Origin of the sequence: Xanthobacter sp. NM-25 (assembly GCF_022138605.1) — a bacterium.
Taxonomy (GTDB): domain Bacteria; phylum Pseudomonadota; class Alphaproteobacteria; order Rhizobiales; family Xanthobacteraceae; genus Xanthobacter.
The window spans coordinates 397161-452256 of sequence record NZ_JACBFS010000005.1; the positions used below are offsets into that span (position 1 = coordinate 397161).

General features: G+C 68.0%; 55 protein-coding genes (2 of these 55 only partly in view). 25 read left to right on the forward strand and 30 right to left on the reverse strand.

What is annotated here, in order from left to right; translation table 11 throughout:
- The 3 genes from MEU52_RS16170 to MEU52_RS16180 all read left to right on the forward strand — a co-directional run.
- Positions 1–163 carry the 3' end of a nickel/cobalt transporter gene (locus tag MEU52_RS16170; protein WP_443267306.1) on the forward strand. 866 nt of this gene lie to the left of the window's left edge, so the window shows 163 of its 1029 coding nt (coding positions 867–1029); its start codon lies beyond the left edge, outside the window; it ends in the stop codon at positions 161–163.
- A gap of 258 nt (positions 164–421) precedes the next feature.
- Positions 422–3901, forward strand: coding sequence for an indolepyruvate ferredoxin oxidoreductase family protein (locus MEU52_RS16175; RefSeq protein WP_238122120.1), 3480 nt, complete (start codon positions 422–424; stop codon positions 3899–3901).
- A 42-nt stretch (positions 3902–3943) separates the two neighbouring features.
- Positions 3944–4888, forward strand: coding sequence for a helix-turn-helix domain-containing GNAT family N-acetyltransferase (locus tag MEU52_RS16180; RefSeq protein ID WP_238122119.1), 945 nt, complete (start codon positions 3944–3946; stop codon positions 4886–4888).
- A 32-nt stretch (positions 4889–4920) separates the two neighbouring features.
- Here the strand turns inward: MEU52_RS16180 and MEU52_RS16185 are convergent, their stop codons facing one another.
- From MEU52_RS16185 to MEU52_RS16215, 7 genes are all read right to left on the reverse strand, one after another.
- A complete protein-coding gene (locus MEU52_RS16185) occupies positions 4921–5862 on the reverse strand; it encodes a prephenate/arogenate dehydrogenase family protein (protein WP_238122118.1) in 942 nt (313 codons plus the stop codon).
- Complete coding sequence (hisC, locus tag MEU52_RS16190) at positions 5859–6989, reverse strand: histidinol-phosphate transaminase (RefSeq protein WP_238122117.1); 1131 nt, start codon at positions 6987–6989, stop codon at positions 5859–5861. Before hisC ends, MEU52_RS16185 begins: the two co-directional genes overlap by 4 nt.
- Positions 6990–7053: 64 nt before the next feature.
- On the reverse strand, positions 7054–7905 hold the full coding sequence (locus tag MEU52_RS16195; protein WP_238122116.1) for a chorismate mutase: 852 nt from the start codon (positions 7903–7905) through the stop codon (positions 7054–7056).
- Positions 7906–7979: 74 nt separating this feature from the next.
- Complete coding sequence (locus MEU52_RS16200; RefSeq protein ID WP_238122115.1) at positions 7980–8501, reverse strand: hypothetical protein; 522 nt, start codon at positions 8499–8501, stop codon at positions 7980–7982.
- A gap of 18 nt (positions 8502–8519) precedes the next feature.
- Complete coding sequence (locus MEU52_RS16205; protein WP_238122114.1) at positions 8520–8903, reverse strand: VOC family protein; 384 nt, start codon at positions 8901–8903, stop codon at positions 8520–8522.
- Between the two features lie 17 nt (positions 8904–8920).
- Entirely contained in the window at positions 8921–10162 is a 1242-nt protein-coding gene (rlmN, locus tag MEU52_RS16210) for a 23S rRNA (adenine(2503)-C(2))-methyltransferase RlmN (protein ID WP_238122447.1), read from the reverse strand.
- Positions 10163–10351: 189 nt separating this feature from the next.
- On the reverse strand, positions 10352–10867 hold the full coding sequence (locus tag MEU52_RS16215) for an invasion associated locus B family protein (RefSeq protein WP_238122113.1): 516 nt from the start codon (positions 10865–10867) through the stop codon (positions 10352–10354).
- Positions 10868–11232: 365 nt separating this feature from the next.
- On the opposite strand from MEU52_RS16215, the gene MEU52_RS16220 reads away from it, so the two are divergent.
- Complete coding sequence (locus MEU52_RS16220; protein ID WP_238122112.1) at positions 11233–12210, forward strand: NADPH:quinone oxidoreductase family protein; 978 nt, start codon at positions 11233–11235, stop codon at positions 12208–12210.
- A 58-nt stretch (positions 12211–12268) separates the two neighbouring features.
- Here MEU52_RS16220 and MEU52_RS16225 read toward each other — a convergent pair whose 3' ends face one another.
- From MEU52_RS16225 to MEU52_RS16235, 3 genes are all read right to left on the reverse strand, one after another.
- Positions 12269–12679: a YkvA family protein gene (locus tag MEU52_RS16225; protein ID WP_238122111.1), complete on the reverse strand. Its 411-nt coding sequence runs from the start codon at positions 12677–12679 to the stop codon at positions 12269–12271.
- A gap of 193 nt (positions 12680–12872) precedes the next feature.
- Positions 12873–13406, reverse strand: a complete 534-nt coding sequence (gene thpR, locus MEU52_RS16230) for an RNA 2',3'-cyclic phosphodiesterase (protein ID WP_238122110.1) — start codon at positions 13404–13406, stop codon at positions 12873–12875.
- 110 nt (positions 13407–13516) lie between these two features.
- A complete protein-coding gene (locus MEU52_RS16235) occupies positions 13517–14245 on the reverse strand; it encodes a GyrI-like domain-containing protein (protein ID WP_238122109.1) in 729 nt (242 codons plus the stop codon).
- A gap of 187 nt (positions 14246–14432) precedes the next feature.
- On the opposite strand from MEU52_RS16235, the gene dapF reads away from it, so the two are divergent.
- From dapF to ftsY, 3 genes are read left to right on the forward strand one after another with little or no spacing between them, the layout of a single operon-like run.
- Positions 14433–15290, forward strand: a complete 858-nt coding sequence (gene dapF, locus MEU52_RS16240; RefSeq protein WP_238122108.1) for a diaminopimelate epimerase — start codon at positions 14433–14435, stop codon at positions 15288–15290.
- Positions 15290–16561, forward strand: coding sequence for a tRNA (N(6)-L-threonylcarbamoyladenosine(37)-C(2))-methylthiotransferase MtaB (gene mtaB, locus MEU52_RS16245; RefSeq protein ID WP_238122107.1), 1272 nt, complete (start codon positions 15290–15292; stop codon positions 16559–16561). Before dapF ends, mtaB begins: the two co-directional genes overlap by 1 nt.
- A gap of 16 nt (positions 16562–16577) precedes the next feature.
- Complete coding sequence (gene ftsY / locus MEU52_RS16250) at positions 16578–18266, forward strand: signal recognition particle-docking protein FtsY (RefSeq protein ID WP_238122106.1); 1689 nt, start codon at positions 16578–16580, stop codon at positions 18264–18266.
- Positions 18267–18284: 18 nt separating this feature from the next.
- On the opposite strand, the gene MEU52_RS16255 is transcribed toward ftsY, so the two are convergent.
- Positions 18285–18851, reverse strand: coding sequence for a DinB family protein (locus tag MEU52_RS16255; RefSeq protein WP_238122105.1), 567 nt, complete (start codon positions 18849–18851; stop codon positions 18285–18287).
- Between the two features lie 159 nt (positions 18852–19010).
- A complete protein-coding gene (locus MEU52_RS16260; RefSeq protein ID WP_238122104.1) occupies positions 19011–21518 on the reverse strand; it encodes a carbohydrate-binding family V/XII in 2508 nt (835 codons plus the stop codon).
- Between the two features lie 321 nt (positions 21519–21839).
- Here MEU52_RS16260 and aqpZ point away from each other — a divergent pair, with 321 nt between their 5' ends.
- A complete protein-coding gene (gene aqpZ, locus MEU52_RS16265; protein ID WP_238122103.1) occupies positions 21840–22529 on the forward strand; it encodes an aquaporin Z in 690 nt (229 codons plus the stop codon).
- A 65-nt stretch (positions 22530–22594) separates the two neighbouring features.
- Here aqpZ and MEU52_RS16270 read toward each other — a convergent pair whose 3' ends face one another.
- Positions 22595–24058: a catalase gene (locus MEU52_RS16270; RefSeq protein WP_238122102.1), complete on the reverse strand. Its 1464-nt coding sequence runs from the start codon at positions 24056–24058 to the stop codon at positions 22595–22597.
- Between the two features lie 121 nt (positions 24059–24179).
- On the opposite strand from MEU52_RS16270, the gene MEU52_RS16275 reads away from it, so the two are divergent.
- The 3 genes from MEU52_RS16275 (at position 24180) to purN (ending at position 26999) form a co-directional block, all read left to right on the forward strand.
- On the forward strand, positions 24180–25070 hold the full coding sequence (locus MEU52_RS16275; RefSeq protein WP_238122101.1) for a hydrogen peroxide-inducible genes activator: 891 nt from the start codon (positions 24180–24182) through the stop codon (positions 25068–25070).
- Positions 25071–25257: 187 nt separating this feature from the next.
- Complete coding sequence (gene purM / locus MEU52_RS16280) at positions 25258–26331, forward strand: phosphoribosylformylglycinamidine cyclo-ligase (protein WP_238122100.1); 1074 nt, start codon at positions 25258–25260, stop codon at positions 26329–26331.
- Positions 26328–26999 (forward strand): phosphoribosylglycinamide formyltransferase, encoded by a 672-nt coding sequence (gene purN, locus MEU52_RS16285; RefSeq protein WP_238122099.1) that lies wholly within the window; start codon positions 26328–26330, stop codon positions 26997–26999. Before purM ends, purN begins: the two co-directional genes overlap by 4 nt.
- 18 nt (positions 27000–27017) lie before the next feature.
- Here the strand turns inward: purN and MEU52_RS16290 are convergent, their stop codons facing one another.
- The 5 genes from MEU52_RS16290 to MEU52_RS16310 form a co-directional block, all read right to left on the reverse strand.
- Positions 27018–29240: a QueT transporter family protein gene (locus tag MEU52_RS16290; protein WP_238122098.1), complete on the reverse strand. Its 2223-nt coding sequence runs from the start codon at positions 29238–29240 to the stop codon at positions 27018–27020.
- A 243-nt stretch (positions 29241–29483) separates the two neighbouring features.
- Positions 29484–31619 (reverse strand): molybdopterin-containing oxidoreductase family protein, encoded by a 2136-nt coding sequence (locus MEU52_RS16295; RefSeq protein WP_238122097.1) that lies wholly within the window; start codon positions 31617–31619, stop codon positions 29484–29486.
- Between the two features lie 70 nt (positions 31620–31689).
- The gene (locus MEU52_RS16300; RefSeq protein ID WP_238122096.1) at positions 31690–32421 is read right to left on the reverse strand and encodes a TerC family protein; all 732 of its coding nucleotides are present in this window, start codon (positions 32419–32421) and stop codon (positions 31690–31692) included.
- Between the two features lie 267 nt (positions 32422–32688).
- Positions 32689–33111 carry a nucleoside-diphosphate kinase gene (gene ndk, locus MEU52_RS16305; protein ID WP_238122095.1) on the reverse strand — a complete coding sequence of 141 codons (423 nt, stop codon included), beginning with the start codon at positions 33109–33111 and terminating at the stop codon, positions 32689–32691.
- Between the two features lie 133 nt (positions 33112–33244).
- The gene (locus tag MEU52_RS16310) at positions 33245–33934 is read right to left on the reverse strand and encodes a TetR/AcrR family transcriptional regulator (protein ID WP_238122094.1); all 690 of its coding nucleotides are present in this window, start codon (positions 33932–33934) and stop codon (positions 33245–33247) included.
- Between the two features lie 92 nt (positions 33935–34026).
- On the opposite strand from MEU52_RS16310, the gene MEU52_RS16315 reads away from it, so the two are divergent.
- Positions 34027–35028, forward strand: coding sequence for an aldo/keto reductase (locus MEU52_RS16315; RefSeq protein WP_238122093.1), 1002 nt, complete (start codon positions 34027–34029; stop codon positions 35026–35028).
- A gap of 22 nt (positions 35029–35050) precedes the next feature.
- Here MEU52_RS16315 and MEU52_RS16320 read toward each other — a convergent pair whose 3' ends face one another.
- Complete coding sequence (locus MEU52_RS16320; protein ID WP_238122092.1) at positions 35051–35446, reverse strand: acyl-CoA thioesterase; 396 nt, start codon at positions 35444–35446, stop codon at positions 35051–35053.
- 306 nt (positions 35447–35752) lie between these two features.
- Here MEU52_RS16320 and MEU52_RS16325 point away from each other — a divergent pair, with 306 nt between their 5' ends.
- The 5 genes from MEU52_RS16325 (at position 35753) to MEU52_RS16345 (ending at position 39205) form a co-directional block, all read left to right on the forward strand.
- Positions 35753–36847: a linear amide C-N hydrolase gene (locus MEU52_RS16325; RefSeq protein ID WP_238122091.1), complete on the forward strand. Its 1095-nt coding sequence runs from the start codon at positions 35753–35755 to the stop codon at positions 36845–36847.
- Positions 36848–37074: 227 nt separating this feature from the next.
- On the forward strand, positions 37075–37449 hold the full coding sequence (rplU, locus tag MEU52_RS16330; protein WP_238122090.1) for a 50S ribosomal protein L21: 375 nt from the start codon (positions 37075–37077) through the stop codon (positions 37447–37449).
- Positions 37450–37469: 20 nt separating this feature from the next.
- On the forward strand, positions 37470–37742 hold the full coding sequence (gene rpmA, locus MEU52_RS16335; RefSeq protein ID WP_238122089.1) for a 50S ribosomal protein L27: 273 nt from the start codon (positions 37470–37472) through the stop codon (positions 37740–37742).
- A 182-nt stretch (positions 37743–37924) separates the two neighbouring features.
- Positions 37925–38560: a GNAT family N-acetyltransferase gene (locus tag MEU52_RS16340; protein ID WP_238122088.1), complete on the forward strand. Its 636-nt coding sequence runs from the start codon at positions 37925–37927 to the stop codon at positions 38558–38560.
- Between the two features lie 135 nt (positions 38561–38695).
- Positions 38696–39205 (forward strand): RNA pyrophosphohydrolase, encoded by a 510-nt coding sequence (locus MEU52_RS16345; protein WP_238122087.1) that lies wholly within the window; start codon positions 38696–38698, stop codon positions 39203–39205.
- 45 nt (positions 39206–39250) lie between these two features.
- Here the strand turns inward: MEU52_RS16345 and cynS are convergent, their stop codons facing one another.
- The 9 genes from cynS to MEU52_RS16390 form a co-directional block, all read right to left on the reverse strand.
- Entirely contained in the window at positions 39251–39733 is a 483-nt protein-coding gene (cynS, locus tag MEU52_RS16350) for a cyanase (RefSeq protein ID WP_238122086.1), read from the reverse strand.
- Positions 39734–39808: 75 nt separating this feature from the next.
- On the reverse strand, positions 39809–40720 hold the full coding sequence (locus MEU52_RS16355; RefSeq protein ID WP_238122085.1) for an ABC transporter ATP-binding protein: 912 nt from the start codon (positions 40718–40720) through the stop codon (positions 39809–39811).
- Positions 40721–40725: 5 nt separating this feature from the next.
- Entirely contained in the window at positions 40726–41565 is an 840-nt protein-coding gene (ntrB, locus tag MEU52_RS16360) for a nitrate ABC transporter permease (protein WP_238122084.1), read from the reverse strand.
- A 3-nt stretch (positions 41566–41568) separates the two neighbouring features.
- On the reverse strand, positions 41569–42936 hold the full coding sequence (locus MEU52_RS16365; protein WP_238122083.1) for a CmpA/NrtA family ABC transporter substrate-binding protein: 1368 nt from the start codon (positions 42934–42936) through the stop codon (positions 41569–41571).
- A 91-nt stretch (positions 42937–43027) separates the two neighbouring features.
- The gene (locus MEU52_RS16370) at positions 43028–44224 is read right to left on the reverse strand and encodes an NAD(P)/FAD-dependent oxidoreductase (RefSeq protein ID WP_238122082.1); all 1197 of its coding nucleotides are present in this window, start codon (positions 44222–44224) and stop codon (positions 43028–43030) included.
- A complete protein-coding gene (locus tag MEU52_RS16375; RefSeq protein ID WP_238122081.1) occupies positions 44221–44835 on the reverse strand; it encodes a 2-hydroxychromene-2-carboxylate isomerase in 615 nt (204 codons plus the stop codon). Before MEU52_RS16375 ends, MEU52_RS16370 begins: the two co-directional genes overlap by 4 nt.
- Before the next feature lie 14 nt (positions 44836–44849).
- Entirely contained in the window at positions 44850–45713 is an 864-nt protein-coding gene (locus MEU52_RS16380) for a sulfurtransferase (RefSeq protein ID WP_238122080.1), read from the reverse strand.
- 96 nt (positions 45714–45809) lie between these two features.
- Positions 45810–46931: an acyl-CoA dehydrogenase family protein gene (locus MEU52_RS16385; RefSeq protein ID WP_238122079.1), complete on the reverse strand. Its 1122-nt coding sequence runs from the start codon at positions 46929–46931 to the stop codon at positions 45810–45812.
- Positions 46932–47005: 74 nt separating this feature from the next.
- The gene (locus tag MEU52_RS16390) at positions 47006–47578 is read right to left on the reverse strand and encodes an OsmC family protein (protein ID WP_238122078.1); all 573 of its coding nucleotides are present in this window, start codon (positions 47576–47578) and stop codon (positions 47006–47008) included.
- Positions 47579–47838: 260 nt separating this feature from the next.
- On the opposite strand from MEU52_RS16390, the gene MEU52_RS16395 reads away from it, so the two are divergent.
- Positions 47839–48528, forward strand: coding sequence for a TetR/AcrR family transcriptional regulator (locus tag MEU52_RS16395; protein ID WP_238122077.1), 690 nt, complete (start codon positions 47839–47841; stop codon positions 48526–48528).
- Positions 48529–48579: 51 nt separating this feature from the next.
- Here MEU52_RS16395 and MEU52_RS16400 read toward each other — a convergent pair whose 3' ends face one another.
- Positions 48580–49413, reverse strand: a complete 834-nt coding sequence (locus tag MEU52_RS16400) for a universal stress protein (protein WP_238122076.1) — start codon at positions 49411–49413, stop codon at positions 48580–48582.
- Positions 49414–49687: 274 nt separating this feature from the next.
- Between MEU52_RS16400 and MEU52_RS21845 the strand changes: the two genes are divergently transcribed.
- From MEU52_RS21845 to MEU52_RS16430, 7 genes are all read left to right on the forward strand, one after another.
- Complete coding sequence (locus tag MEU52_RS21845) at positions 49688–49813, forward strand: hypothetical protein (protein ID WP_273546258.1); 126 nt, start codon at positions 49688–49690, stop codon at positions 49811–49813.
- A gap of 204 nt (positions 49814–50017) precedes the next feature.
- Positions 50018–50635: a 50S ribosomal protein L25/general stress protein Ctc gene (locus MEU52_RS16405; RefSeq protein WP_238122075.1), complete on the forward strand. Its 618-nt coding sequence runs from the start codon at positions 50018–50020 to the stop codon at positions 50633–50635.
- A 137-nt stretch (positions 50636–50772) separates the two neighbouring features.
- Positions 50773–51381: an aminoacyl-tRNA hydrolase gene (gene pth / locus MEU52_RS16410; RefSeq protein WP_238122074.1), complete on the forward strand. Its 609-nt coding sequence runs from the start codon at positions 50773–50775 to the stop codon at positions 51379–51381.
- Positions 51382–51569: 188 nt separating this feature from the next.
- Positions 51570–52667 (forward strand): redox-regulated ATPase YchF, encoded by a 1098-nt coding sequence (ychF, locus tag MEU52_RS16415; RefSeq protein ID WP_238122073.1) that lies wholly within the window; start codon positions 51570–51572, stop codon positions 52665–52667.
- Complete coding sequence (locus MEU52_RS16420) at positions 52667–53155, forward strand: dehydratase (RefSeq protein ID WP_238122072.1); 489 nt, start codon at positions 52667–52669, stop codon at positions 53153–53155. Before ychF ends, MEU52_RS16420 begins: the two co-directional genes overlap by 1 nt.
- A gap of 64 nt (positions 53156–53219) precedes the next feature.
- On the forward strand, positions 53220–53684 hold the full coding sequence (locus MEU52_RS16425) for a MaoC family dehydratase (RefSeq protein ID WP_238122071.1): 465 nt from the start codon (positions 53220–53222) through the stop codon (positions 53682–53684).
- Complete coding sequence (locus MEU52_RS16430) at positions 53681–54142, forward strand: MaoC family dehydratase (protein WP_238122070.1); 462 nt, start codon at positions 53681–53683, stop codon at positions 54140–54142. Before MEU52_RS16425 ends, MEU52_RS16430 begins: the two co-directional genes overlap by 4 nt.
- Positions 54143–54146: 4 nt before the next feature.
- On the opposite strand, the gene hrpB is transcribed toward MEU52_RS16430, so the two are convergent.
- Positions 54147–55096, reverse strand: partial view of an ATP-dependent helicase HrpB gene (hrpB, locus tag MEU52_RS16435; RefSeq protein WP_238122069.1) — the end only. 1525 nt of this gene lie beyond the right edge of the window; only the last 950 of its 2475 coding nucleotides appear in the window; the start codon falls outside the window, past its right edge; its stop codon occupies positions 54147–54149.

The following is a 55096-nucleotide window of genomic DNA, read 5'->3' on the forward strand; positions in this document are numbered from 1 at the left end:
GGTCTATGGCAAGCGCCTGGCGGTGCGGCTCGCCGGTGTGGATGGGCGCTGGCCGGAGCTGGTGCGCGGCACGGTGGAGCTTGGCGCGGCGGTGCTGGTGATGCTGTTCGGGCTGGCGCTGCTGACCGGCTATCTGGAAAGCGAACGGCTGCTGCCCGGCTGATCCGTACCTGTTGCGATGCGGGAGTCATCCCCGCATCCACGCTGCATTGCCGCCCAAAACCATCCTGCATTGCACCAAAATGCGTCATGCCGCGCTTTGAGGCAATTTCGTTGCGTTTGGAGTTGGAACAACGAAATTGCCGGGTGCGACACTCCGTGTCAGCCTAAGGTTGAACGGCTCAGGGCCGCCCCTTTCGGCAGACCCGTACCTTCCGGCGCTGCCAAGCGGCCTCAAGAATGAGTCGGCCGGAGGCGCCCCATGGCTTTGAACGCGGTCCGTCTGGACGACAAATACGACCTCTCGCAGGAGCGCGTGTTCGTCTCCGGCACCCAGGCGCTGGTGCGCCTCGCCCTCATGCAGAAGGCGCGCGACCGCCGCGCCGGCCTCAACACCGCAGGCTATGTCACCGGCTATCGCGGCTCGCCCTTGGGCGGGCTCGATCAGCAGTTCCTGCGCGCCGAGAAGGTGCTCACGGCCAACGACATCAAGTTCCAGTCCGGCCTCAACGAGGACCTCGCCGCCACCGCTCTGTGGGGCTCCCAGCAGGCCGAGCTCCGCGGCGAGGGCCGGTTCGATGGGGTGTTCGGCCTGTGGTACGGCAAGGGGCCGGGGGTGGACCGCTCCGGCGACGTGTTCCGCCACGCCAACAATGCAGGCACCTCCCGGCATGGCGGCGTGCTGGCGCTGATGGGCGACGACCACACCTGCGAGAGCTCCACCACCGCCCACCAGAGCGAGTTTCATTTCGTCGATGTGATGATCCCGGTGCTCAACCCCGCCGGGGTGCAGGAGATCATCGATTACGGCCTTTACGGCTGGGCCCTCTCGCGATTCTCCGGCGCCTGGGTGGGGCTCAAGGCGGTGAAGGACACCATTGAATCCACCGCCATCGTCGATGGCCGGCTCGATCGGGTGAATATCCTCACCCCTGCGGATGTCGTGATGCCGCCGGGTGGCCTCAACATCCGCCTGGGCGATACCCCCATCGCCCAGGAAGAGCGGCTGCAGGAGTTCAAGCGCGACGCGGTGGTGGCCTTCCTGCGGGCCAACAGCCTCAATCGCATGATCACCTCCGGCGGCCCCCAGGCCCGCATCGGTATCGCCACCGTCGGCAAGAGCTATCTGGACGTGCGCCTGGCGCTGGATGAGCTGGGCATCGACGAGGTGCGGGCCAATGCGCTCGGCATCCGCATCTGGAAGGTGGGCTGCCCCTGGCCGCTGGATACCGAGGGGCTGATGCAGTTTGCCCGGGGCCTCGACCTCATCATGGTGGTGGAGGAGAAGCGCTCGCTCATCGAAGTGCAGGTGCGCGAGGAGCTGTACGGCACCGCCAACCAGCCCAGATGCATCGGCAAGAAGGATGAAGAGGGCCGCTGGCTGTTCCCGGTAAAGGGGGCGCTCGATCCCAACGACATCGCCATCGCTCTGGGCAAGCGGCTGCTCGCCTATGGCGACCTGCCGGACATCGCGGCGCGGGTGGCGCAGCTGGAAGAGGCGCAGAAGGCGCTGGCGGCGACCGCGGATGTGGCCACCCGCATTCCCTATTTCTGCTCCGGCTGCCCGCACAACACCTCCACCAGGGTGCCCGAGGGCATGCGCGCTTATGCCGGCATCGGCTGCCACTACATGGTGCAGTGGATGGACCGGGAGACCACCGGCTTCACCCAGATGGGCGGCGAGGGCGCCAACTGGATCGGCGAGGCGCCGTTCTCCCGGCGGCCCCATGTGTTCCAGAACCTGGGAGACGGCACCTATAACCATTCCGGCTACCTGGCGTTGCGCGCCGCCATCGCCGCCAAGGTGAACGTCACCTACAAGATCCTTTACAACGACGCGGTGGCCATGACCGGCGGCCAGCGCCACGACGGTGATCTCACCGTGCCCGTTATCGCCCGCCAGGTGGCGGCGGAAGGCGCCGAGCGGGTGGTGGTGGTGACCGACGAGCCGGGCAAATACCCGCCCAACACGGTCTGGCCGGGCGGGCTCACCATTCATCATCGCGATGAATTGGATGCGGTGCAGAAGGAATTGGCCGCCATCCCCGGCGTCACCGTGCTGATTTATGACCAGACCTGCGCCTCGGAAAAGCGGCGGCGCCGCAAGCGGGGCACCTTCCCCGATCCGGATATGCGCGTGCTCATCAACGAGCGGGTGTGCGAGGGCTGCGGCGATTGCGGCGTGAAATCCAATTGCGTCTCGGTGCAGCCGCTGGAGACCGAGTGGGGCCGCAAAAGGGAGATCGACCAGTCCTCCTGCAACAAGGATTTCTCCTGCGTGAACGGCTTCTGCCCCTCGTTCGTCACCGTGCACGGGGCGAAGCCGAAGAAGGTGGCCGGCGCGTCGGCGGATCGCAGCGCCGAGGCGGCGGATCTGCCGGAGCCGGTGTTGCCGCAGATCCACGGCACCTATTCCATCATCGCCACCGGTGTGGGCGGCACCGGCGTCGTCACCATCGGCGCCATTCTGGGGATGGCGGCGCATCTGGAAGGCAAGGCCTGCGGCATGATCGACATGGCCGGCCTCGCCCAGAAGGGCGGCGCGGTCTACAGCCACATCCGCCTCGCCCATGACCCCGCCGACATCACAGCCATCCGCGTGCCGGCGCGCGGCGCCGACGTGGTGCTGGGGGGCGATCTGGTGGTGGCGGGCACCAAGAAGGTGCTGGCGGCGGTGAAGCCCGGCGAGACCCTGGTGGTGGTGAACACCCACGAGGTGCTGCCCGGCGACTTCACCCGCAACGCCGATTTTTCTCTGCCCACGGCGCGCATCAAGCGCACCATCACCGAGGCGGCGGGGGCGGCCAATACCCACTTCATCGAGGCGAGCCGGCTCGCCACCGCCCTGTTCGGCAATGCGCTGGCCCAGAACATCTTCATGGTGGGCTATGCCTATCAGTTCGGTGCGCTGCCGGTGTCCGCCGCGGCGCTGGAGAAGGCCATCGAGCTGAATGGCGAGGCGGTGGCCATGAACACCGCCGCCTTCCGCTGGGGCCGGCGCGCCGCCGCCGATCCCGCCGCCGTGGAGGCTCTGGCCCAGCCCAAGGGGGCGGTGAGCGATGCGCGCCGCCTGTCGGAGAGCCTCGATGAGGTGATCGCCCGCCGGGTGGCGGAGCTGACCGCCTATCAGAGCGCGGCCTATGCCCGCCGCTATGCCGCCGCCGTGGAGACGGTCCGCGCCGCCGAGACGGCCAAGCTGCCGGGCCACACGGAGCTGACCGAGGCGGTGGCGCGCAACCTGTTCAAGCTGATGGCTTATAAAGATGAGTATGAGGTGGCCCGGCTCTATGTGGATGGCGCCTTCGCGGCGCAGCTCGATGCCGCCTTCGATGGCGCCCGCAAGCTGGAATTCCACCTGGCTCCGCCGCTGCTGGCGCGCTTCGACCCCGCCACCGGCGTCCCGAAGAAAATCACCTTCGGCCCCTGGATGATGCGCGTGCTGGGGGTGCTGGCGCGGTTCAAGGGCCTGCGCGGCACCGCTTTCGACCCGTTCGGCCACACCGAGGAGCGGCGCACCGAGCGGGGGCTGATCGCCCAATACGAGACGCTGCTGGCGGAGATCGCCCGGCGCCTGGAGGCTGACAGCCATGGGCTGGCGGTGGCGCTGGCCTCGGTGCCGGAGAAGATCCGCGGCTTCGGCCCGGTGAAGGCGAAGAGCCTTGCCGCCGCCAAAGCCGAGGAAGCCGCCCTGCTCGCCCGCTTCCGCGAGCCCCCGGCGCTGCGCGCGGAGGCGGCGGAATAGGCCGCCTTGCGTGAGGTGAAGTTATCTGACTAAAGTCAGAAAATGCAGGCAGGCCACATCAATCAGGTGCGCCGCTTCAACCGGCTGGTGACGCAGCGGGTGGGGGCGCTGGAGAACAGCTATTTGCAGCGCGGCCGCCCGCTGGGCGAGGCGCGGCTGCTGTTCGAGATCGGGCGACCGGATGCGCCGGATGGCGTTGACGTGCGGGAGCTGCGCGCGCGTCTTCAACTCGATTCCGCGTATGTGAGCCGTCTGCTCCGTGCCCTGGAAGGGCAGGGGCTGGTGGCGGTGCGGCGCCGGGCGGATGACGCGCGGGTCCGTTGTGTCGCCCTGACCTCCGCCGGCCGGGCGGAGCGCGACACTTATGATCGCCTCTCCGACACCTTGGCCCGTGACCTGCTCGCGCCTCTGGCGCCACCCCAGCGGGCGAGGCTGGTGGCGGCCATGGCCGAGGTGGAGCACTTGCTGGCCCAGTCCGGCCGGCTAGCGGGTCTTCATGGCAACCTGAGGATCGTGGTGGAGGATCCAGCAGGGGCCGATGCCCGCTGGTGTCTGGAGGCCTATGTACGGGACCTTGCCGAACGCTTCGAGGGCGGGTTCGATCCCGCGCGCAGCAATCCCATCGCTTTGGAAGACATGCGTCCGCCCCACGGCGCCCTGGTGCTGGCCCGCATGGCGGCGCGGCCGGTGGGCTGCGGCGCGATCAGGTTCCACGATGCTGGAGTTGGAGAGATCAAGCGCATGTGGGTCGCGCCCACGGCCCGCGGCCTCGGCGTGGCCCGCCGCATCCTCGCGCGATTGGAAGAGGCGGCGCGCGGGGCCGGCGTCTCCCTTCTGCGCCTTGAGACCAACCGCACGCTGACGGAAGCGCAGGCGCTGTACCGGGCGAGCGGCTTCGTGGAGGTGGCGCCCTTCAATCGCGAGCCCTACGCTCACCATTGGTTCGAGAAGCCCCTGGCGCCTCCACCCGGCGTGGAACCCGCCTGAGTTGCTCGCGCGCGGGTGCTGGCGCGGGCGGTTCAGCTCTGCTCGTGCCGGGGCTTGCCGGCGGCGCGGCGGCCGAAGTCGGGGGCGGCGGTTTCCTGGCCCAGCTCGATGATGGAGCGGCGGATGGCGCGGGTGCGAGTGAAATGGTCGAACAGCGCGTCGCCGTCCCCATAGCGGATGGCCCGCTGCAGGGCGGTCAGGTCCTCGGTGAAGCGGCCCAGCATCTCCAGCACCGCATCGCGGTTATAGAGGAACACGTCGCGCCACATGGTGGGGTCGGAGGAGGCGATGCGGGTGAAGTCGCGGAAGCCGCCGGCGGAGAATTTGATGACCTCGGAGGCCAGGGTCTCTTCCAGCTCCGCCGCCGTGCCGACGATGTTGTAGGCGATGAGGTGGGGCACGTGGGAGGTGATGGCCAGCACCAGATCATGGTGGTGGGCGCTCATCAGCTCCACATTGGCGCCCATGGCGCGCCACAGGCCGCTCAGGCGGTCCACCGCCTGTTCGTCGGCCCCTTCCGGCGGGGTGACGATGCACCAGCGGTTCTCGAACAGGCTGGCGAAGCCCGCATCCGGGCCGGAAAACTCCGTGCCCGCCACCGGATGGGCCGGCACCAGATGGGCGTGGGCCGGCACGAACGGCGCCATGGCCTCCACCACCGCCCCCTTCACCGAGCCCACGTCGGACAGGATGGCGCCGGGCTTGAGGCACGGCCCCACCTGTTCCGCCACCGCCCGCGAGGCGCCCACGGGCACGCAGGCGATGACGAGATCGGCGCCGGTGGCGGCAGCCGCGAGATCCTCGGTCACCTCATGGGCGAAGCCGAGCTCGCGCACCCGGGCGCACACGGCGGCGTCACGGTCGGCCACCACCACGGTGGTGGCGAGCTCCTTCTCACGCACGGCGCGGGCGATGGACGAGCCGATGAGGCCCGCGCCGATGACCACCAGCCGATCGAACAGGACGGCGCTCACGCCGGCTTCCCCGCAAGGAAGTCCCTGAGGGCGTCCACCACCAGGCGGTTGGCCTCCTCCGTGCCCACCGTCATGCGCAGGGCCTGGGGCAGGCCGTAGGACGCCACCGAGCGCAGGATCAGCCCGCGTTTGGTGAGGAAGGCGTCGGCCTCCTTGGCGGTGCGGCCGGGGGTGTCCGGGAAGTGGATCAGCAGGAAGTTGGCCACCGAGGGGGTCACCTTCAGGCCGAGGGCCTCGATCTCGCGGGTGAGCCAGGGCAGCCACGCGGCATTGTGCGCCACCGACTTCTCCACATGCTCCGCATCCAGAATGGCGGCGGCGCCGGCGAGCAGCGCCGGGGTGTTCATGTTGAACGGCCCGCGCACCCGGTTCATGGCGTCGATGACATGGGCCGAGCCCACCGCCCAGCCGATGCGCAGGGCGGCGAGGCCGTGGATCTTGGAGAAGGTGCGGGTCATCAGCACGTTCTCGCTGGTGAGCGCCAGCTCCAGCCCGGTCTCGTAATCGTCCTTGCGGACATATTCCGCATAGGCGGCGTCCAGCACCAGCAGCACGTGGGGCGGCAAAGCCGCGTGTAGCCGCTTCACCTCGGAGAAGGGAATGTAGGTGCCGGTCGGGTTGTTGGGATTGGCGAGGAACATCACCCGGGTGCGCTCGGTCACCGCCGCCAGCAGGGCGTCCACATCGGTGGTGAGGTTCCGCTCGGGGGCCACCACCGGCACGCCGCCGGCCGCCAGGGTGGCGATGCGGTACACCAGGAAGCCGTGCTGGGAATACACCACCTCGTCGCCGGGACCGACGAAGGTGTGGGTCACCAGATTGAGCAGCTCGTCGGAGCCGGCGCCGCAGATGACGCGATCGGCATCAAGCCCATAGGCGCGGGCGATGGCCTCGCGCAGCACCTGGGAGGCGCCGTCGGGATAGTCCTGCAGGTTGAGGCCGGCCTCGGCGAATGCCGCCACCGCCTTGGCGCTGGGGCCGAGGGGGGTCTCGTTGGAGGAGAGCTTGAAGACCTTGTCCACCCCCGGCGCGTGGCTCTTGCCCGGCACGTAGGCGTCGATGGCGAGAACGCCGGGACGCGGCTGCGGGCGCGAGGGGGAGACAACGTCTTTCGGCACGGCGGACATGGAAGGTCACTCCACAAACACAGGTCCCCGCGGCCACGCGATGGCCGCCGGGGGCAGAGGCATATCACACATTCACTTTATGGATGGCGGCGTGGCTGCCCACCTCGCACACCGCGCGGATGCCGGCGCCGGCGCCCTTCAGGGCCTCCAGCACCTCGTCCACCTGGTGGCCGGAGGGGAGCGAGACCAGCAAAGCGGCGCCGTCCAGGGCTTCGTCGGGCGCCAGCAGCGTCTCGGCGAAGGCCGGCAGGGCATGGCCGGCACGGGCGCTCCAGCCGGAGACGCGCAGGGAATAGACCCGCACCTCGCGCACCGCCGCATCGGCGATGGGGTGGGAGACCACGAACACCGGCAGGCCGGCAGGGTGGTCGGCCCGCTCCACGAACGGCAGGCGGGCGATGATCTTGGGCGCGCCGTCCCCTTCCAGCTGGGTCCACCAGGGCAGGGTGCCGATGGCGGCGGGCAGCAGGCCGAGATCGCCCTTGGAGGCGGCCACCGCCTCGATCACGCCCGCCGCGCCCATGTGCGGCACGAATGGCACGGTGAAGCCGAAGTGGAAGCGGGCGCTGTCGCGCATGGCCGGCTCACCCACGGCGAGATCGGCATGCACCGCATAAGGCGCCTGGACATAGGTGAAGGTGGCGATGATGACGCGCCAGATGCTCTCCACCGTATCGAGGGGGAGCAGGCCATGGTGGCGTTCCACCAGCCGGCGCATCATCTCGGCCTCGCGCGCCGGGCGAAAGGCCGAGCCGCCCTCGGCGCCCTGGGTGCGTTTCACCTGCACCAGGCGATCGATGATCTCACTGCGCTCCATCAGGAGGCGGTGCATGGCTTCGTCGATGCGATCGATCTCGGATCGCAGATCGGCGAGGGAGGGGGATGCGGAAGCAGGGGATGAGGAAGAGTGTGTCATGGTCAGCCGGCTCGCCGCGAGGCTTAGCGGGAACGCGGCTGAGAATCAAAGGAATGTTGGGCGGCGCGGCCCCTTCAGGCGGCGGGCGGCAGTCCGGCGGGTGGCTCGGGTGGGGGCAGCCGGCGGGCGGCGCGTTCGGCGGCGGAGCGCAGCACCGGCTTGAAGAAGCCGGCGGAGGAGCCCGCCACCAGCCAATAGACGAGGCCCCCCGCGAGGCCGGCGGCGATCACATAGAAGGGGTCGTGGGCGGCGGCGTTCACTTCCGCGTCGGAGGCGAACAACTGGGTGCCGATCCAGGCGGAGACCACGCCATTGGCGGCATGGAACATCCAGGAGCGCACCGCGAACAGCTCGGAGAACAGGATGCCCACCGCCGCCACCAGCCACATCATGGACACCAGCAGCACCAGCACGAAGCCGGCCACCACGATGGCCACGAAGGCGCCCAGCGCCGCCTCATCGGGCGTGCCGGCCTGGAACAGGGTGCCGATGCGCCACTCGCCCACCAGGATCACCGCCGAACCCGCCACCACCGCGGCCAGATAGCCGAGGGGCACCAGGATCAGGCGCAGCAGCAGGCGGAAGAGATTGTCCATGGCCGGCGGTCGATACCCTCAGGCCGGCTGGTGGCAGACGGCTTCCACATTGGTGCCGTCGGCATCCAGCACGAAGGCTGCGTAATAATTGGGATGGTAATGGGGCCGCAGGCCCGGCGCGCCATTGTCGCGCCCGCCGGCGGCCAGGGCGGCGGCGTAGAAGGCATCCACCGCCGCCCGGTCCGGGGCGGTGAAGGCCACATGGACGGGGCCACTGGGCGTGGGCCCGCTGCCGAGCCAGAATTCCGGCTTGCCGGCGCCGAAGCCCACATGGGCGGCGCCTCCGGTTTCCGCCGCGCTCACCTCCATGACGACGCCGTAGCCGAGCGGCGCGAGGGCCGCCGCATAGAAGGCGCGGGCGCGCGCGAAATCGCTGACGTGAAGGCCCATATGGTCGAGCATGGGGATGCTCCCTGCGGTTACTCCGCCGCTTCCGCCGCGGCGGCCATGGCGCGATAGGCGAGGCGCTCGCGGGCGGAGAGCTTCTCGCTCTCACTCTTCAATTGCCCGCAGGCCGCCAGGATGTCGCGCCCGCGCGGGGTGCGCACCGGGCTCGCATAGCCGGCCTTGAACACGATGTCCGAGAAGCGCTCGATGGTCTCCCAGTCGGAGCACTCATATTGGGTGCCCGGCCAGGGGTTGAACGGGATCAGATTGATCTTGGCCGGCACCCCTTCTAAGAGCTTCACCAGCGCCCGGGCATCGGCGGGGCTGTCGTTGACCCCCTTCAGCATCACATATTCAAAGGTGATGCGCTTGGCGTTGGAAGCGGCCGGATAGGTGCGGCAGGCCTCCATCAGCTCCTTAATGGGGTACTTCTTGTTGATGGGCACCAGCACGTCACGCAGGTCGTCTTTGACCGCGTGCAGGGAGATGGCCAGCATCGGCCCCACCTCGGCGCCCAGGCGCTCGATCTCCGGCACCACGCCGGAGGTGGAGACGGTGATGCGGCGCTTGCCAAGGCCGAGGCCATCGCCATCAGACAGGATCTCGATGGCTTCCTTGACGCTGTCATAGGCATAGAGCGGCTCGCCCATGCCCATGAAGACGATGTTGGTGACCAGCCGGTCGCCCTCGGTGGGCAGGCCCGGACCCACCGCCCGCTCGCGGCCGGGATAGTCCCCCAGGCGGTCGCGGGCCACCATCACCTGGCCGACGATCTCGGCGGCGGTGAGGTTGCGCACCAGGCGCTGGGTGCCGGTGTGGCAGAAGGCGCAATTGAGGGTGCAGCCCACCTGGCTGGACACGCACAGGGTGCCGCGGTCGCTCTCGGGGATGTAGACGGTTTCGATATCGTGGGGCTTTTCGCCGGGATTGTCGGCGGGAAAGCGCAGCAGCCACTTGCGGGTGCCGTCCTGCGACACCTGCTCCATCACGATCTCCGGACGCGCCAGCGTGAAATGGTCCGCGAGCTTCGCGCGCAGGTGCTTGGAGACGTTGGTCATCTCCGCAAAATCGGTGGCGCCGCGCAGATAGATCCAGTGCCAGAGCTGGTTCACGCGCATGCGCTGCTCGCGCCCCTCCACGCCGATGGTGGCTAGGGCGGCACCGAGCCGGGCCCGGTCGAGCCCCACCAGAGACGGCAGGGTGTGCGCCGGCGCATCGGCGGGTCGGCCGGCGGCGAGGTCGGAAACGGGGGCGGGGTCGAGGGCGCTGGTCATGGCGTCACACATAAGCCTTCCCGCGCCGGCTTTCCACAGGCGTTCGGCGCGGTGATGGGGATGCGGGGCCTTGAAGCAGCGGATTGGGGCGCCGGCAGGGCGGGCGCCTGAACATCATCGCGGGCGGCACCCCGCCGCTGGCGGTCATCCAGCGGCGGGGGCGCGGTGTTCCGCGGCAGTCCTCGTCCGTCAGCGGCATTCCTGGGCGACCCGGTCGAGGGCCTGGGAGATGCCGGAGAGGGAATATTTGTCGGTGGTGAGGTTGCCGCGGCCGGAGGTGAGGGCCACCGACAGGTCTCGACCTTTGCGCATGGCGTCCACCAGCTTGGCCTCGTCCGCCACATTGCGGACCCAGGCCCCTTCGCCCTTGGTGTAGAGCTGCAGGCTGAGGCTGCCCACGGTGAGCGTGGCATCCTTGCCGTCCTGCAGGGGGAAGCCGGCGGTGATGGACACCTCGTTCTTCACATTCTCACCGGGGCGGGTGGAAATGAAGAAATAGGCAGGGTCGCGGTTGAGGCCCGCGGGCAGGCGGCTCTTGGGCTGGGAGATGGCGTAGCACACCTTCGGGTTGCCGGTGGAGGCATAGACGCTCCAGTCCCCGAACTGGGCAACCGGCTTGGATTGACCCTGAGCCAGCGCGGGCGCGGCGGCCAGGGTGGCGAGGAAAACGCCCAGGAGCGTCGGACGGACACGACGAGGTGCCATGGCTTCTCCTTTTCGTTGCGGATCTCCAGTCATAGACCTTCGAGCCGCGAAACTGAGGGGTTGAGCCTATGTGCCGCAGGGTGCGATCGAGGCAGTCGAAAAAAGATGGCGGGCGCGCCTTGCGTTTTCTTAAACCAACGGCTCCGCTCACCTCAATGCGTGAACCCCTCAAACATCGGCGATCTGCAGGCTCTGCACGGGTGCGACAAACAGGTGGCGCGAGGCCGAAAGTTCTGGCTTGTACAAAGCTTTGCCGCTACGGCCCGGGCGCTGCGGCGACCGGCCGATGGTGCATTCAAACTGCCGCGACGGTTAAGGAATGGTAACCGGCCGTGGGGAAATGGCGGAAACGGGAGGTGTGATCCATGAAAGCGGTGTTGTGCGTGCGCCATGGGCCGCCGGAAGCCCTGGAAATCGTCGGCCTGCCCGATCCCACGCCGGGCCCCGGCGAGGTGGTGGTGGACGTGGCGGCCATCGGCCTCAATTTCTTCGATACGCTGATCATCCGTGATCTCTATCAGGTCAAACCCTCGCTGCCGTTTTCCCCCGGCGGCGAGTTCGCCGGCACCGTGGCGGCGCTGGGCGAAGGGGTCACCGGTGTCGCTGTGGGCGAGCGGGTGTGCGGCTACATGAGCTACGGCGCGGCGCGGGAGAAGGTGGCGGTGCCGGCCTCCCATCTCGCCCGGGTGCCCGACGACCTGGATCTGGTCAAGGCCGCGGGCCTGATCGTCACCTATGGCACCGCCCTCTATGCTCTGCGCGATCGCGGCAATCTGAAGGCGGGGGAGACCCTGGCGGTTCTGGGGGCGGCTGGTGGCGTCGGCCTGGCGGCCGTGGAAGTGGGGCGCGCCCTCGGTGCCCGGGTGATCGGCTGCGCCTCGTCGCCGGAGAAGGTGGCGTTCGCCCGTGCCCATGGGGCCGAGGCGGGGCTCGACTATACCGCCTCCGATCTCAAGGCCGGTCTCAAGGCGTTCGCCGGGCCGGGCGGGCTGGACATGGTGTTCGATCCGGTGGGGGGCGAACTGGCGGAGCAGGCGCTGCGGGCGCTCGGCTGGTACGGCCGCTTCATGGTGGTGGGCTTCGCCGCCGGCGAGATTCCCAAGATCCCCCTCAACCTGCTGCTGCTGAAAAACTGCGATGCGCGGGGGGTGGCCTTCGGCGCGCAGGCCAAGAGCGATCCGCTCTGGCTCAAGGCGGCGGTGGAGACGCTGGTGGGTTACGCCCATGCGGGCGCCATCTCCGCCCATGTGGATGCCACCTTCTCCCTCGACGACTGCGCCAAGGCCATTGGCCTCATCGCGGGCCGCAGGGTGAAGGGCAAGGTGGTCCTCACCACCGGGTGAGGACGCGGTTGGGCGGGCGCGCTGACCCGCCGGTCGGCGGGGCCTCCGGCGGCGGTCCTCAGCCGCGGCGCAGGTCTTCCAGCGCGTCGTGGGCGGCGCTGTGGTGCTGCGGGGTGATGTGTCCGGAGATCAGGCGCAGGGCGGTCATCAGCACCGCCGCGTCGTCGGTGAAGCCGATCACCGGGAACACGTCCGGCACCGCATCCACCGGCAGCACGAAATAGGCCAGCGCCGCCAGCAGCGTGGCGCGCACCTTCAGCGGTGTCGCACGGTCGAAGGCGGCGAAATAGGCGGCCGTGGCCTCTTCGGCGAACGGCACATAGGTGGCCGAGCGCTTCAGCTTCGACCAGAAGCCCCGGCGCACACGAACTTCGTCCCGCGCGGCGTTGCGCTGGGCCGTCGTTTCATCGCCGGTGTCCCGGCCCAGCCACTCCAGGGCGGAAAAGGATGCGGGATTGGACGTGGTCATGGCTCTTCACATGGTCGAGAGGCCCGGGCACACAAGATCTCGCGCACCGAAATCTGTTGCGTTCGGGGGCCGCCTGCAGTCAGCAGACACGCCTGACGTGTCAGGAAAATGAATTCCATCCCGCGCTGCAAGAAAAAGCCGCTCGACGCGGCTCAATTAATAGGGATTCTAAAATACCGCCGGGCGGCTGACATCAGCCGAGCGGATAGGCCGCTTCCACCAGATACGGCCCGCCACCGACGGAATCCCGCGACGAGAACAGCACGAAGCGGGGCACCTTGAAACTGGGGCTGCGATAGGGGCCGCGGGTCGCGAGGTAATCGGCAACCTGACGGGTGGAAGCGTCGCGCAGCCGCGCCAGGGTGACATGGGGCTTGTAGTTGCGGCCCTCGGCGGAGAGGCCCAGGCGCTGCATCAGCCGTTCCTGCTCGGCCTGCAGCTCCATCAGGGCCGCATTGGTCCTCACCGCCGCGAACACCGCCCGGGGCTTGCGGCCGCCGAACTGGTCGAGACCATCGAGGGTGAGATCGAACGACGGCCGGCGCACGGCGCCGAGCATCTCCATGATGTCGCGGCCCATGGCGTCGTCCACGTCGCCCATGAAGCGCAGCGTCACGTGGTAGTTTTCGGGATCGATCCAGCGGGCCCCCGCGATGCCGCCCCGCAGGAACGACAGGCCGAGACCCACATCCGGTGGGATCTCGATGGCGGTGAACAGGCGCGGCATGGAAGCCTCCGCAGGCGTTCGATTCGATCCTGCGCCCATCAAAGGAGATTCGCGGCGCGGAGGAAAGCCGGCCGTGGACGGTGTTCCACGGCCGCGGGCGGGTCCCTGCCTTATCTGGGGTCGGGCACCAGAATGTCGATCTTCAGCGCATCGGGCGCGGTGGTGGTCAGATCGGTGCGGTACTGCTCGATATAGAGGCCGTCGGCGTTGATGTTCTTCTCGTCGAGGTAGTTAGCGATCTGCTCGTAGGTGTTGTCCATGTCGGCGAAGGAGCCGGAATGGCCGAACTTCAGCACCTTGCCCGCATAGGAGCCGCCGAGCTTCATGGTGCCGCTGGCCTTCTGGGTGGTGGTGCCGGAGAAGGGCAGCTGCGCTTCATACTCGAAGCCGAGATCGTCGCTGGAGGTATAGACCACGAAGGCGTCGCCGGCGCGGGTGAGGCCGAGCCGGGTCAGCTCCTTGTCCAGGGTCTTCAGGGCCGCGACCAGCTTGTCGTAGCCCTCGTCCCAGGTGGCGGTGCCGGCAAGGGTGATGACCGGCATCGGCGTCAGGGTCAGTTCCTCCGGCACAAAGCGCGCGGCGGCTGGGGCGACGGGTTGGGTCTCCACGGGCTTGGGGTCTACAACCGGCGGCGGCGTCAGGCTGTCGTCCTTCTGGACCGCATTCTGCTGGGTGGCCGCAGGGGCCGGCTGCGCCAGAGCGGGGGCGAGCGGCGTCAAGAGCAGGCCCAGCGCCAGCAGCGGGGCCGCTCCGCGCGCGGTCCGGCGGCCGGCCGGCGGCTCATCGTGGGAAAACGCTACCATCTTGCCAGGGGCGCCCTGCGCCGCGCGTGCCGACATCGTCCGTCCTCCGTGCCGGCGCAACGGCCCGGCAACGCGCCATCTCTATCATGACCTTCGGCATCTTGGAGGCGGGACTGCGGCCGAGTTGCGGCCGTCACCCGGTGCCCTGCGCGCCGGGGTGGCGCCGGCGTTCATTCGAGGCCATATAGGAGCGGTCTCCTTCGTTCCCCGTTCCTTGGCGCCCATGCAACCGCTCGCCCATCGCCCCTTCGTGAAGATGAATGGTCTCGGCAACGAGATCCTGGTGCTCGACCTGCGTGCCGATCCGGTGGAGGTGAGCCCCGACGCGGCGCGGGCGCTGGCGCGGCCGGGGGTTCTGCCGTTCGACCAGGCCATGGTGCTCTATCCGCCCCGGCGGGAGGGCACCCGGGCGTTCGTGCGCATCCTCAACAACGATGGCTCGGAATCCGCCGCCTGCGGCAACGGCACCCGCTGCATCGCCGCGCTGGAGGCGGAGCAGACCGGCCTTTCGCATCTCCTGTTTGAAAGCCCGGCGGGGCTGCTGGATTGCCAGATGCTGCCCGATGGCCGGGTGACGGTGGACATGGGCGCGCCCCGGTTTGACTGGCGCGACATTCCCCTGGCCCATGATGTGGGCGACACCCGCGCGGTGCTAATCCCAGGCTATGAGGCGTTGGGGCCGGCCAGCCTCGTCTCCATGGGCAATCCCCACGTCATCTTCTTCGTGGCCGATGCGGACGCCATGGATGTGGAGGGGCTCGGCCGGGCGCTGGAGCACCATCCCTTGTTTCCCGAGCGGGCCAATATCTCGTTTGCCAGCCCCAAGGGGGCAAACGCCTTCCTGCTCCATGTGTGGGAGCGCGGCGCCGGCCGCACCCGCGCCTGCGGCAGCGCCGGCTGCGCCACCGCGGTGGCCGCCGCCCGCACGGGACGTGCCGGCCGCACCGTCAGCGTGACCCTGCCGGGGGGCGAGCTCGCCCTCGACTGGCGCACCCGCGACGACCACGTGCTGATGACCGGGCCGGTGGCCCATGAATTCCGGGGCGAGATCACCCCCGCCATGCTGGGCGAGGCGGCCTGATGGCGGGCGCGCCTTTGGCGGTCGCCACCTTCGGCTGCCGCCTCAATGCCCTGGAGAGTGATCGCCTGCGCACGCTCGCGACCGCGGCCGGGCTGGAGCGCACCTTGGTGGTGAACACCTGCGCCGTCACCGCCGAGGCGGTGCGCCAGGCGCGCCAGGCCATCCGTCGCGCCAAGAGGGCGGATCCCGACCTGCGGGTGGTGGTGACCGGATGCGCCGCCGAGACCGAGCCAGAGACCTTCTCCGGCATGGCCGAGGTGGACCTTCTGATGCCCAACCGCGACAAAACCGGGGCCGCCGCCTGGGCCGGCGCGCGGGCGCGCCTCGACTTCGGCCTCGCCGATGAAGCGCCGCCCCGCGTTCAGGACCGCCTCACGGTGGCGCACGAGACGCCCCATCTGACCGCGGCATTCGAGGGGCGCACCCGCGCCTTCGTGGAGGTGCAGAACGGCTGCGATCATCGCTGCACCTTCTGCATCATTCCCTTCGGGCGCGGACCCTCGCGCTCGGTCGCCATGGGCGCGGTGGTGGACGAGGTGCGCCGGCAGGCGGAGGCGGGCCATCGCGAGGTGGTGCTGACCGGGGTGGATCTCACCTCTTATGGCGGCGACCTGCCGGGCGCGCCCACCCTCGGCCGGCTGGTGCGCACGGTGCTGCGGCAGGTGCCGGAGCTGGAGCGGCTGCGCCTGTCCTCCATCGACGCGGTAGAGGCGGATGCCGAGCTTCTGGCGGCGCTGGCGGATGAAGAGCGGCTGATGCCCCATCTGCACCTCTCCCTGCAGGCGGGCGATGATCTCGTGCTGAAGCGCATGAAGCGCCGGCACAGCCGGGCCGAGGCCCTGGCCTTCATCGCCACCGTGCGCCGGCTGCGGCCGGATGTGGTGCTGGGGGCGGACGTGATCGCCGGCTTTCCCACCGAGACCGAGGCGCAGGCGCGGAATACCGCCGCGTTCCTGGATGAGGCGGGGCTCGCCTTTCTCCATGTCTTTCCCTTTTCCGCCCGCCCCGGCACCGCCGCCGCCCGCATGCCGCAGCTCGATGGCGCGGTGGTGAGCGCGCGGGCGGCGCGGCTGCGCGCCCTCGGCGCCCGGCTGCTGCATCGTCATCTCGCCGGCGAGGTGGGCCGGCGGCGCGCCGTTCTGGTGGAAGCCGGCGGGCGCGGACACACCCAATATTTCACCCCGGTGCGCCTCGCCCGGCCGCTCACGCGCGGCACGGTGGCGGAGCTGCGCATCGCCGGCCACGACGGCACCCGCCTGATCGCGGCCTGACCTTTCAAGGAAAGCCATGAGCCAAGACGATCCCCGGGATGATGCCGCCAAGGATGCTGCTACAAACGACGCCCCTGCCAAGGAGATCCCTGCCAAGAAGAAGCGGGGCTTCTGGGGCTGGCTGACCGGCGGTTCCGAAACCGAGGCCGCCCCGGCCGCGGAGCCGGCGCCAACCGAGCCGGCATCGGAGGCGCACACCGAAACTCAGGACGGAGCGTCTTTGGACGCCGTGTCTCCGGACAGGCCGCCTGAGGCGGCCGCGCACCAGGAGACGGCGAGCCAAGAGGCGGTGAGCCAAGAGGCGGTGAGCCAAGAGGCGGTGAGCCAAGAGGTGGTGCGTGAGGACGCTTCGAGTGAAGATGCTCCTAGCGCAGACGCTCCTGCTCTTCCGGCGGAGCCGGTCGCCGCGGCGCCGGAGCCTCTTCCCGTTGCGGAAGTCCCCGCTCAGGCCCCGGTCGAGGTGGTTGCGGAGGCGATCACCTCCGTTGCGGTGGTATCTGAAGGCGAGGCTCCCATCGAAGCCCCCCTCGAAGGCCCCGTGGAAATGGCGGTGTCGGCCGTGCTCCCGGAACCTGTTCCGCCCGAGGCCGAGCCGGTGGCCAGCGCTCTGGAGGCGCTGGCACCAGTGGTGCCGGAGGCGACGGCGCCCACTGAGCCGGAGGTCCCCGTTTCCGACACGGCCGAGCCCCAGGCGCCCGCTCCCGTCGCAGCTGCGGAAGAACCCGAGCTGGTGGCGGAGGGCGGTGCCGGGGACGAGGCCGGCGCGCTGGTTCCGGCCACTCCGGCGAAGAAGGGCTTCTGGGCGCGGCTGGCGTCGGGGTTGGCGCGCACCGCTTCCAATCTCGGCCAGGGCATCACCGACCTCGTTTCCAAGCGCAAGCTGGATGACGACACCCTGGAAGAGCTGGAAGATGTGCTGATCCGCGCCGATCTCGGGGTGGAGACGGCCACGCGGATCGTCGAGGCGGTGGGCAAGGGCCGCCATGACAAGATGATCTCGCCTGAGGAGGTCAAGGGCCTGATCGCCGACGAGGTGGAGGCGATCCTGACGCCGGTGGCCAAGCCCCTGGTGATCGACCACAAACACCGCCCGTTCGTGGTGCTGATGGTGGGGGTGAACGGCTCCGGCAAGACCACCACCATCGGCAAGCTCGCCGCCCAATGGCGGCACGAGGGCAAGAAGGTGATGCTGGCGGCGGGCGACACGTTCCGCGCCGCCGCCATCGACCAGCTCAAGGTCTGGGGCGCCCGCACCGGCACCAAGGTCATCGCCCGCGAGCCCGGCGCGGATGCCGCCGGCGTCGCCCACGAGGCGCTCACCGAGGCGCGGGCGGAAGGCGCGGACATCCTGCTCATCGACACCGCCGGCCGGCTGCAGAACCGCACCGAGCTGATGGCCGAGCTGGAGAAGATCGTTCGCGTGGTGAAGAAGCTGGAGCCCTCGGCCCCCCATGCGGTGCTGCTGGTGCTGGATGCCACCGTGGGCCAGAACGCGCTCTCTCAGGTGGAGGCGTTCCGCCGCATCGCCGGCGTCACCGGCCTGGTCATGACCAAGCTCGACGGCACCGCCCGCGGCGGCATTCTGGTGGCCATCGCCGCCAAGCATCAACTGCCGGTACATTTGATCGGCGTCGGCGAGGCGGCGGAGGATCTCCAGCCCTTCACCGCCCGCGACTTCGCCCGCGCCATCGCCGGCCTGGATTGAGGCCGGCCCGCGATCGTTTCAGGCGAGGCCCTGCTCGCGCTGGAAGGCGACGAGATCGAGGGAGGGGGCTGCCGCCCGTCCGCCCAGCTGGGTGAGCAAAGTGTGGACCTGGCCGCGATGATGGGTCTCGTGGTTGAACAGATGGTCGAGGGCGCTGGCGCAGCTTTGTGAGAAGCCGCGGCCGGAACTGTTGGCATAGACCACCGGGGCCGCCAGCCGCGCGACATCGAGGTGGCGGGTGAAGGCCAGAAGGCGCGCGTCCTCTGCCCAGCGCAGAGCCCGCAGGGCGGCAAGGTCGGTTTCCAGCATTGTGTCGAGGGCCGGTTGCGGCGCGCCGCTGGCCTCCAGCCGGGACAGCCAGATGCGATCGGTCACCACCAGATGGTTCAAGGTGGCGATCACCGAGCCGAAGAAGGCCCCCATGGGCTTGGCGCAAAGTTCTGGCCCCAGCGCCGCGGCCGCATCATAAAGGCGGGCATTGGCCCAAGCATTGTAGGCGGCGAGCTGCTGGTAGCTGGCGATCGCCCGCATGGCGACGCCCGTGGCCGGATCATCGGGCAATGGAGCGATGGGCGACGCGGACATGGCGTTTCCTCTTCGGCAATGGGGTTTGGGGGCGTGGGGCTTTGGGCCCAGTCTACGGCACGGCGCCGCGCCGGTCTCCGCCGTCTTTCTGGCTTGGTTCGACCCTGCGGACATGAAAAGGCCGGCGGAGGGCATCCGCCGGCCTGTTTTTCTTGAGGCTTAGCGCCGGAAGCCGCCGCCCCGGAAGCCCCCGCCGAAACCGCCGCCTCCGAAGCCACCGCCGCGGAAGCCGCCGCCGAAACCGCCGAAGCCGCGGTCGAAGCCGCCGCTGCCGAACCGGTCGCCGCCGAAATTATCGCCGGCGAAGCGATCCCCGCCGCCGAAATTGTCCACCCGCTGCTGGCTCCAGGAGCGGGCCTGCTGCTCGTCGTCGAGCCGCTGGGTATCCGTGTTGCGGTCCACATTCTGCCAGCCGCTGGTAGTGTTGCGGCTCCAGCCATTGTCGTTGTGGCGGTAGACGTTGCCGTCGTGGTCCACCATGACATTGCCGTTGTGCCAGGCGGCGGCGGTGTTGGTGTGGGTGTCCACGGCGGCGCCGCGGCTGTCCACATTCACATGGCCATGGTTGTCGGTCACCGCCGTCTGGCTGGCGTGGGCCGTGCCGCGGGCGGGATCGATGCCGGCGGATTCACGCCCGGCCGCCGCATTGCCGGTATAGACATTGCCCGCCGCTCCGGCCCGCGAGGCGCCCCGGTCGCCGGTGTAGGGATTGGCGTGGGCGCCCTCGCGCCCGGCGGCCCAATTGCCCGAATAGGGGTTGAACGCCGCCGCCGAGCGGCCGGTGAAGGCGGTGCCGTTGGCGGTGGTGCCGCGCCAGTCGCGACCGGACCAGCCGGTGCCGTTCCAGGTGGTGCCCCAGGCGTGGTTCACCGTGGCGGCGCCGCCCCAGCGGCCATAGATGTTGGTCTGGTTGACGTTGGTATAGCCCCAGTGGCCACCCCACGGACCGGGCCCCCACGGATGCGGTCCCCAGGGACCGGGGCCCCACGGTCCGGGACCCCAGGGGTGCCAGTAGGGACCCCAATAGGGGCCCACCGCCACGCTCCAGGGCCAGCCGGCGGCAAAGCCGAAGGCGAACCCGTCGGCGACGCCCAGGGCAAAGCCGGCGCCGAGGCCGTAGGTGACCGGGCAGGAGATCCAATAGGTGCCGACATAGCCGGGGCAGGAATAGCCGGTGCCGTAGACCACGGTGCCGCCGGGAGCCACCACGACGCCCATGTAGCCGGGAGTGTAGCCGACGATGACCGCATCCGGCGTGGAGCCATAGATGCGCACATAGGTCACGTAGTGCACCGGCGACGAGACCGGGATGGTGTAGATGACATCCGGCACCACATCGGCCACGTGCCAGGGCCCCAGCGGCGCCTCGGCCACGAACCAGATGCCGTTGTTGACCGCGTAATAGCGGCGGGTATCGAGCCGGATCACCGGCACCGGGGTATTGACCGCATAGGCGAGGGGCGTGCCGGCGATGGCCTCGAACCGCGGCGTACCCTCATAGACCACGTTCAGGGTCACGTCGCGCTTGACGCTGGCGGTCTGCGGGATGGTGGCGGCAATGGCCGCCTCCTTGGCCTGCGGCGTGCCGGCCACCGAAACCAGCACATTGGCCTTGGGATCATTGGGATTGATCTTGGCGAAGTCCTTCGGCAGCGCATTGGCCGCCACGAAGCTCCACGGCCCCTTGAGGTCGCCGGCCTTGAACCAGCGGCCGGAGATGAGGACGTAATAGGTGTTGCTGGTGGTCTCCATGAACACCGCGTGGTCGGCATTGTTCATGGTGAGCAGGTTGGTGCCCACCACCGGCAGCATCTGCGGCTGGCCGTCGGTCTGGATCAGCTCGGTGGGGACGGTGGTCACCAGGATCGCCGGCGGCGGGGTGATGGCCTTGCCGTCGGAGCTGAGCAGCGGGTCGGCGGCGAGCTCGTCGCTGGCGGCCTTGCCGGCGGCGATCAGCGCATCGGACACCTTGGGGGTGACGATCCAGGTGCCGGTGAGGGACGTGGTTTCATACCAGGTACCGGCGGCCTGGAGGTGATAGGTGCTGGCCTCGTCCAGCAGCAGCAGCGGGCGGGTGTTGATGACCCGCTTGAAGGCGCTGACGCCGGTGATGGGCTTCAGCACCGGTTGCCCGGCGATGGGCACCTGGATGGTGGTGGTGGAGGCGAACAGGATCTGCGGCGGGGTGTTGTCCACCGGCTGGGTCTTGAGCTGGGCCAGCTCCTTGTTCACCGCATAGCTCGCCTGGAGCTGGTCCAGGGGAATGGTCATGCCCTCGGCGGGCAGGTGGGCCTGCAGGGTGCTGCGGATGAGCCCCGCCTTGTCGGGCGCGGTGGGCACTTCCACGCCCGTGATGGTGAGACTGGCGAGGTGGACGATGCCGGCCGGCTTGTCCACCGCCACCCGGCTGGTGAAGCGCACCATGCCATAGGTGGGGGTGCCGGCCTTGGCGCCGATGGCCACCGCCGCGCGGCCGGACATCACGTCCCCGTTCCAGTCGTCGACCTGAGGCTGGTAGACCTGGATCTGGTCGCTGTCGGAGGTCTCGAAGGTGCGCGGCCAGGGCGCCGGGGCATTGGCCGGGCTGGTCGCCGCCTGCGGGGCCGGTGCCTGCTGGGCATGTGCAGGCGGCGCGCTGACCAGCGCCATCAGGGTGGCGGCGGCCACGGCGGGCCACAGGGGGCGAGGGTTCCGGGCACGCGCGGGGCGTCGGCCGCTGGTGGGTGACCACGTCATGGATGTTTCCCCTTCGCCCCGGATCGCGGGGCGTGTCAGACCTACCATGTTCGCGTTGTGGCGTCTGCCGAATCTGGGTCCCGCGGGTGCCGCAGTTCGGCCCTCAACGCGAATGGTGTCGCCACTGCGCGCGAGGGTCTGCTGGCAGCGTCGGTCAATCTTGGACGTAGGTGCAACTTCAGATTATGTCGTGCCCGCGATATGGGCTTCAGGGCGGGGCCATGCCGCATGACGTTCAACATGGGGAATGACATGAACAAATATGTCGCCGAATTCATCGGCACTGCGGTTCTGGTGCTGTTCGGCTGCGGCGCGGCGGTGCTGACCGGCTATGGCAGCGCGCCCATCGGCATGCTGGCCATCGCCTTCGCCTTCGGCCTGGCGGTGACGTCCATGGCCTACGGCATCGGCCATGTGTCGGGCTGCCACATCAATCCGGCGGTCACCGTGGGCGTGTGGGCGGCGGGGCGCATTCCTGCGTCCGAGGTGCCGCTCTACTGGATCGCCCAGGTGCTGGGCGGCATCGCCGGCGCCGGCATTCTCTACATCATCGCTTCCGGCAAGCTGGCGGGCTTTGATGCCGCCACTGCCGGCCTTGGGCAGAACGGCTGGGGCGAAGGCTATGGCGGCAGCTATGGGATCGGAGCGGCCATCGTCGCGGAACTGGTGGGCACCTTCGTGTTCCTGGTGGTGATTCTCGGGTCCACCTCCAAGGCGGGCATCACCCAGGCCGCCGGCCTCGCCATCGGCCTGTCGCTGGTGATGATTCACATCGTCTTCATTCCGGTGACCGGCGTGTCGGTGAACCCGGCCCGCTCTATCGGCCCGGCCCTGTTCGTGGGTGGCAAGGCCTTGAGCCAGCTGTGGCTGTTCATCGTGGTGCCGATGGTTGGCGCCTTCCTCGCCGGCTTGTTGTTCAAGCTGAAGGTGTTGGAAGACTGAGGTCTTCGCTGATGAAAAAGGGGGCTGCGCCCTGGGCGCAGCCCCTTTTTTCGTTGACGGCCTGCTCACTCCGCAGTGGTGGCTTTGGCGGCGAGGGCGATGCGGGCGGCCCGCACGCCGGCGCCGTATTCCGGATGCACCTGGTCGAACAGCTTCATCTGCCGTTCGGCGATCTCCTCCGGCACGCTGGCCATCGCCTCGGCGAGGTTGGAGAACAGGCGGGCGCGCTGGTCCACGTCGAACAGCTCGAACAGGGCACGGGGCTGGCAGAAATCGTCATTGCCCACCCGGTGGCTGTAGCGCTCGGCGTCGCCGGAGATCTTCAGCGGCGGCTCCAGGAACGCCGGGTTCTCGGCGGCGCCATTGAACGAGTTGGGCTCGTAATAGGCATCCGTATTGCCGGTCATCTGACCGAAGAAGCGCATGGCGCCGTCCTTGTGATAGTGATGGACGGGGCATTTGGGCGCGTTCACCGGCAGGTGCTCGTAATGGGTGCCGAGCCGGTAGCGGTGGGCATCCGCATAAGAGAAGATGCGGGCCTGCAGCATCTTGTCCGGCGAGAAACCGATGCCGGGCACGATGTTGGACGGCGAGAACGCCACCTGCTCGATCTCGGTGAAATAGTTCTCCGGATTGCGGTTCAGTTCCAGGATGCCGACGTCGATCACCGGATAGTCCGCATGCGGCCACACCTTGGTGAGGTCGAAGGGGTTGTAGGGGGTCTTGTCGGCATCGAGCTCCGGCATCACCTGCACCTGCATCTTCCACTTGGGGAAGTCGCCGCGGGCGATGGCGCCGAACAGGTCTTCCTGGGTGGATTCGCGGCTCTGGCCCACCACATCGGCGGCTTCCGCATTGGTCCAGTGCTTGTGGCCCTGCACGGTCTTGAAGTGGAACTTCACCCAGAAGCGTTCATTGTCGGCATTGATGAACGAATAGGTGTGCGAGCCATAGCCGTTCATGTTGCGCACGCCCACCGGCAGGCCGCGGTCCGAGAACAGGATGGTCACCTGGTGCAGGCTCTCGGGCGAGAGGGACCAGAAGTCCCACATGGCGGTGGGGGAGCGCAGGTTGGTCTTGGGGTGGCGCTTCTGGGTGTGGATGAAGTCCGGGAACTTGTAGCCGTCGCGGATGAAGAACACCGGCGTGTTGTTGCCCACCAGGTCCCAATTGCCTTCCGGCGTGTAGAATTTGAGCGCGAAACCGCGCACGTCGCGCTCGGCATCTGCCGCGCCCATCTCGCCGGCAACGGTGGAGAAGCGGGCGATCATCTCGGTGGTGGCGCCGGGCTGCAGAGCCTTAGCCTTGGTATATCTGGAGATGTCGCCGGTGATGGTGAGGGTGCCATGGGCACCCCAGCCCTTGGCGTGCACCACCCGCTCGGGGATGCGCTCGCGGTTCTGGTGGGCCAGCTTCTCGATCAGCTGGTAATCCTGCATCAGCACCGGGCCGCGGGCCCCGGCGGTGATGGAGTTCTGGTTGTCGGCAACCGGGGCGCCGGCAGTGGTGGTGAGGGTGGGTCGGCTCATGCGTCTCTCCTCGCACTGGGCCCGCGGGGCAACGGGCTGGGATCTGCCCGCACCATGGCTCAGCTCTGGAATAAGAACAAATCAGATTGCGGTGGGTTCCTGATCAGATAATCTGATCACCATGCTCACCCTTCGACAGATCCGCTATTTCGAGGCCCTGGCGCGGCTCGGCCATTTCGGCCGGGCGGCGGAGGATTGTGGCGTCACCCAACCGGCGCTGTCCATGCAGATCCGCGAGATGGAGGAGATGCTGCGCGTCAAGCTGGTGGAGCGCACGCCCGCCGGCGTCCGCCTCACCCCCATCGGTGAGGATGCGGCGGTGCGGGCCCGCGCGCTGCTGGCGGGAGTGAGCGATTTCGAGCGGTCGCTGCGCGATCATGGCCGGCTCTTGCAGGGGCGGCTGCGGCTCGGCGTCATCGCCTCGGTGGGGCCCTATTTGCTGCCCCGCCTCCTGCCCGAGCTGGCACGGCGCTTCCCCAAGGTGGAGATCGCGCTTAGCGAAAGCCTCACCGAGCATCTGGTCGGCGAGCTGGTGCATGGGGATCTCGACGTGGTGATCCTCAGCCTGCCCTTGGTCCACCCCGCCTTGGAGACCCGGGCGCTGTTCGACGATCCGTTCGTGCTGGCGGTGCCGGAGGTGGCGGAGGGCTACCCGGGCCCGGTGGTGCGCGCCGATGCGGTGGATCCCGACGGCCTGCTGCTGCTGGAGGACGGCCACTGCCTGCGCGATCAGGCGCTCAACGTGTGCCGCCATGCGGATGCGCGGCGGCTGCGGCGGTTCGGCGCTTCCAGCCTCTCCACTCTGGCGCAGCTGGTGGCCAACGGCCAGGGCGTGACGCTGCTGCCGGACATGTTCGTGCGCTCGGAAGGCATCAGCCTGCCGCGGGTGCGGCTCATTCCGTTCGCGCCGCCGGCGCCGTTCCGCACCATCGGCCTCGCCTGGCGCCGGACCCTGCCGTTTCCCGAGGATGTGGAGGCGTTGGCGCAGGCGATCACCGCCAGCCAGCCGTGAGTGGTGTCCGGCTGATCCGCGGCCCGATTTCCGGTGGGAGCGGGCCTGCCCTGCATCACGCCCGCCTTGCGCGCGAAGGCGTTCGCGGCTAAGCCGCGCGGACAGGCGCGGCACGCGCCACAAGCCCAACCAGGTCGGGGCGTGGAGCGTATCGCTCGGCGAAGCGCCGCCCTGCCGCGAGGACCCGATGGCTCAGGACGGACTTTCCTATCGCGACGCGGGCGTCGATATCGACGCCGGCAATCGCCTCGTCGATCTCATCAAGCCGCTGGTGAAGGCCACCGCCCGCCGCGGCGCCGACGCCGATATCGGCGGGTTCGGCGGCGTGTTCGATCTGAAGGCCGCCGGCTTCAACGATCCGCTGCTGGTGGCCACCACCGACGGTGTGGGCACCAAGCTCAAGATCGCCATCGAAACCGGGGTGCACGACACCATCGGCATCGACCTCGTCGCCATGTGCGTGAACGATCTGGTGGTGCAGGGGGCCGAGCCCCTGTTCTTCCTCGATTATTTCGCCACCGGCCGGCTGGCGCCGGATGTGGGCGCCCACATCGTCGCCGGCATCGCCCGGGCCTGCAAGGAAGCCGGCTGCGCCCTGGTGGGCGGCGAGACCGCCGAGATGCCGGGCATGTATGGCGATGGCGACTATGACCTCGCCGGCTTCTCGGTGGGCGCGGTGGAGCGCGGTGACCTGCTGCCGCGCCCCGATGTGGCCCCCGGCGACGTCATTCTGGGCCTTGGCTCGGCCGGCGTGCATTCCAACGGCTATTCCCTGGTGCGCCGCATCGTCGAGCGGTCCGGTCTCGGCTGGGAGGCGCCGGCCCCGTTTGCCCCGGCCCAGAGCCTGGGCGCGGCGCTCCTCACCCCCACCCGGCTCTATGTGAAGAGCACGCTGGCGGTGATCCGGGCCACCGGCGCGGTGAAGGCGCTTGCCCATGTCACCGGCGGCGGCATCACCGAGAACCTGCCGCGGGTGCTGCCCAAGGGCACCATCGCCCGCATCGACCTCACCAATCTGATCGTGCCGCCGGTGTTCCGCTGGCTCGCCAGCGTCGGGCAGGTGGCGCCGGAGGAGATGCTGCGCGCCTTCAACTGCGGCGTGGGCATGGCGGTGGTGGTGCCGGCGGAGCTGGAGGAGAAGGTGGCGGACGCCTTCGCCGCGGCGGGCGAGACGGTGGTTCGCCTGGGCGTCATCGAGCCCGGCGCGGGCGCGGCCCATGTGGTCTATGAGGGCGCGGCCGATTTCGGGTTCACGGCATGAGCGCAACCGTGACGGCCGCCGGCCGCAAGCGGGCGGCGGTGCTTATTTCCGGGCGCGGCTCCAACATGGCGGCGCTGGTCGAGGCGGCCGCCCGGCCGGGCTTTCCGGCGGAGATCGCCCTGGTGCTCTCCAACCGTGCCGATGCGGCCGGGCTGGACTTCGCCAAGGCCCATGGCATTCCCACCAAGGTTCTGAGCCACAAGGGCTTTGCCGATCGCCAGGCGTTCGACGAGGCGCTGGACGCGGTGCTGCGCGACGACGGCATCGAGATCGTCTGCCTGGCCGGCTTCATGCGGCTGCTCACCCCCTGGCTGGTGGAGCGCTGGCGCGACCGGATGATCAATGTGCATCCCTCGCTCCTGCCCGCCTTCAAGGGCCTGCACACCCATGAGCGGGCGCTGGAGCTGGGCGTGCGCTTCCATGGCTGCACGGTGCATTTCGTGCGCGCGGAAATGGATGAGGGGCCCATCATCCTGCAGGCGGCGGTGCCCATCGAGACCGACGACACGCCGGATGTTCTGGCTGCCCGGGTGCTGACCCAGGAACACCTGATCTACCCCAAGGGCCTCGAACTGCTGGCCGCCGGCCGCCTCACGGTGGCCGACGAACGGGTGGCCATCGCCGGCGTGGAGCCCGGCCTCAAGCCGCTGATCGCCCCGAAGGTGTGAGGGCGGGGCCGTCGGCCGTCAATGGTTCGACGCGGTGGTCTGCGGTGTGTTCAGCCAGCCCCAGCGATTGTTGCGGTAGACCAGGCTCCAGTCGCCATATTTCATGAAGGCGACGGTGGGGGACCTGTCGTTCTGGGTTGGCGGGCCGAGGGGGGTCGTGTCGGCCTTGGGCTCGGCGGGGTTGCTTGGCGGCACCGGGTAAAGGCTCAGCCTGCCGTCGCTGGCCAGGGTGAGCGCGCTGCCGCCGCTGAGAGCGTTGAACTGCGCGCCGTCCAACTGGTTGAACTTCTCGAGCTCATTCCTGTCGAAAGCGAGTGCCACGGCGATGTGGTGGGGAAAGCGGTAATGGCGGGCGCTGTCCACCGTCAGGGCCAGCAGCTTGCCATAGGATTCGGCGATCAGGTCCTTGTCGGCGTCGGCGCGGGTCTGTCGCCATTTCTGCAGCACCACCGCGCGGATATAATGAACATACGCTTCCGCAGCGGTCTGCTCCGGCGCCGAGAGCGCGCCCCTGGTGGCGCTGATCTGCTGGAGCCGCGTCCTGATGTCGGCCACATCCGCATTGGTCAGGTCATCGGCGAAGAAATATTCGTAGATGGCGTTGTACAGCATGCGGGCATAAGCGTCGGCCAGCTGTGCTTTCTGGAGGGTGTCGCGACTGGTCCGCAACTGGTCCTCGATACTCTGCTGGATCTCACGCGCGGGGTAGTTTGCGACCACCAGCTGGGCGCTGGTGCGCACTGTCGCGTCGTTGGCCGAGAGGCTGGCGATGACTGCCTTGCGCAGCTTGTCGCTCCAGGGCAGCGCGATTGAGAGGTCGCGCATGCGTCCGGGCCGGGCCGGCTGGGCGGGCGCCGCGCAGCGTCCGGCCCGCTGGGCCCGATTGGCGATGGAGATGGACCAGCACAGATCCACCTCGGACGTGACGGCGCGCACCAGATCCAGGAGCTGCCTCTGGGTGTCCACCGCCTCTGTCGAGAGCGTGGGCTCGGCGGCAAGGTCGGCGAGCCGGTCGGCGATGCGATTGCGGGCGCAGGACCATTGTTCCACGACGGTCTTGAGCTGATCCTTCTCGATGGTGAGTTGGTCGATGATCCGATCGACGGCTGCGTTTGCCGCCATTTGATCACACGCGCGAGTGGCGTGGCCGGTCGTGCGCTTCGTCGGGATCGTCGTCGCAGGCTCCGGCGTCATCGGGAGGGAGGAGCGGACAACCTCCGTATCGCTGATCTGCATGGACTTCTCGCTTGGCGACACACTTTCTCCGGGAGTGGCGCCCCCACGCGGCACCGCCGCGGGCGAGCCCCGGACATAGACGGCGATTTGTGACCGCTTCCAACTGCTGGCCATGGACCTGAATTGTTCCACCGGCCCGAGCGGCACCACCCAGATGTCAGAGTTGACCCAGACAGGAATGCTGCGCGCGCTGGTCGCGGAGCCGGTGTTGGCGATGTTTGCCTGCGTATTGGGTGGCTGCAGTGGCTGCGCTTCAGCGACCTGAAGACACGAGTCGATCGCGATCGGCGGCCCCAGCGCAGCAGGGCCTTGGCCGCTTGCGCTACGGTGGTTGGAGATGGCGGGGTCGTGGACAAAATCAAATGCGAATATTTTTTCGTCCGCGTTTATCTCACCTGTATCGACCTTATATATGTCGTTTTTTATTTTTGGCGGATCGCTTTGCACCTTGATGTTTATGTCGCATTTAAACTTAAAAATTGAGTTGTTAACGATTCTAAAAATTTCTATTGAGTGGTGAATATTTGTTTTTCCGCTTAAAACAAATAGGATAGTTCCATCGTAATTTCCAGCATATTCACGTTCATCAGTAGTGATTAATTTGGATGAGTTATTGTGAGAAATCCGAGCGAAGGTCGGGGGCTCCTGGGGTTGCGTCCATCCGGAGACTTGCCGGAAATTGCGAATGACGAAAGCGGCCTGATCCGCGTTGCAGGTGCCGGGAACGGTCGCAAGCACGATGATGATGCACAGCACGAAGGCGCCGGCGCCGCCTGCGGCGCGCATGGGGATGCCGAAGACCGTGCCCCTCAGGCCCACGGTGCCGCCCAAGGCCGCCAGAAAGCAGCCCACCGCCGTGGCGATGATGAATGCCGACGTCACCCGGGAGAGTTCACAGGAGAAACGCAGGGTCGTGACCGCCCACAGCGCCACCAGCAGCATGATGATGGTGACCAGGGCCACGCCCAGCATCATCATCGGGTGATGGCCGGAGATGCGCTCCACGGGAATGTCGTCTTCGGCGCGACGTCCACGGGGCTGTCCCGAACGCCCGCGCCTGTCGCCGCGCGGCGGGGGGGATGCGCTTGATCCCTCGGTCGCATCACCCCGTGTCGGGCCCGGTTCGGTGCCCGTGGGAGTGGGGTTGGAGGAGGCCGCGGCTGCGGTGTCGTCGGTGTCTTGCGGGCACATGGTCGGCCCCCCGATGATCTGGGTGGCTACAACCATAAATATATAAATTTGTGTTAATCAACTCTTAACTTTTTGCCGCACCCGCACGCGGTTGTCGTGGAAGGCGGCGCCGCCCACCGGGGCGACCGGGTCGGCGCCGGTCAGGGTGTTGATGCCGCGACCGCCGGCGTGGGCGCGGTTGGGTTGGATCTGCTCGGACACCACCACCCCGCGCCGCACGCCCTCGAACAGCCGCAGGTCGAGCTGCACCCGGCCACGGGCGCTCTCCACCTCCACCGGATCGCCGGCGGCAAGGCCCAGCATGGCGGCGTCGTCCGGATGCATCAGCAGCGAGGGCGGGCCTTCCCGCTCCGCCGAGGTCGCGGTTTCCGTGAAGGTGGAATTGAGGAAGCTGCGGGCCGGCGCGGTGACGAGGCGGAACGGGTAATCGGATGTCGCCTCCTCGATCACGTCCCAATGGTCGGGCAACGCGGGCATCTGCGCCACCGGGCCGAACTTGCCCGGCGCCGCGAACGGCAGGCCGGCCCAGTCGGCGGCGAAATGGAAGCGCTTGTCGCCATGGCCGAAGCCATCGAGGAAATGGGCGGTCTCGAACGGCTCGTGCACATCAAGGAAGCGCGCCGCCTCCAGCTCCGCGAGGCTGCCGCGGCCGCTCATCCGCAAGGTTTCGTCGATGATCTCGCGCGGGCTGAGGGTGAAGCCCCGATGGTGGGCGCCGAGCCGGCCGGCCAGGGCGCAGACCACCTCGTGGTTGGATCGGCACGCGCCCGGCGGCTCCACCAGTTTGGGGCCGAACAGCACATGGGGGTGCCCGCCGGCCTGATAGAGGTCGTCATGCTCGGTGAACATGGTGGCGGGCAGCACGATGTCGGCCATGCGGGCGGTGTCGGTCATGAACTGCTCATGGGCCACCACGAACAGGTCGTCGCGGGCGAAGCCGGCGCGCACCTTCTCCTGCTCCGGCGCCACCACCACCGGATTGGTGTTCTGGATGAACAGCGCCGCCACCTTCGGTCCGGCCCCCAGGGCCTCGGCATCGCCGGTGAGGATGGGGCCAATGCGCGACTGGTCGAGGGCGCGGGTCGCGGGGTCACGCATGTCGAGGCCTTCGATGAGGGTCTTGTTCCAGCCGTAGATGCCGGACAGCGTGTGCACGGCGCCGCCGCCAAGCTGCTGCCAGGCCCCCGTCACCACCGGTATGGAGGCCACCGCATGCATGTTCACCGCCCCGTTGCGCGAGCGCGAGACGCCGTAGCCGATGCGGAAGAAGGCGCGGGGCGTCGCTCCCACCAGCGCCGCATAGGCCTCGATCTCCGCTTCCGGCAGGCCGGTGATGGCCGCCGCCCACGCCGGGGTGCGGCTGGCGACATGGGCTTCCAGCTCGGCGGTGTCGCGGGCGTAGCCATCGAGATAGGCGCGGTCGGCGTGGTCGTCGCGGAACAGCACGTGCATGACCGCGCAGGCGAGCGCGCCGTCGGTGCCGGGGCGGATCAGCAGGGGAATGTCCGCCTGCTCCATGGTGGGGGTGCGATAGACGTCCACCACCGCGATCCTGGCGCCCCGCTCCTTGCGGGCCTTGATGGCGTGGGTCATCACATTGACCTGGGTGGACACGGCGTTGGTGCCCCACAGGGTGATGAGGTCGGCCTGCGCCATCTCCCGCGGATCGGCGCCCGAGAGCCGCCCGGCACCGGCCAGATAGCCGCTCCAGGCGGGGTTCACGCAGATGGTGGAGAAGAAGCGGGAATAGCCCTTGGCATGGGTCAGCCGGTTGATGCCGTCGCGCATCACCAGACCCATGGTGCCGGCATAATAATAGGGCCAGATGGATTGGGCGCCGTGGGCCCGCTCGGCCGCCAGGAGGCCGTCCGCCACGAGGTCGAGGGCCTCGTCCCAGGAGATGGGGGTGAACTGGCCTGAGCCCTTGGGCCCGGTGCGCTTGAGCGGCGTCAGCAGCCGGTCGGGATGGTTGGCGCGCTCGGCATAGCGGGCGACCTTGGCGCAGATGACGCCGGCGGTATAGCTGTTGTCGCGGGCGCCCCGCACCCGGCCGATGCGGCCTGTGGGCTCGATCTCCACCTCCAGCGCGCAGGTGGAGGGGCAGTCGTGCGGGCAGGCGGAGGCGCGCACGAGAGGCCGGGAGGGGACGGGACGGGAAACGGCGGGGGCCGGCGGGGCAACACGGCTGATCATGCCCGCACCTTAGACAAAGGACAAACCGCCGTCGCCTGCTTTCCGCAGGCCCCGGCGGCCAGGCCGGGGCTTACGCCTCGGCCTCCGCCTTGTCGCCACGGCGGCGCAGGTAGAGCCCGAGGCCCACGACGAACACCGCGCCGATGGTGGAGGCGAGGTAGCGGGGCAAAGCGGCGGGATGGGCGCCGTGATCGTCCACCGCCACCAGGGAGGGATCGAGATGGGCCAGGCCCTGCAGGGACAGAGCATCACCCACCAGCATCTCGCCGGCGATCCAGCCGAGCAGCGCCGCGCCCGCCCAGATGAGCAGCGGGAAGCGGGTGAGCAGCCGCAGCAGGATCTGCGAGCCGAACACGATCAGCGGAATGGTGAGCAGCAGGCCGAAGATGAACAGCTCGGGGTGGCCGCGGGAGGCGGCGGCGATGGCCACCACATTGTCGAGGCTCATCACCGCATCGGCGATGGCGATGGTGCGCACCGCCTTGAACAGAGTGTCCGCCGCCTTCACCTCATGGGCATCGCCATCACCATCTGTGGCGAGCTTCAGGGCGATCCACAGCAGCAGCAGGCCGCCCACGATCTTCAGAAACGGGATGCCCAGCAGCAGCGAGACCGCCAGGGCGAACAGAATGCGCAGCACCACGGCGGCGCCGGCGCCCAGAATGATGCCCCAGGTGCGCTGGGATTTCGGCAGGGAGCGGCAGGCCAGGGCGATCACCACCGCATTGTCGCCGGACAACAGCAGGTCGATCCAGACCACCTGGAGCAGCGAGACCCAGAAGGTGGGGGCGGTGAGATCCATGGGCGTTCCCGTCGGGTGGGCGATGATTCCAAACGCGGGGCGCGGCCGGCGATTGGGTCAGGGCTGGGCGCAGGTTGAGGCGGCGGGGCAGCCCGTGCTCGCCGCATGGGCAGGTGTCTTAAGGGGCAGCACCCGTGGCGTCCAGGCGCAAACGGTTGCGGTTTTGCTCCGCGACACGCTCCGCACGATGGGCGTCGGCCGGGCCGGTGGCCATGATGGCCGGAGCGTGTAAGCGGGGCCCGGACGCGCCGGGCCCCAGGGACAGCCTCAGCCGACGATCTCGTTGCCGGCGAAGAACTGGGCGATTTCCACCGCGGCGTTCTCGGCGCTGTCGGAGCCATGGGCCGAGTTGGCCTCGATGGATTCGGCGAACAGCTTGCGAATGGTGCCGTCGGCGGCGTTGGCCGGGTTGGTGGCGCCCATCACGTCGCGATACTTGGCGATGGCGCCCTCGGCCTCCAGCACCTGCACCACCACCGGACCGGAGGTCATGAAGGCGACGAGGTCGTTGAAGAAGGGCCGCTCCTTGTGAACGGCATAAAAGGTCTCGGCCTGGGCCTTGGTCATCAGCACGCGCTTCTGCGCGACAATGCGCAAGCCGGCCTTCTCGATCACGGCGTTGACGGCGCCGGTGAGATTGCGACGGGTCGCGTCGGGCTTGATGATCGAGAAGGTGCGCTCGATCGCCATGGGGATCGTCCTGTTCTGCTTGGGGAATGAAACGCCGCGCAAGGGCGGGATGGCGCGGCTCTTAGCAGCCGCGCCGGTGCGGGGCAAGCTGGGGCGGCGCGGGGCACCCTTGCCTGTGGCGGAGCGGACCGGTTCAGCGCGGGGGCGTTTCCGGCGGCGGTGTGTCGCGCAGCAGGGCGCCGATGGCGCGATCGACCGCCGCATCGGCGCAGAACGCCACCGGCACGCCCAGCACGCGGGGCCAGAACAGTGGTTCCTTGATCGCCCCCAGAAACTGGGCGGCCGCCAGGGTCGGGTCGAGGCCCGGCGAGAGCCGGCCGGCGGCGGCCAGGCTGGCCAGATAGGTGGCGAGCCCTTTCACCGCCGGTTCCTTGCCGGCGGCGAAATAGGCGCGGGACAATTCCGGAAAGCGCGGCGCCTCGGCGATCACCAGCCGCAGCAGGGGAATCACGTCCGGCCGGTCCCAATGGGCCTTGAGGCGGTCCACATAAGCGGAAAGTTCCTGGCGCGGGTTGGCGCCGGCCTCCGCCGGCAGCACCGGCGCGCGGGTGAAATGGGACCAGGCCTCGTCGATCACGGCGGCGAACAGATCCGCCTTGCTGGCGAAGTGGTGATAGAGAGTGCGCTTGGAGACCGGTGCGGCCGCCGCCACCGCATCCATGGAGGTGCCTTCGTAGCCCTTCTCCAGGAAGAGCAGGCGGGCGGCCTTGCGGATGCGCACGGCGGCGCCGCGCTTGTCGGCCACCGGCGGCTTGTCGGCGCAGGGCGGTGGGCTGGCGGGCGAAGGGGCGGCGGTTCCGCCGGGAGGAGGGGTCTCAGGCATTGACAAAGTAAACGGTACGGTGTAGTTTACATTTCAGTCCCCCGCCATTCGGCGCCGGACTCATCCTTTTCCCACATTCGAGAGGTCCCACCATGGACCATCCTTCTCTGGACCACCGCCCGCTTGGTCGCTCGGGTGTCACCGTGTCCGCCATCGGCCTCGGCTGCATGGGCATGTCCGAATTCTACGGCCCCAGCGACGACAATCAATCTCTGGAAACCCTGGCCGCGGCGCTGGATCTCGGCATCACCTTTTTCGACACCGCCGACATGTATGGCGTGGGTGCCAATGAGCGTCTGCTCGGGCGCTTCCTCAAGGGCCGTCGTGACCGCGTGGTGCTGGCCACCAAGTTCGGCAATGTCCGTGGGCCGAAGGGGGAGCGGCTCGGTGTCTGCGGCACGCCGGACTATGTGAAAAGCGCCTGCGACGCCAGCCTCGACCGGCTCGGCATCGACACCATCGATCTTTATTATCAGCACCGGGTGGACCCCAACACGCCCATCGAGGAGACGGTGGGGGCCATGAAGGCGCTGGTGGAGGCGGGCAAGGTGCGCTTCCTCGGCCTCTCCGAATGTTCGGTGGAGACTTTGCGGCGCGCCCACAAGGTGCATCCCATCACCGCGGTGCAGACCGAATACTCCCTATGGAGCCGCGAGCCCGAGCAGGAGATGCTGGAGGTCTGCCGTGAACTCGGTATCGCCTTCGTCGCCTACAGTCCGCTCGGCCGCTCGTTCCTGACCGGGGCGGTCTCCTCCCCCGACGCGCTGGCCTCCGACGATTTCCGCCGTGCCAATCCGCGCTTTTCCGGCGAGGCCTTCGCTCAGAACCACAAACTGGTGGAGGCGCTGGCGGATTTCGCCACCGCCAAGGGGGCGACCAACGCCCAGATCGCCTTGGCGTGGATCCTGAACAAGCAGGAGCACGTCATCCCCATTCCGGGCACGCGGCGGATCAAGTATCTCACCGAGAACGTGGCCGCGACCTTCATCCGCCTCACGCCGGCGGAGCTCGCCACCCTCGACGGCCTGTTTGCGCCGGCGGCGGTGGCCGGCACCCGCTATGCGGCGCCGGCCATGGCCGGGCTTGGCCTCTAGGCTCCCGTTCGGCCGTCGGAGGTCATTCCTCCGGCGGCAGCGGGCGGGGGCGACCTGTTTCGTCGATGGCCACGAAGGTGAACACGGCTTCGGTCACCTTGGTGGTTTCCTCGCTGTCTCGGGCCCGGCGCCAGGCTTCCACCTCGATGCGCATGGAGCTGCGGCCGGACTTCACCAGGTGGCCGAACAGGCTCACCTCGTCTCCCACCACCACCGGCGACAGGAAGCTCATGGCTTCCACCGCCACCGTGGCGGCACGACCGCGCGACCGGCGCGCGGCGACGTTGCCGGCGGCCAGATCCATCTGCGACATCAGCCAGCCACCGAAAATATCGCCGCTCGGGTTGGTGTCCGCCGGCATGGCGATGGTGCGGATGACGGGGGCGCCCGCCGGCATCTTGGATTCCTTGTCGTACATCTACCCTCTCCAGCGCCCCGGCCGGTCACTCCGGGCCCCTCCGGCACGCGCCCCTCGATTAGACAAATTTCAGGTTGGATACACCCAAATTTGATCCATCTCAGAGAAATGGGGGCGAAGCCGTGCTCTTTTCTGCTTGTCCATGTCTTTTCGGGGCAGACAGGGCATGGATCACCGGCTCCGCCTGGCTGTGTGGGCGGAGCCGGTATCTCTTTCTTGAAATTTCTCCATTGGAATGATGGCATGAGCGTCGCGCCCATGCCGCGGCGCCGGCAACAACGGCTCTGTCATCGCCGGAGAGGTTTCATGCGCACCCTTCACCCGTCCCTGTTCCGTCGCATCGCTGCCGGCTGTGCCGTGGCCCTCATCGCCGCCGCGCCGGCGCAGGCCTGCACCCGCGCCACCTATCTCGGCGGTGACAATGTGGTGGTGACCGGCCGGTCCATGGACTGGGCGGAAGACATGCGCACCAATCTCTGGGCATTTCCCGCCGGCATCAGCCGCGATGGCGCGGCCGGGGCCAACACGCCGAAATGGGTCTCCAAATACGGCAGTGTCATCGCCTCCGGCTATGACGTGGGCACCGCCGACGGCATGAACGAGAAGGGGCTGGTGGCCAACCTGCTCTATCTCGCCGAATCCCAATATCCCGCGCCCAACGGCCGGCCGACCCTCTCCATGGCCCTGTGGGCCCAATATGTGCTCGACAATTTCGCCACCGTGGATGAAGCGGTGAAGGTGCTGGAGAAGGAGCCGTTCGTGGTTGCCACGGCGGAGTTGCCCAATGGCCGTGCTGCCCAGCTGCACCTCGCCATCTCCGATTCCAGCGGCGACAGCGCCATCTTCGAGTATCTGGACGGCAAGCTGGTGATCCACCACGGCCGGCAGTATCAGGTGATGACCAATTCGCCGTCCTACGACCAGCAACTGGCCCTCAACGCTTATTGGGCGGCCATCGGCGGCACCGTGTTCCTGCCGGGCACTTTCCGGGCGGCGGATCGGTTCGCGCGGGCGAGCTTCCTCATCAAATCCCTGCCCACCAAGGCCGAGCCGGCCATCATCACCGCGGTGCCGGACCAGACCTACGACAATCAGGCGGTGGCGTCGGTGGCGAGCGTCATGCGGGCGGTGAGCGTGCCGCTGGGCTTCATCGAGCCGGGCTCCCCCAACATCGCCTCCACCCTCTGGCGGACGGTGAGCGACCAGAAGAACAAGGTCTATTTCTTCGATTCCGCCACCAGCCCCAACACCTTCTGGGTGCCGCTGAGCGATCTGGACCTGAAGCCGGGCGCACCGGTGAAGACCCTTACCCTCACCGGCGGCAGGGTCTATTCCGGCAATGCGGCCAAGCTGTTCGCACCGGCGACCCCGTTCACCTTCATGAAAGTGAACGTCAAATAGGCCCCGCCAGGGGCTGTCGCTGTGGCACCGCACCATAAACGTGGCGCATGGCACGACGGGAAGCCGCCCGCCCGCGGACATTGACTTCGGCCCCCGGCTTCCTGTATCGAACCGACTTCGCGCGGGCGCTTGCGTCCGCATTCCAACCCGACCGAAAGAAGCCCACCCTCTTCCGTCTTCTCCGGAAGCCGCAAGAGAGGCGTGGCGGAACACGAAAGCGAGACAGAATGTTCGCGGTCATTAAGGCAAACGGCAAGCAGTATCGCGTTGCCGCCGCCGATGAGATCACCATCGATCACCTCGACGCCGAGGTGGGTGCCGTGTTCACCTTCCCGGTGCTGATGCTGGGTGGCAAGGTCACCGCCGTGGGCGCCCCCCATGTGAATGGCGCCGTGGTGACCGGCGAGGTGGTCGAGCAGACCCGTGGTGACAAGGTCATCGCGTTCAAGAAGCGCCGCCGGCAGAATTCGCGCCGCAAGCGGGGCTTCCGCGCCGACCTCACCGTGGTGCGGATCACCGAGATTTCCGGCCTGGGCGAGAGCGTCAAGGCTGAGGCTAAAACCGAAGGCGCGCCGGCCCCCGAGGCCGCCGCTGGCGCCTGATCTGAACGAGGAGAGCAACAATGGCTCATAAAAAGGCAGGCGGCTCGTCCCGTAACGGTCGCGATTCAGAGAGCAAGCGCCTTGGCGTGAAGAAGTTCGGTGGCCAGGCGGTCATTCCGGGCAACATCATCGTGCGCCAGCGCGGCACCAAGTGGCATCCCGGCACCAACGTGGGCATCGGCAAGGATCACACCCTGTTCGCCCTCGTGCCCGGCAAGGTCGAGTTCCGAACCAAATCGAACGATCGCACCTACGTATCTGTCGTTCCCGCTGCCGCTGAGGCAGCTGAGTAAGACGGCGAGACCTGAAGAATGCAGGATCCCGCCGGTCTCGTAGACCCGGTGGGAACCTGAGCCAGGATCCCGAGACGCCAAAAGGATCAATGATCCGGCGCCGCGAGAACAGGGCTCCAGAACGAACCGGGGAGACGAGACGTCTTCCCGGTTTTCGTTTGTCCACCCGACTGGAGCCCGCCATGACCGTCGTTGAAACGCCCTTTGGAGCGCCGCTCGCGGAGAGCTGTATCCCCGTCCTCGAAACCGATCGGCTGGTGCTCCGCGCCCCGTGCATCGAGGACGTTCACGCCGTCGCGGAGCTCGCCAACAACCGCAAGATCGCGGAAATGACCGCGAACCTGCCCTTTCCCTATCGTCCGTCCGATGCTCATGCCTTCGTCGAGACCCTGGGCGCCACGCCCGATGCCACCACTTTTGCGCTGCTGCTGAAGGGCGGCGAGGGCCAGCTCGAGTTCATCGGCATGTGCGGTTTCGGCCGTCGCCCCACGGAGCTGGCGCCGGAGCTCGGCTATTGGGTGGGTGAGCCCTATTGGGGCCAGGGCCTGGCCACCGAGGCGGCCCGGGCCGTCATCGACTATGCCTTTTCTGAAACCACCATCGGCGTGCTTTCCGGCGCCGCGCGGGTGGTCAATCCCGCCTCGCGCCGGGTGCTGGAGAAGTGCGGCTTCCAGTGGTGCGGCGTCGGCCTGTGCCAGGTGCGCGCGCTTGGCGCCTCGGTGCCGGTGGATCGCTTCCAGCTCGATCGGCGCACCTGGGCCTCGCTGCGGGCCTGGGGCTCCACCGTGCTGCCGCATCTGCGCGCCGCCGCCCATTGAGGGCCGCTCGATGATGATCCGGCTCGGGTGCGCGGGTGGCGCGCGGGCCGGATCGGCGACGACGCGTCCGCGGCCTCTTGCGCTGCGGCGCGGCAGGGGCCATCACACGCCGGTCACCTTCGCCGGGATTTTGCCATGAGCAAGCACCATCACGATCTTCCCTACCGCCCGTGCGTGGGGCTGTGCGTCTTCAACGGGGCGGGAAAAGTCTTTCTCGGTCGTCGCATCGGCGGGCCGGAGCATGTGGACGCGACCCATTCCTGGCAATTGCCGCAGGGGGGCATCGACAAGGGCGAGGAGCCGTTCGATGCGGCCCTGCGCGAGCTCTATGAAGAAACCTCCATGCGCTCGGTGACCAAGCTCGCAGAGGTGGAGGATTGGCTGACCTACGACCTGCCGGGCCGCATCGCGGGCGAGGCGTGGAAGGGCAAGTATCGCGGTCAGACCCAGAAGTGGTTCGCTCTACGCTTCACCGGCGCCGATGGTGAGATCAACATTTCCGCCCCCGGCGGCGGCGTGCACAAGCCCGAATTCATGGATTGGCGCTGGGCCGGCCTCGAAGAGGTGGTGGATCTGGTGATCCCCTTCAAGAAGCAGGTCTATGAGGACGTGGTGCGCAACTTCCGGCGCTTCGCCGACCTTTGACGCGCGCGGAGGGGCCGGGTGGCCCGAACCCCTCCGGACGTCGCCTCAGTCTTCCTTGTAGCCGAGGGACGGGATGCCCTGTTCGGCGCCGTAATATTTGTAGGGCAGGAACTTGCCCGACATGGTGATGCCGACCCGGTCGCCCTTCTCATTGGCCTGGCGGGTGATGTCCATGTCGAAATCGATGGCGGACATGATGCCGTCGCCGAACTCGTCCTCGATCAGCGCCTTGAGCGCCGGGCCGTTCACCAGGATCAGCTCGTAGAAGCGATAGATGAGCGGATCGGTGGGCGGCATGGGCATGCCGCGCATGGGCACCTCATTCAGCATCTTCTCTTCCATTTCGGAGAGGCCGAACAGGGTGGCGGCCTTCTTGGCCAGGGGCTTCACCAGCTTCATCTGGCCCAGCAGCGCGCCGGTGATGAGAACCGGGGAGATGCCGCCGATCTCCTCGCAGATATATTTCCAGCTCCAGCCCTTCTCGCGCTTGATGTCGAGGATCTTCTCGGTGAGTTCTTCACGCTTCATCGTGGTCTCCACTCGTCTTGTCTGCGTGGGGTGTGACAGGTCCGGCAGGCAGGGCCGCCCGCCGGCGCCATTGGGCTATGGTGCGCCGGCGGCGAGGGCCGGAGCGGGGGCGATGTCGGCGGCCGGCGCGCCAGTGCCGATCCGCACGACGGGCGGGTGGCGCGGGTCGTAGCCGGCGGGCTTGTCATCGCGGAAGGTGCGGCTGCGGCTCACCAGGAAATCCACCAGGTGATTGCGCAGCGGGTAGTAATCAGCGGCGCGGTGGACGCTGTCGCGGGCGCGATCCTTGGGCAGCGGGTTCTCCACCACCTCGGCGATCTGCGCCTCGGGGCCATTGGTCATCAGCACGATCTTGTCGGCGAGGTAGATGGCCTCGTCCACATCGTGGGTGATCATCACTACCGTTTGGCCGGTGCGGGTGCAGATGCGACGCACCTCGTCCTGCAGGGTGCCGCGGGTCAAGGCATCGAGGGCGGAGAAGGGTTCGTCCATGAGCAGGATCTTCGGCTCGATGGACAGCGCCCGGGCGATTCCCACCCTCTGGCGCATGCCGCCGGACAGCTCCGCCGGCTTCTTCATCTCGCTGCCCTTGAGGCCGACGAGGTCGATGAAGCGGCGGGCGCGCTCCTCCACCTCCGCCTTGCCGGCCCTGCGCCAGCGGGAGGAGACCGCATAGGCTACATTGCCCATGACGCTCTTCCAGGGCAGCAGCGCGTGGCCCTGGAAGATCACCGCGCGATCAAGGCTCGGCCCCTCGATGGCCTGGCCATCGACGATCACCGCGCCATCGGTCGGCGCTTCGAGGCCCGACAGGATGTTGAGCACCGAGGTCTTGCCGCAGCCGGAATGGCCGATGATGCAGACGAACTCGCCGCGCGCCACCTGCAGCCACAGGTCCTCGAAGATGGTGGTGACGCCGCCCTCGCGCTTGGGATAGCGCCGGGAAATGCCTTCGATGGAGATGAACTTGGGGTTCTGTTCTGCCATGGCGCTCACTCCGGAAAGGTCACGCGCCGCTGGAGGCGCGCCAGGATCAGGTCCAGCACCATGCCCACCACGCCGATCATCAGGATGCCGACGATCACATTGGCGATGGAAAGGTTGTTCCACTCGTTCCACACGAAATAGCCAATGCCGGTGCCGCCCACGAGCATCTCGGCCGCCACGATGACCAGCCAGGCAATGCCGATGGAGATGCGCATGCCGGTGAGGATGGTGGGCGCCGCCGCCGGCAGGATCACCGTGAACGCCCGGCGCCACGGCCCCACCTCCAGGGTGCGGGCCACATTCAGCCATTCCTTGCGCACTGCGCCGACCCCGAACGCGGTGTTCAGCAGCATGGGCCAGACCGAGCAGATGAAGATGACGAAGATGGCAGAGAGGTTGGAATCCTTGATGGTGTAGAGGGCGAGCGGCATCCAGGCCAAAGGCGAAATGGGCTTCAATACCTGGATGAACGGATCGAGCGCCCGATAGGCCAGCGCCGACATGCCGATGAGGAAGCCGAGCGGCACGGCCACCAGCACCGCGAGGCCGTAGCCGATAGCGACGCGGCCGATGGAATAGGCAAGCTGCAGCCCCAGCCCCTTGTCGTTGGGCCCGTTGTCGTAGAACGGATCCTTCAGGGCGTCCCACAGCTTGCCCGCCACCTCCACGGGCCCCGGCATGGCGGACTGGGCTCCGGCCGTGGTGATGCCCATCAGCTTCGCATATTCCGGATCGAGGGCCGGCCCCGAGCTTGCGCTCGGAGTGACGGCGATCTGCCAGACGAGGCAGAAGGCGAAGAACAGCACCACCGACAGGATGCCGGCGCGCACGCCGAGGCTCTTCATCTGTCAGCTCCGCTTGATGGCGAAGGAGTTGACGTATTCCTCGGGCTTGGCCGGGTCGAACATCTTGCCCATCACCGAAAAGCTCTTGGTGGTGGTGGCGGGCGGGGTGAGGCCCATTTCCTTCATCACCTTGGCGGCGTCGGTGGCGAGGAACACCTGGTTGGCGATGCCCTGGTAATCCACCTCGCCCTTCACCTGGCCCCAGCGCTTCATCTGGGTCAGCATCCACACCGCGAAGCTTTCCCACGGGAACGGATCGAAATCGATGCGGTTCGGGTCGTCCTTGATCTGGCCGAGGCCGTTCGCATACTTGCCCACCAGCACCTGCTCCAGCACGATGGGCGGCTGGTTGAGGTAGGCCGCCGGGGCGATGGCTTCGGCGATGGCCTTGCGGTTCTCTGCCTTGGAGGCGTAGCCGGTGGCATCGACAATGGCCCGGAGCAGCGCCGCATAAGTATTCGGCATGGTGGTGATGAATTCGCGGCTGGCGGCGAAGGCGCAGCACGGGTGTCCGTCCCACATGGACTTCGACAGGGAATGGATGAAGCCCACGCCATCATAAACGGCGCGTTGGGCGACATTGCCGGGGGCCAGGAAGCCGTCGATATTCTCGGCTCGCAGGTTCGCCACCATCTCCGGCGGCGGCACCACGCGCAGCTGCACGTCGTTGTCGGGGTCGATGCCGTTTTCCGCCAACAGATAGCGCAGCAGATAATTGTGCATGGAGAAGTCGTAGGGAATGGCGAACTTGAGGCCCTTCCAAGACTTCACGTCCATCTTGTCCTTGTGCTTGATGCCAAGGGTGAAAGACTGGCCGTTGATGTTCTCGATGGCGGCGGTGACGAACGGAATAGGGTTGGAGCCGATGCCCTGGGAGATGGCGAGCGGCATGGGCGCCAGCATGTGGGCGGCGTCGTATTCCTTGTTGATGGTCTTGTCGCGCACCACCGCCCAACCGGCGGTCTTCACCACGTCCACGTTGAGTCCGTGCTTCTTATAGAAGCCCATGGGGTGGGCCATGATGATGGGGGTGGCGCAGGTGATCGGGATGAAGCCCACCTTGAGGTCGGTCTTCTCCGGCTTGCCGGTGGCGGCGAAGGCTTCGGTGGCCGTATCCAGGGGGAAGAAGGTGCCGAGCGCCGCGGCCGCCGTGGAGGCGCCCACCGCCTTCAGAAAGGCGCGCCGCTTCAGGTCATTGGGGAACAGGGCCCGCATGAGGCCGGAGGCGACCACCTCCTTGTAGCGGCTCTCGTCATCGAGGGCCGCGGCCCGCTCCGCCGCGCGATGGGCATCCTCGTTCTCATGCTGCCCGCAGGCACACCGCCGGGACAGCTTCGACTTCGTTGAGAACGGGTTCGAGAACATCGACATCGGCGGATCTCCTTGACACTGGGCAGAGGAAGAGGCGTGTCACGCGCAGCACGCTCCGCAACGAGCATGCCAAGACTGACCTTGGGTGAGATTATCCAGGGGAGGGGGCGGGCTGCGGCTCCGGCGCCGCCAGGGCGCGGCGGGCCAGCATGTGGCTTTTCGGATCGTTCACCGAACAGACGGCAATCAGCCGCTCGCCGTGGAAATAGCGCACACAGAAGCGGGCGGCCGCGACGTCGCCGTCACATTCGGTGCGGGTGAAGCCGTCCAGCAGGCCGGCGATCTGCAGCTTCACGTCATACTGATCGGACCAGAACCAGGGGATCGGGTCATAGACCACGTTCGCCCCGGTGATGGCTTTGGCTGCAGCCTTTGCCTGATCGATGGCATTCTGCACGGATTCAAGGCGCACGCGCCGTCCGTAGAGCGCGCTGGGGAAGGAGGCGACATCGCCCACGGCGTAAACGTCGGGCGCGCTGGTGCGGGTGGCCGCATCCACCTTCACGCCGTTGTCGAGGGCGAGGCCGGCGGCCTGCGCCAGCTCGGCATTGGGCACCGCGCCCACGGCGGAGAGCACCAGATCCGCCGGCAGCACGCGGCCATCGGCCAGTTCCACCCTGCTGACGCGGTCGCTGCCGGTGAGGCGGGCCACCCCCATGCCGGTGAGGAGAGTGACGCCGTGGCCCTCGTGCAGGGCGCGGGCGAAGTCCGAGATGGTGGCGCAGGCCACCCGGGCCAGCACCCGGGGCTGGCCTTCCACCAATGTCACCTCCAGCCCGAGCTTGCGGGCCTTCGCCGCCACTTCGAGGCCGATATAGCCGCCGCCGATGATGACGAGCTTCGCCCCCGGCACGGCGGCGGCGCGGAACGCCTTCACATCGTCGATGGAGCGGATGGAATAGACGCCAGCCAGTTCCGCCCCCGGCACCGGCAGGGCGCGGGCCCGGGTGCCGGTGGCGATGAGCAGGGCGCCATAGGCGTGGCGGCTGCCGTCGGCCAGCTCCACCTGATGTTCGGCGGGCAGCAGGCGGGTGACGCGGGTGTTCAGATGCACCTCGACGGCGCTGTCGTCATAGAATTTGGGAGCTTTCAGCTCCAGCCGCTCCTCGCTCAGCTCGTCCCCCAGATAGGCCTTGGACAGGGGCGGGCGCTGGTAGGGCAGATAGGGCTCGTCGCCAAAGAGCACGATGTCGCCGGAGAAGCCCTCGGCGCGGAGCGAGGTGATGGCCTGGGCGGCGGCCTGGCCGGCGCCGACGATCACCACGGGGCCGTGGATGCGCGCGCTCATGCGGCGCCTCCCGCCGCCAGGGCCTTCAATTTGTCAGCGACAAAGTCGAGCCGGTCCTGGCCGAAGTAGAGTTCGCCATCGACGACGTAGGAGGGGGAGCCGAACACGCCGGCGCCGATGGCTTCGGCGGTGTTGCGCTCCACGCCCTCGGCTGCCGAGAGGGTGTCGGACAGGCTGACGAGGTGGGCGCCATCGAGCCCCACCTCGTTGGCGAGACGGATCAGGGTGTCGCGATCGGCGATCTGCAGGTCGCGCGCCCACACGGCGCCGAGGCAGGCGCCGATGAGGGCGGTGACATCGAGACCTTCACGCTGGGCGGCGACGATCATGCGGCAGGCCGGCAGGGTATCGGTCGGCCAGTAGGCCGGCTCGGTGGTGATGGGGATGCCGGCGCGCTTGGCCCAGCGGACGATGTCCTGCTTGCGATAGGCGTTGCGCTGCGGCGACTGCTTGGCCGGGGCGGTGGAGCCGCCCGCGGCGAACACTTGCAGGATGTCGACGGGGCGCCAGGAGATGGTGGCGCCATGCGCCCTGGCGATGGCGACGAGGCGCGCGTGCCCCAGATAGGCGTAGCCGGATTGCGGGCTGAAATAGCAGATGATCTCGGGCACGGCGTCTTGCTCCTCTAGCTGGCGGTCGCGGCCGGGTGCCCCTCCTCGATCGGCAGGGCCGGGTCGCGCGACCATTCGTTCCAGGAGCCAAAATACATCTTCACGTCCTTCACCCCTGCCTCTTTCAGAGCCAGGAAGGTGTTGGAGGCCCGTGCACCCTTGAAGCAGTAGAGATAGACCGGCGTGTCCGGGGTGATGCCCACGGTGGCGCATTCGGCCAGGATCTCGGGGGCGGATTTGAAGCGCGGCCCCTCGGCGGTGGGCTTCATCATGCGGTACCACTCGATCCACACGGCGCCGGGGATGCGACCCTTGCGGGGGCAGAAGTCCTTGCCATAGGGCGAGGAGCTTTCGCCGATCCACTCGTCCACGTCGCGCACGTCGAGCTTGGAGATGGCGGGATCGGACACCGCGTCCAGCATGGCGGCGGCATCGATGATGAGGGCGCCGGCGGCCTCGTCCATGGGGAAGGTGGCGGGGGCGGGTGCCGGCACGTCGGTGGTCACCGGCAGGCCGGCGTCAGCCCAGGCGGCAAAGCCGCCGTGCAGCACCTTGATCTTGGGATAGCCGAGGAAGGTGAGCAGGAAATAGCCGCGGCACGACTGGCCGAAGCCCGAATTCATGGACTGCTCGTAGATCACCGCCGTTTCCTTGCCGGAGAGGCCCGCCTTGCCGAAAGCCTCGGCGAACTTCTGCCGCAGCTCCGCATAGCCTTCCGGGGTGGAAGTGGCGAGATAGGTGAAGATCTCGTTGAGGTTCACCGCGCCGGGAATATGGCCGGTGGCGTAGCTGGCGGGATCACGGGTGTCGATCACCACCGTGGGTTCGGCGAGGATGAGGGACGAGAGTTCAGACGGCGTAATGAGCACTTCACTCATGATGATCCCCTCTCGAGAAAGACGAACAGGCGCGGAAGGCAGAAAGCGCGGGGCAATGGATGCCCTCTTGTCTTGGGATGTTGAGAAGGAGGCGGGTCAGGCCGGCATCTCGTCCAGCATCAGGCGCAATTGCTTGGTGGCAGGGGTGACGATGGCCACGAAATAGGCCTCGCGCAGTCGGCGTTGGCAGCGATGGGCGGCCACATAGCCGCGCGCGCCGCAATGGAGCATGGCGTTGTGCGCGGCCTGGACGCTGACTTCGCCGGCCAGCAGGCGCGCCTCGACCACCCGCCGCCAGTAGGCGGGGGAAGTGTCGAAGGGGGTTGCGGCCAGCGCTGCCACCTCGGCCTCGATGCCGGCCAGACTGTCGGCCATCTGCGAGGGCTGCACCTCCAGGAAGCGGTTGACGTGGCCGAGCGGGGCTTCCACCTCGCGCATCAGCGCGATGCAGTCGCGGATCAGGCCCACTGCCATGCCGGCCTGCAGCAGGATGAAGCCGGCCCGCATCTTCTTCACGAACGGCATGGCGTCGTCCGCCAGCACCATCTCGTCGGGTACGAACAGGTCACGCACCTGCACGCCATAGGTGCCGGTGCCGTCCATGGCCAGGAAGCGCTCGCAGGGCTTCAGGGTCACCGCGGGATCGGCGCAGTCGATCAGCGCCATCACCGGCGTGTCGCGGCCCTCGACGGCGAAGATGGCGCCGAAGACATGGTCGGCGCCGAGGTTCGACACCCAGGGCAGGATGCCCTTGACCTTGTAGCCTCCGGCCACCCGGGTGCCCTTCAGCTTCAGCGTCTCGATGCCGAAGAAGGACTTCATGGGGTTGGACAAAGCCGTGCCGCCCAGCAACTGGCCGTTGGCGGCGGCATTGAGATATCTGGTCCGGGCGGCCGCATTCTCGGAATTGATGAGATACCAGGCCAAAGTGTTCTGGCACCAGGCCATGAAGCCGGTGGAGACGCAGTGCTCGGACACCAGCGCCATGCCTTCGATGGCATCGCCGACCGCATGGCCCTCGTTCACGTGCAGGCGGAAGGCGCCCACATCCCCCAGCCGGTGCATCAGCGTGGCCGGATAGGCCCCCTCGTCGATGGCGCGGGCCCACGTGGCGAGGTCCGTCCCGGCGATGGTGCGGATCTCGGCCAGGACCGCTTCGGGCGGCGGCGCGGATGCGGGGGAAGCAGCTTCAGCCGTGGGAGCGGTCGCGACGAGCATGGCGGTCCTCGAAAGCGGGAAGGGAGCGCGCCCGGCCTCACGCCGGGCGCTGGGAGCGTCGTCGAAGGCCGGGCTCAGCCCAGGCCGACTTCCAGGTTCACCGGGCGCACGAAGGTGTTGGCCACCGGCGACCACTTCTTCACATGGGCGACGAGGGCGTCGATCTCTTCCTTCGGCACGCCGTCGCACTCCATCTCCACCTTCACCCGCACGTCGGTGAAGCCCACCGGCTTGTCGCTGACGTCGCCGGTGCCCCAGACGGCGGTGATGTTCAGATCACCTTCCAGCTGCAGCTCCAGCTTGCGGACGGTCCAGCCGCGATGGACGGCATTGGCGTGCAGGCCCACCGCGAGGCAGGAGCCGAGCGCGGCGAGGGAGGCCTCGGACGGGTTCGGGGCGGTGTCGTCGCCCAGAAGGCCCGGGGGCTCGTCGACGATGTAGGGCGGCAGCGAGCGGATGTAGTTGGCGTGGCGGAAGCGACCCTCGGCCACCGTCTTGCACTTCAGGGTCTTGATGACCTTGGGGTCGGCCTTGCCGGCGGCGATCAGCTTGTCGAGGCCGTCCTTGTCGATGGGGGCGAGGCAGCCCGTGGCGGCTTCCGGCGCCAGGCAGCCGGTGAGCACGGTGTTGGGGGCGGATGAAGACATTTCACTCTCCTTGGTGCGCCTATGGAGACAGACCGGTCTGTCTTATGCAGAAGCTGTGCCAAGGGAGAAGAAGGGGGCGCGGATTCTCGCGTAATCGCGAAAAAGCGAGGAATCGCCTATGTTCCGCCGCCAGGGTTCCGGTGCGGGGCCGGCACGATCCCTGCTTGATGTAGTCAGACAGGTCTGTCTTTTTGCCTGCAAATGCGGCACACTGATGAGGCTCGATGCACGCATTGCATCGGGGGAGAGCGAAGACGACGATGGCGCGCAAGACCAAGAGCATGGCCGCAACGGCGGCCGACAGCGACGTGAGCTGCCCTCCGGTGCAGGTCCGCGCCGCATCGCCCGGCTTTTCCCACGCGCCGGTGGTGGAGGGGACGGAACCCAAGGCGCGAGACCGCATCATCGATGCCGCGACCCGACTGTTCTGCCAATACGGCATCACCGCGGTGGGGGTGGATGCGGTGGTGGCGGAGGCGGCCACCGCCAAGGCGACGCTTTATAAGACCTTCGGCTCCAAGGAGCGGCTGGTGGAGGCGGTGCTGGAGCGGGAAGGAGCGGCTTGGCGTGACTGGTTCATTGGCGAGCTGCTCAAGGGTGAGGCAACACCCATGGCCCGCCTGCGCCGCATCTTTCCGGTGCTGCGCCAGTGGTTCACTGACGACGCCTTCTTCGGCTGCCCGTTCATCAATGCGGTGGCGGAGACCGACAAGCGGGACGACCGCATGCGCCAGATCGCCCTCAACCACAAGAAAGTGGTGCTCGATACGCTGACCACGCTGGCGGACGAGGCGGGGGCGCGCGATGCCCATGGCCTTGCCCACCAGCTGGGGCTGCTGATCGACGGCGCCATCGTCGCCGCCATGATCACCAAGGATGCCAATGTGGCGCTGCTGGCCGGCCAGAGCGCCGACCTTTTGCTGCGCGACCGCTGCGCCGCGGCGGCCTGAGCGCCGCCCGGCGCAGGTGCGTCAGTGGCAGGTGCGTCAGTGGCAGGTGCGTCAGTGGTAGACGAACAGGGCTGCGGGCGGATTTTCCACCAGCTTGTGGGTGGTGGAGCCGAACAGCAGCTCCTTCAGGCCGCGATGGCCGTAGGAGCCCATCACCAAGAGGCTGGCCTTCACGTTTGCCGTCTCGAGCCGCAGCACGTCCGGGGGGGAGATGCGCGAGGTGATGGGCATGGCCTCGGCTTGGTAGCCGTGGCTCTCCAGATAGCTGACCGCGGCGCTGGCGCGGCGCGCGGCCTCTTCCTGGGACGGGTCCACGGAGATCACCCGGACCTTGCGGCCGGTGGCGAGGCCGATGAGAGCGAACATCTGGACCGACCGCATGGCCGGCACACTGCCGTCATAGGCGACCAGCACGTCACCCCCGTGCGGCGGCTCCTCTCCACAAACCACGCAGGGACGCGGCGTGAGCGCGAGCAGGCGAGCCAGGAGGTCCGGCAACGGCACCTCGACGCCGCCTTGAAATCCGGTGTCGCAGCCGGTCACCAGAAGGTCGCGCGTTTCCGAGGCCTGTTGCAGCGCCGCCAGGGGCGCGCCCTCGAACGCCAGCCACTCGAACGGCACGCCGTGATCCGCGCAGGCCTGCTGATAGCCGGCGCGCAGCCGATGCTGCTGATCCTCCGCCTGGGCGCGCAGATCCCGTTCCAGGCGGACCTTGAGGCCCCCCGCGCCGGCGCGGCCGAGGCTGGTCACCGCCAGGGCCGCCAGATCAATGCCGGCGAGACCGGCCAGTCCCGCGCCCGTCTCCTGGGCGAGCTGGAAGGCATAAGCCCGCGCCGACGCCGATGCCGCCGAATCTCCGAGCAACAGCAGAATGCGCTTGAGCATAGGGTCTCCTTCCGTGCGCAAGATGGCAGGCGGCTCCGCGGGCGGAGCGCAGGTTCAGGCTCTAGAGCATTTTCCCTGTTGGTTGAAACGCGAAAATGCGCTTCGCAGCATAGGCGGACTTGCGCGCATTCCGTTGCGGCATGTCGGCGCTCTCCGGATCTCCGGTGATCACCCCCCTTCCGCGGCGCCGAGAAGCGGCTATGGTCGCCTTCGTCCCATCGCCCCGGGGCGGGGATGAAGCGCGGCGATATCGCCGTCGGCGCGAGGAGGCGTCATGCGCAATCTGGTTCGTCTCATGGTGGTCGCCGGCTTCGCCATGTCGCTGAGCGCCTGCGACAAGTGTGGCAATTGGTTCGGGCAGAGCCGCCCCGGCGCCTGTCAGACCCAGACGCCGCGCTAACGGCCCGACCGGATCCGGGCTCAAAGGCGCGCCGGCGTTGCATTTGCGGCGTCCCGCCGCTATAAGCGCGCCTTCGCGAACGGCATGCGCCCCCCTGGAGGCGTGCCGCGCCGCGAAACCTGTGGCTGCCCGGCGGCGCAGGTGTTTTGAACCCAGGTGTTCTGAACCCAGCTGTTTTTGAACACACAATTCAGGATGAGTGCCATGACCGCCATCAAGGAACTGAAGGCTGTGGCGCGTGCGCGGGCCGGCAAGGGGGCCGCTCGTGCCGAACGCCGCGCCGGACGGGTGCCCGCCGTGATCTACGGTGAGAAGCAGGACCCGATCACCATTTCGCTGAACTTCATCGAAGTGAACAAGGCCATCTATGCCGGCCACTTCCTCACCACCCTGTTCGAGGTGGATGTGGACGGCACCAAGCACCGCGTGATCCCGCGCGACTACCAGATGGACCCGGTGAAGGACTTCCCCCTGCACGTGGATTTCCTGCGCGTGTCCCAGGGCGCCAAGATCACCGTGGACGTGCCGGTGCACTTCGTGAAGCAGGAGGCCTCCCCGGCCATCAAGGCGGGCGGCACCCTCAACGTGGTGGCCCATTCCGTCGAGCTGGAATGCCCGGCCGATGCCATTCCCGAGGCCGTGGTGGTGGACCTGACCGGCGCCGATTTCGGCGACATCTTCCACCTCTCCAAGGTGGCGCTGCCCACCGGCGTGACCTGGGCCGGCCATGGCGACGACACCCTGGCCACCGTGATGGCTCCGACCGTGGCCCCCGAGCCGGCTGAAGCCCCGGCCGCCGCCGCGGAAGAGCCCAAGGCCTGATCCGACGGCCGGATCGTGTTGAGTAATGAGACCCGCCCGGGCCCGCCCGGGCGGGTCTCATCGCATTTCGCCGCCGCGCCCTTGTTGGGGGCCTGTCGGGGGGGCGGCCAGATGCGCGGCGCAGCCGGAGGTGTCCCATGTATCTGCTCGCGGGGCTTGGCAATCCGGGCCCGAAATATGCCGGCAACCGGCACAACATCGGCTTCATGGCCCTCGACGCCATCTGTCGTCGCCACCGGCTGGGCCCGCTGCGCAAGCGTTTCCAGGGGCAGGTGGCGGAAGGGGAGATCGCCGGCGAGAAGGTGCTGGCCCTATTCCCCGAGACCTATATGAACGAGAGCGGCCGCGCCGTCGGCGAGGCCATGCGCTTCTTCAAGATCCCGCTCGATCACGTGGTCGTCTTTCACGACGAGCTCGATCTGCCGCCCGCCAAGGTGCGCATCAAGAAGGGCGGCGGCAATGCCGGCCACAACGGCCTGCGGTCCATCACCGCCCAGTGCGGCAATGACTATTGGCGGGTGCGGCTCGGCATTGGCCATCCCGGCGACAAGGCCATGGTGATGCCTTATGTGCTCGGCGATTTCGCCAAGTCCGAGAAGGGCTGGCTCGATGCCGTGTGCGATGCCTGCGCCGATTTCGCCGACCTCCTGGTAACCGGCCGTTCCGACGAGTTCCATAACCGGGTGCACCTGTTCCTGGAGGCCCAGGGCTTCGGCGACCAGAAGCGGGTGGGCGAGAAGGGCTGAACCGCCTTTTCCGCACGAAAGTGGGGGTGCGCCCACGTGTGGGCTTGGCTTCCAGCGATTCCGCGTTAAGAGCGGCGACACGATTTTTCCGGCGCGCCGCTCCAGGCGCCGCCTCACCTTTGTCGCTTGGAACCGGCGGCGCATGGGCGCCCCCTCCATGGCGGCGCGACCAGTTCGGGAACGGATCCATGGGCTTCAAATGCGGTATCGTCGGTCTGCCGAATGTGGGCAAGTCGACCCTGTTCAACGCGCTCACCCAGACCGCGGCGGCCCAGGCGGCCAATTACCCCTTCTGCACCATCGAGCCCAACGTGGGTGACGTGGCGGTGCCCGATCCGCGTCTCGATACCCTGGCCGAGATCGCCGGCTCGGGGCAGATCCTGCCCACCCGCCTCACCTTTGTGGACATCGCCGGCCTGGTGCGCGGGGCTTCCAAGGGCGAGGGACTGGGCAACCAGTTCCTGGCCAACATCCGCGAATGCGATGCCATTGCCCATGTGGTGCGTTGCTTCGAGGATGGCGACGTGACCCATGTCGAAGGCAAGGTCTCGCCCATCGACGACATCGAGACCATCGAGACCGAGCTGATGCTGGCCGATCTCGAGAGCCTCGAAAAGCGCCTGCAGACGCTGGAGAAGAAGGCCAAGGGCGCCGACAAGGAGGCCAAGGAGACCCTGGACCTCGTCAACCGCGCTTTGGTCCAGCTGCGAGACGGCAAGCCCGCGCGCATGGCCGAGGTGAAGCCGGAAGAAGAGCGGCTGTTCAGCCAGCTGGGGCTGATGACCGCCAAGCCCGTCCTGTATGTCTGCAATGTCGAGGAGGCCTCGGCCAAGGACGGCAACGCCTTGTCTGCCCAGGTGTTCGAGCGCGCCAAGGCGGAGGGTGCCAAGGCGGTGGTGGTCTCCGCCAAGATCGAGAGCGAGATCGCCGTTCTCTCCGCCGAAGAGCAGACCGAGTATCTGGAAGCCATCGACCTGGAGGAGCCGGGCCTCAACCGGGTCATCCGCGCCGGCTACGATCTTCTGAACCTCATCACCTATTTCACCGTGGGGCCGAAGGAGGCCCGCGCCTGGACCATCACCAAGGGCACCAAGGCGCCGGCGGCGGCAGGCGTGATCCACACGGATTTCGAGAAGGGCTTCATCCGCGCCGAGACCGTCGCCTATGAGGACTATGTGAAGTTCAGGGGTGAGGCCGGGGCTCGCGAGGCGGGGCGCTTCCGGCTGGAAGGCAAGGATTACACGGTCGCCGATGGCGACGTGCTGCACTTCCGCTTCGCCAACTGATGGCGGCGCCGTCCGCTCCCGCTCCCGTCGCGGAGGCGCGGGAGATCGGCCGCCTCACCTTTACCGCAGCCGAGATCACTCGCTTTGCGGCGGCGTTCGATCCCCAGCCCGCGCATCTGGCCGGCCCCCACAACGCGGGCGCGCCGGTCGCCTCCGGCTGGCATGTGGTGTGCGCCTGGATGGGCTTCTTCGTCCGCAGCCATGAGGGGGCGGAAGCGGAGGCGCTGCCGGGTGACCATCCGGCGGTGATCTCGCCGGTGGGAGTGGGATTCGGCCTGAAGGACCTCAAATGGCTGGAGCCGGTGCCGGCGGGCACGCGCCTCGTGTTCTTCACGCAGGTGGAGGAGGCGCGCGCCAGTGGCAGCCGGCCGGGCTGGCAGATCCTGCGCCGCTGCAACAGCGCCCGCACCGAGGCCGGGCAGCTCGTCATGAGCTTTACCCTTTCCCATTTGGCGCCAATGGTTTCGGCGGAAATCTCGGAACCCTGACACCGCGTGCCTTGACGTTTGCGTCATCCTCCCCTTGGATCGGCGCAAATGAGGAGGGTGGGTGTTGCCGGATTTCTTTTTCGAGGATTTTGTTCCGGGAGAGGTGAAGACCTTCGGCTCCCACACGGTCACCGAAGAGGAGATCGTGGCGTTCGCCCGGGAGTTCGACCCCCAGCCCATGCATCTGGACGCCGCCGCCGGCGCCGCCTCCATCCTCGGTGGGCTGGCCGCCTCCGGCTGGCACACCTGCGCGATCATGATGCGGCTCATCTGCGACAGCTTCCTGCTGCGCACCGCCTCCATGGGCTCGCCCGGCATCACCGAGAATTCGTGGCTCGCCCCGGTCCGCCCCGGCGACACCCTCACCCTGCGGCGCACGGTGATCGAGGCGCGCACCTCCAAGAGCCGCCCGGAAATGGGGCTGGTGACCTTCCGCTTCGAGCTGGTGCGGCCGGACAAGGCGGCCGTGATCAACCAGGTCGCCATCGTCATGATCGAACGCCGCAACCCGGGAGCTCGCCTCGCATGACCTATTATGAGGACGTCGAGATCGGCAGCACCGCGGAGCTGGGCAGCTACACCTTCACCCGCGAGGAGATCATCGCCTTTGCGGAAAAGTTCGATCCGCAGCCGTTCCATGTGGACGAGGAGGCCGCCAAGCGCTCTCACTTCGGTGCTTTGTGCGCCTCTGGCTGGCACACCGCGGCCACCTGGATGAAGTGCCTGATGGCCTATCAGAACCGCAGCAACGCCACCGACAAGCCGATCCGCGCCGCCGGCGCCTCGCCGGGCTTTCGCAACATGCGCTGGCTGAAGCCGGTCTATGCGGGGGACACCATCACCTATGTCACCGAGGTGACAGAGAAATCCGTAAGCCGCAACAAGCCCGAGTGGGGCGTGGTGCGGTCCCACAATACCGGCACCAACCAGCATGGCGAGCTGGTGTTTGATTTCGAGGGCGCGGTGATGATGCGCCGGCGGCCCTGAGCCTTCAGGTTCCGCGTGGCTTGGCCCGGGTGGTGGGCGGCGCCTGCGCCGGGTCCTCGGGCCAGGGGTGCTTGGGGTAGCGCCCGCGCATGTCCGCCCGCACGTCGCGCCACGAGCCGCGCCAGAACTGGGGCAGATCCTTCGTCACCTGGATCGGCCGATGGGCCGGTGACAGCAGGGCGAGGGTGAGCGGTATCCGGCCGCCGGCGATGGCCGGGTGGTGGGTCAGCCCGAACAATTCCTGCACCCGCACCTCCACCTGCGGCCCGCCCTCTGCCCCATAGTCGATGGGCAGGCGCGAGCCGGTGGGGGCGGTGAAATGGGTGGGCGCCTCCGCCTCCAGTCGCGCGGTGAGGGCGTAGGGCAGGAGGGCATGGAGCGCATTGGCCACGGTGTCCGCGCCGATGTCGGCAAGGCTGGTCTTGCCCTCGATATAGGGTGCCAGCCAGCTCGCGGCAGTGGCGCCGAGCGCCGCGTCGGACAGGTCGGGCCAGTCCTCGCCCTCGGCGGCACGCAGAAAGGCGACCCGCTCGCGCCATTGGGCCAGCGCCTTGCTGAGCGGCAGACGGGCGAGGCCGGTGGCGGCGAGGCCCTCGGCGAGGATGCGGGCCGTTTCCCCATCGGCGGGCACCTTCTGGGGCGCATCCGCCAGCACCAGGGCGCCGAGCCGTCGCACCCGTCGCGCCCGCACCGCGCCAGTCCCGGCATCGAAGGCGATCTCGGTGCGCTCGGTGATGGCCGGGCCGAACTGGTCGTCCAATTCCTCGGCGCTCAAGGCCGCGGCTAGGGTGATGCGGGCGGCCTCCGCCCGGCCGGTCACCTCTGCCACCGCCAGGAACGGCGCCCGCGCCAGGGCCGTGGCCGGGTCCATCACCGCGCCGCGGCCATTGGCCAGCAGGAAGCGGGTGCCATCGCCGCGTGCCTTGGCAACGCGGTCGGGATAGGCGAGGGCGA

Excerpts from the sequence above, each read along its gene's own strand:
- MEU52_RS16430 (WP_238122070.1), top strand. The coding sequence starts at position 53,681 with ATGACCTATTATGAGGACGTCGAGATCGGCAGCACCGCGGAGCTGGGC.
- MEU52_RS16225 (WP_238122111.1), bottom strand. The coding sequence starts at position 12,679 with ATGACCACGTCCAATCCCGCATCCTTTTCCGCCCTGGAGTGGCTGGGC.
- MEU52_RS16405 (WP_238122075.1), top strand. The coding sequence starts at position 50,018 with ATGACCGCCATCAAGGAACTGAAGGCTGTGGCGCGTGCGCGGGCCGGC.
- MEU52_RS16420 (WP_238122072.1), top strand. The coding sequence starts at position 52,667 with ATGGCGGCGCCGTCCGCTCCCGCTCCCGTCGCGGAGGCGCGGGAGATC.
- MEU52_RS16215 (WP_238122113.1), bottom strand. The coding sequence starts at position 10,867 with ATGGCACCTCGTCGTGTCCGTCCGACGCTCCTGGGCGTTTTCCTCGCC.
- MEU52_RS16205 (WP_238122114.1), bottom strand. The coding sequence starts at position 8,903 with ATGCTCGACCATATGGGCCTTCACGTCAGCGATTTCGCGCGCGCCCGC.
- ndk (WP_238122095.1), bottom strand. The coding sequence starts at position 33,111 with ATGGCGATCGAGCGCACCTTCTCGATCATCAAGCCCGACGCGACCCGT.
- MEU52_RS16380 (WP_238122080.1), bottom strand. The coding sequence starts at position 45,713 with ATGAGTGAAGTGCTCATTACGCCGTCTGAACTCTCGTCCCTCATCCTC.
- rlmN (WP_238122447.1), bottom strand. The coding sequence starts at position 10,162 with ATGACCAGCGCCCTCGACCCCGCCCCCGTTTCCGACCTCGCCGCCGGC.
- MEU52_RS16175 (WP_238122120.1), top strand. The coding sequence starts at position 422 with ATGGCTTTGAACGCGGTCCGTCTGGACGACAAATACGACCTCTCGCAG.
- MEU52_RS16345 (WP_238122087.1), top strand. The coding sequence starts at position 38,696 with ATGAGCAAGCACCATCACGATCTTCCCTACCGCCCGTGCGTGGGGCTG.
- MEU52_RS16180 (WP_238122119.1), top strand. The coding sequence starts at position 3,944 with ATGCAGGCAGGCCACATCAATCAGGTGCGCCGCTTCAACCGGCTGGTG.
- rplU (WP_238122090.1), top strand. The coding sequence starts at position 37,075 with ATGTTCGCGGTCATTAAGGCAAACGGCAAGCAGTATCGCGTTGCCGCC.
- MEU52_RS16275 (WP_238122101.1), top strand. The coding sequence starts at position 24,180 with ATGCTCACCCTTCGACAGATCCGCTATTTCGAGGCCCTGGCGCGGCTC.
- MEU52_RS16235 (WP_238122109.1), bottom strand. The coding sequence starts at position 14,245 with ATGTCGGCACGCGCGGCGCAGGGCGCCCCTGGCAAGATGGTAGCGTTT.
- MEU52_RS16365 (WP_238122083.1), bottom strand. The coding sequence starts at position 42,936 with ATGTCGATGTTCTCGAACCCGTTCTCAACGAAGTCGAAGCTGTCCCGG.
- MEU52_RS16390 (WP_238122078.1), bottom strand. The coding sequence starts at position 47,578 with ATGTCTTCATCCGCCCCCAACACCGTGCTCACCGGCTGCCTGGCGCCG.
- ftsY (WP_238122106.1), top strand. The coding sequence starts at position 16,578 with ATGAGCCAAGACGATCCCCGGGATGATGCCGCCAAGGATGCTGCTACA.
- MEU52_RS16310 (WP_238122094.1), bottom strand. The coding sequence starts at position 33,934 with ATGCCTGAGACCCCTCCTCCCGGCGGAACCGCCGCCCCTTCGCCCGCC.
- MEU52_RS16295 (WP_238122097.1), bottom strand. The coding sequence starts at position 31,619 with ATGATCAGCCGTGTTGCCCCGCCGGCCCCCGCCGTTTCCCGTCCCGTC.
- hisC (WP_238122117.1), bottom strand. The coding sequence starts at position 6,989 with ATGTCCGCCGTGCCGAAAGACGTTGTCTCCCCCTCGCGCCCGCAGCCG.
- MEU52_RS16255 (WP_238122105.1), bottom strand. The coding sequence starts at position 18,851 with ATGTCCGCGTCGCCCATCGCTCCATTGCCCGATGATCCGGCCACGGGC.
- purM (WP_238122100.1), top strand. The coding sequence starts at position 25,258 with ATGGCTCAGGACGGACTTTCCTATCGCGACGCGGGCGTCGATATCGAC.
- purN (WP_238122099.1), top strand. The coding sequence starts at position 26,328 with ATGAGCGCAACCGTGACGGCCGCCGGCCGCAAGCGGGCGGCGGTGCTT.
- MEU52_RS16395 (WP_238122077.1), top strand. The coding sequence starts at position 47,839 with ATGGCGCGCAAGACCAAGAGCATGGCCGCAACGGCGGCCGACAGCGAC.
- ntrB (WP_238122084.1), bottom strand. The coding sequence starts at position 41,565 with ATGAAGAGCCTCGGCGTGCGCGCCGGCATCCTGTCGGTGGTGCTGTTC.
- rpmA (WP_238122089.1), top strand. The coding sequence starts at position 37,470 with ATGGCTCATAAAAAGGCAGGCGGCTCGTCCCGTAACGGTCGCGATTCA.
- MEU52_RS16355 (WP_238122085.1), bottom strand. The coding sequence starts at position 40,720 with ATGGCAGAACAGAACCCCAAGTTCATCTCCATCGAAGGCATTTCCCGG.
- MEU52_RS16400 (WP_238122076.1), bottom strand. The coding sequence starts at position 49,413 with ATGCTCAAGCGCATTCTGCTGTTGCTCGGAGATTCGGCGGCATCGGCG.
- mtaB (WP_238122107.1), top strand. The coding sequence starts at position 15,290 with ATGGCGGGCGCGCCTTTGGCGGTCGCCACCTTCGGCTGCCGCCTCAAT.
- MEU52_RS16340 (WP_238122088.1), top strand. The coding sequence starts at position 37,925 with ATGACCGTCGTTGAAACGCCCTTTGGAGCGCCGCTCGCGGAGAGCTGT.
- MEU52_RS16325 (WP_238122091.1), top strand. The coding sequence starts at position 35,753 with ATGCGCACCCTTCACCCGTCCCTGTTCCGTCGCATCGCTGCCGGCTGT.
- MEU52_RS16300 (WP_238122096.1), bottom strand. The coding sequence starts at position 32,421 with ATGGATCTCACCGCCCCCACCTTCTGGGTCTCGCTGCTCCAGGTGGTC.
- MEU52_RS21845 (WP_273546258.1), top strand. The coding sequence starts at position 49,688 with ATGCGCAATCTGGTTCGTCTCATGGTGGTCGCCGGCTTCGCCATGTCG.
- MEU52_RS16220 (WP_238122112.1), top strand. The coding sequence starts at position 11,233 with ATGAAAGCGGTGTTGTGCGTGCGCCATGGGCCGCCGGAAGCCCTGGAA.
- MEU52_RS16320 (WP_238122092.1), bottom strand. The coding sequence starts at position 35,446 with ATGTACGACAAGGAATCCAAGATGCCGGCGGGCGCCCCCGTCATCCGC.
- MEU52_RS16385 (WP_238122079.1), bottom strand. The coding sequence starts at position 46,931 with ATGCTCGTCGCGACCGCTCCCACGGCTGAAGCTGCTTCCCCCGCATCC.
- cynS (WP_238122086.1), bottom strand. The coding sequence starts at position 39,733 with ATGAAGCGTGAAGAACTCACCGAGAAGATCCTCGACATCAAGCGCGAG.
- dapF (WP_238122108.1), top strand. The coding sequence starts at position 14,433 with ATGCAACCGCTCGCCCATCGCCCCTTCGTGAAGATGAATGGTCTCGGC.
- MEU52_RS16200 (WP_238122115.1), bottom strand. The coding sequence starts at position 8,501 with ATGGACAATCTCTTCCGCCTGCTGCTGCGCCTGATCCTGGTGCCCCTC.
- aqpZ (WP_238122103.1), top strand. The coding sequence starts at position 21,840 with ATGAACAAATATGTCGCCGAATTCATCGGCACTGCGGTTCTGGTGCTG.
- MEU52_RS16195 (WP_238122116.1), bottom strand. The coding sequence starts at position 7,905 with ATGACACACTCTTCCTCATCCCCTGCTTCCGCATCCCCCTCCCTCGCC.
- pth (WP_238122074.1), top strand. The coding sequence starts at position 50,773 with ATGTATCTGCTCGCGGGGCTTGGCAATCCGGGCCCGAAATATGCCGGC.
- MEU52_RS16370 (WP_238122082.1), bottom strand. The coding sequence starts at position 44,224 with ATGAGCGCGCGCATCCACGGCCCCGTGGTGATCGTCGGCGCCGGCCAG.
- MEU52_RS16270 (WP_238122102.1), bottom strand. The coding sequence starts at position 24,058 with ATGAGCCGACCCACCCTCACCACCACTGCCGGCGCCCCGGTTGCCGAC.
- ychF (WP_238122073.1), top strand. The coding sequence starts at position 51,570 with ATGGGCTTCAAATGCGGTATCGTCGGTCTGCCGAATGTGGGCAAGTCG.
- MEU52_RS16315 (WP_238122093.1), top strand. The coding sequence starts at position 34,027 with ATGGACCATCCTTCTCTGGACCACCGCCCGCTTGGTCGCTCGGGTGTC.
- thpR (WP_238122110.1), bottom strand. The coding sequence starts at position 13,406 with ATGCCGCGCCTGTTCACCGCCATCGAGATCCCACCGGATGTGGGTCTC.